The following is a 56,049-nucleotide window of genomic DNA, read 5'->3' on the forward strand; positions in this document are numbered from 1 at the left end:
GTATTGGCATGCCTTATTTTTTATTGTATTTTTTATTTTATTGTGTTGGGGGCGGGTGGATTAAATTGGTTTTTGCTTGATTTTGATGATTGTGGCGAACAGCTATAAGTAATCGAGGTAAAAATCAATGAGCTCCAACTCCGTTTAGAATGATATTTCTTTCATATACCCTTCGGTAATTATAGGTAGTTACAGTTGACTACCGTTGCATGAATTGGTATGAATCGCACTTGGAAGGTATGTTCTCCAGTCTCGTTCTTTGCATTAGCATCAGGTCCAAGGTGCTTTTGAGGAAAGCATTTGATCCATGCTGGGCGATCAGCCAGGCGCTGCCCGCCGCCTTGTAGCCGACCATCGTTTGCGTGGGCCAGCCCTTGCTGGCGATGATATGCCGCAAGCGTTGCTCGCGTGCCTTATCCGTGGCCAGCATGCGCTGGCGTGTGGCCAGGTCCGGCCCCGTTGGCGGGAATTCCGCGCGCAGGGCCTGGTCTTCCTGTTCCATGGTCCGCAATTCCGCTGCCAGCGCCGCTTCGGGCACTGCCGCCGGATACAGCAGGAAGTCCAGCGCGCCCGCCGTGGCCGCGCTGAAGATGAGCTTGGGTTCCGCTTCCCAGCCGGGCGATTGCAGGAGCAGTGCCAGTGTGGCGCCTTCCGGTACGTCGATGCGGTAGCGGCCATTCTCGACCGTGCCATGTATCTGCGGCTCGCCGTGCATGCGCTCGGCAACGATGCTGATGGCTTGCGGCAGCGGCGGGCCGTTGCTGCGGATGGTGCCGCTCAGTTCGAAGGCGCCCGCATGGACGCTCCAGCACAGCAGGATGGCAAAGCTCAGGCGTGGCATGAGAGTGCGTTCATGCATGGTGGATGTCGAGTTTGCTCCACACATCCTGGAACGCGGCGTCATCGAGCGGCCGCGCATGCGGGTCGTCCTGCCGGAACAGGCCGCCGATCAGCATGTCCTGGATGGCGCCCGTGAAGCCGCCATACGGCGAGGCGCGGCCCCACTGGCGCCGCGTATGGGCGAAGACGACGGCGTCCTGCTGCGCAGCCAGTTGCACCAGCGCTTGCCGGAAGATGGCGGCCGCTTCCGGGCCCATGTCCGTGGCGATGGCGCACACGAGGCGCTGGCTGAACTGCAGGGGCTTGCCTGCCAGTCCCAGCAGCGATTCATTGGCCAGGGCGAGGAACACATCGGGCGCCTGGTTGTCCTTTTCGCAGACGGTCCAGGTGGGCGCCCACGCTTCCAGGCTCATGAAGCGCGCATCCGTCGTGGCCGGCGTGTGCGTCCACTTCGCGTGCGATTTGTCGTTCCAGCCCAGGCGGCCAAAGGGAATCGACTTGCCCTTGGGATTGTATTGATGGCTGCGCACGGCGGCCTTGCCCCGTGCTTGCGCCAGGAGGCCGTCGAGGCTGGCGGCAAACGGCGTCCATTGCGCCGCATCCCACAGCGGCGGCGCATCGGGCGCTGCCAGCAGCAGGAATACTTCGTACTCGCGTGAAAAAAACGTCATGCAGATTCCTTATCGTTGCAGTTGCGACATGGCCGCCCGCTGGCTGGGGCGTAGCAGGTAGGCGCCGTACAGGCACAAGGGCAGCACGGCCAGCAGGGCGATGTACGGCAGGATCGATGCGCCATCCTCGGCGGGGTGCGGCAAGGTGGCCGTCACCAGCGCGTAGTCCCACAGTCCATGCACGAGCACCATGGGCCAGATGGAGCGGGTGCGCAGGCGGATGGCCGCGTAGCCGATGCCCTGCAGGGTGGCGGCCACGGCTTGCCACAAGGCACCGCTGACGTCGCCCGAGGCCAGGCCGTTGGCCGTGTGGGCCAGGCCGAACAGCGCCGAGGACATCAGGACGGCGGGCCAGACGGCGTAGCGGTCCAGCATGCCTTGCAGCAAGATGGCGCGGAACATCAGCTCTTCCGAGATGGCCACCAGGGCCGCATTGCACGCGACGACCAGCAGCACGCGCGGCTGCGGCCAGCCGCCGGCCCAGGCCAGCAACAGCATCAGCAGCGCATACAGCAGGGGCGGCGAGACCAGCCACACTGTTTTCCATGGCTGCGGCGCACACAGGCCCGCTTCGCGGGGCCGGCTTGAGGCCAGCAGCAGCGCCAGCGCGAACAGGGCGGCCAGCGCCCATGACAGGCCGATACGGCCGGTGACGGCTGCGCCCGGCAAGGCGTAGCCGGCTGATTCCAGCCAGCGACCGCCCATGCTCAAGCCCAGCCAGACGGCCAATGCGCCCAGAGCGAGCGGCATGGTGATATGAATTTTTTGCATGGAAAATCTCGATGTCATGTTGCTGGCGCATGGATGGTGACGCGGTTGCGGCCGCTGTTTTTCGACTGGTACAGCAAGGCATCGGCCTGGCGTATCAGTTCGCTGCTGTCCGTGCGCCGCTCCTGGCCGGGCAGGAGCGTGGCCGCGCCCAGGCTGACGGTCACGACGCCGTTCGCGCTGGCCGCGTGGGGGACTTGCAGCGCCTCGACGGCCGAGCGGATGGCTTCGGCCACTTCCAGTGCGCCCGCGGCATGGGTGGCGGGCATGATCACGGCGAACTCTTCGCCGCCGTAGCGCGCCGCCAGGTCTTCGGCCCGGCCCACGCTGCGCGCCACGGCGCCGGCAACGGCCTGCAGGCAAGCGTCGCCCGCCACATGGCCGTACTGGTCGTTAAATTTTTTAAAGAAATCCACGTCCAGCATGATCAGCGACACCGGATGGCCGCTGCGCTGGGCGCGGTTCAGCTCATGCGCCAGCGTTTCGTCGAAACAGCGGCGGTTGGCCAGGCCCGTCAAGCCGTCTTGCGAGGCGCGCGCGGCCAGGTCGGCATTCGCCTGCTGCAGCTCGGCACTGGCCAGGCGCAGGCTGGCCTCGATACGGTCGCGTATGGCGATTTGCCGCATCAGCTTGCGGAACAGGTACAGCAGCAGCGCCCCCGCCGCCAGCGAGGCGAGCACGATTTGCATGCTCAACCATTGCCATTCGGCAAAAATATCGTCCTTCGACAAGCCCGCCGCCACGATGACGGGAAAGCGCTGCAGATGGCGATAGCTGTACAGCCGTTCGATCTCGTCCACTTTCGCCGTCATCATCGCCGTGCCGACGGGCCCTTGGTCGCGGTAGGCTTGCAAGATGGCGCCCGAGGAAATATCCATGCCGATCACCTCGGGCTGGAACGGCCGCCGGTAGATCAGGGTGCCGTCATCGAGGGCAAAGAAGGCCGTGCCCGTATTGCCCAGGTTGAGCGTGGCGTAGATGCGTTCGAAGGAGTTCAGCCCCAGGGTGACGAGCACCACGCCGGCAAACGTGCCGTCTTTTGCTTCGACCCGGCGCGAGACGGGCAATACCCATTGCCCGCTTGATTTGCTGCACACGGGCGCACTGATATGGCTGCCAAGCTTCGCATGCGTCTGGTGGTAGATAAAATAATTGCGGTCGGCATTGTTGCCGTCCTGCCTGGCGCCGGAAGAGGAGGCCAGCAGCTCTCCCTGTCCATCGAAAATGAAGACGCCGGCAATTTCCACGATATTTTTCGACAACTGCTGCAGATGCGACTGCAGCCGTTCGCCGGTATGGTCATTATTGCCTTCATTCCTGACGTGTTCGGCAATATCTTCCAGCATCACATCGGCGATTTCCAGTTCCATGTACGCTTGCGTGGCCAGGGTGCGCGCCATGTTTTCCGTCGTCGCCCGCGCTTCGCGCAAGCGCACGTCGCGCGAAGACCAGACGATCCACATCGTCATGCCGAGCAGCATGGCGCACATGCAAAAGAAGGCGATACTGGCCCAGACCGTCACTGGCCGCTTGTGGCGGTGCAAGACCTGGGGCTGCGCCGCGAGGGCGTTGGTGTCGGGGACATCCTTTAGTGGGCGCATGAACGGATCATGAAGTTGCATCAATGATATGGTAAAAATATTGCCATACTACATTAAAAAGTGCCGTCACAAAGTTGCCACATCACTATAGTTGCATGGAATAATAAGCATCGTCCGTTTCAACCTTCGATTGGAGTTGCATGGCCTACACGAAAACCATCACCACTGAGCGCCTGATCCTGCGCAAACCGCAACCCTCGGATGAGGCGGCCCAGTTCGCCATGCATGCCGACCCCGAAGTGATGCGCTATTTCAGCGAACCGCCGTGGGAAGATATCAGCCGCGCCACGCGCCAGATCGCCGAGGACAGCGCCGCTTTCGAGAAGGAGGAATTTTTCCGCTTTGCCGTCGAGCTGAAGGCGACGGGCGAATACCTGGGCAGTTGCAGCCTGTTTTCCGAGCACCGCCAGAACCGCCGCGCCGAGATCGGCTACGCGCTGGGCCGTCCGTACTGGGGCAACGGTTATATGCAGGAAGCGCTGTCGGCGCTGATCGAATTCGCCTTCGTCGAGCGCGACCTGAACCGCCTGGAAGCCGATATCGACCCGCTCAACGCCGGCTCGGCCAGCGCCCTCGAACGCCAGGGTTTTAATAAGGAAGGCTTTTTGCCGGAGCGCTGGATCGTCGCTGGCCAGGTCAGCGATTCGGCCCTGTACGGCTTGCTGCGGCGCGAGTGGGAAGCACGGCGCAAGGGCGCCGCGTGAGCCACTGCGGGAAGCCGCGATTGCCGCTCACCGATCATCCCCTGGTGACCTTGCGCCACCTGGAACGCAGCGACGCGTCCGCCTGGTATACCTACCTGGCCGACCCTGTCGTCGTCGAACACACGAGCTGGGATTTGCATTCCATCGATGATCTGCAAGCCAATTTTGATGACTACGCGTCGGCAGACGCGTCTTCGCCCATGCGCCTGGCCGTCGTGCTGCGCGAGGGCGGCCAGCTGGTGGGCACCATCGGCTTGAATGCGATTTCCCCGCAGCACCGTACGGCCGAAATCGCCTACGATCTTGCTCCTGCCGTGTGGGGGCAGGGCGTGGCCACGTCCATCGTGAACGCCGTCGTGGACTGGGGCTTCCGGCATCTTGGCTTGCTGCGCATCCAGGCGACCGTGCTGGAAAGCAACGAGCGTTCGCTGCGCGTGCTCGAACGCTGCGCTTTCGAGCGGGAAGGCTATCTGCGCTGCTACCGGCAAATTCGTGGAAGGTCCGGCAACTTCTGGCTGTATGCGCGCCTTGCCGGCGTGCCATGAACAAAGCGCCCCTGAGCATCCTGCTGGTGGAAGACCACCTGGGCATCGCGCGGCAGGTGCTCGATTTCCTCGACGGCCTGGGCTGGCAGACGGACCATGCGGGCACGGGCGCGCTGGCGGTGCAATTGGCCACGCGCAACGCCTATGACGTGGTGCTGCTGGACCTGAACCTGCCCGACATCGATGGCTTGCAAGTGTGCCGCGCCATCAAGGCCGGGGCGCCCAGCAATGTGCCGGTTCTGATGCTGACGGCGCGCGACGCGTTCGAAGACAAGGCGCGCGGCTTTCGCGACGGCGCCGACGATTATTTGACCAAGCCCTTCGACTTGCGCGAAGTGGCCTTGCGCTGCGAAGCGCTGGCGCGCCGGCAGCAGCTGCACGTGCAACAGGAAATGCACGTGGGTCCGTTTATCTTGCAGACGCGCGCAGGACGCGCCCTGTACCGTGACGCACCGCTGCCGCTGACGCAGACGGGTTTTAAGATCCTGCTGCTGCTGTGCCGCGAGCATCCCCACGCCGTGTCGCGCTCCGCCTTGCTGCAATCCCTGTGGGGCAGCCAGCCGCCCGACAGCGACGCCCTCAAATCGCATATCTACGCGCTGCGCAAGCAGCTGGAACTGGTCGGCGGGGCTGGCGCGGCTGGCGTGCTGGTGACCATACCGCAGCTGGGCTACCGCCTGGCCTTCGACGGGGCGGCCAGCGATGGCTAAGTCGATCCGGCAACGCCTGTTCGCCGCCCTCGCCGGCTTCACCGTCGTGCTGTGCCTGTGCTACACGGGCCTGGCGCTGGTGATCGCCTACGTGACGGAAGACATGCTGGTGCAGCGCCTGCTCGAACGCGAGGCGGTGGCCGTCAGCCAGCGCTTGCGCCAGCACGGTCAGCTGACGCCGTCTGGCAGCGACCTCATCACGGTTTATGGCAGTTACCTTGATTTGCCTCAAGCGGTGCGTGCGCAAGTGCCGCCGTCCGCCCCGCGCGCGGAAGTGTTTACCACGACGGGCCAGCATTATCACGTGCTGGCGCTGGACCTCGCTGCCGCCGGCCAGCCGCGGCGCGCGTATCTGCTGGCCGATGTGGCGCCCGTGCTGGTGGTGTCGCGCCTGGTGCCGGAAGTGGGCGGTGTCGTGCTGGGCGTGGCGCTGGCGCTGATCGGCCTGGCCCTGCTGCTGGCGTACTGGCTGGCGCGCCGCCTCGTGCGGCCCTTGCAGCGTCTGGCGCAGGAAGCGCGCCAGCTGGCGCCCGGCGGCGCCGTGCACTTCAGCGAGCGCGACCGTCCCGACGAGATCGGTTTCCTGGCGCGCCGCCTGGAAGCCACGTTTACTGAACTGCAGGCAGTGTTGCGGCGCGAACAGGCATTCGCGCGCGACGTCAGCCACGAACTGCGCACGCCGCTGACCTTGATGCACAACAGCCTGGCGCTGGCCGGCGCGCAGCCCCTGGCGGCAGACGGGCAGGTCCAGCTGCGCCAGGGCGTCGACGACATGCGCGCCACCATCGAGGTGCTGTTCGCGCTGGCACGGGCCGAGCAACTGCCGGGCGAGGTGGTGGAGTTGCGCGGCTGCATAGAGCAATGCCTGCTGCGCCTGCTCGAAGATGTCGCCTGGGATGCCAGCCTGCTGGCGCTGGACTTGCCCGAGCGCCTGGATGTCGTCGGCAATCCGCAGCTGACGATGTTGCTCATCAATAATTGCCTGGCGAATGCCCTGTTCCATGGCGGCCCCGCTTGCCGCATCAGCATTGCATTTGCGCAAGGCCGCCTGAGCATCGTCAATACGGTGCCGGCGGCCCAGCCGCGGCGCATCCACGGTTTCGCGCATGGCCAGAACCTGCTGCTGCGCCTGGCGCAAGCCATGCACTGGGACATCGTTTTCCACCCGGGCGCGGCGCAGTACCGCGTCGACATCATTGCGCTCCAGAAACAGTAAAAAGCAGGGAGATTTCACCGCGATTTCACCGGCGCCTGCATAAGCTGCAAGCTCTTGATCAACGGAGAAAATCGCATGAAATTTCTTATCAGCCTGCTGGTGCTGGCGTGCACCAGCATCCCTGTTCTGGCGCAAGTTAGCAGCCTCGTCCACAAGGAAGATAAACGCCGCTACATCGTCTACACGCCCGCCGCCTACGACCAGGCGCCGCGGCAGGCGTTTCCCGTCGTCTTCAATTTCCATGGCGGCGGTATGAGCATGGCGGAACAGATGCTGTACACGCAGATGAACAAGACGGCCGAGCGCCACCAGTTCATCGTTGTGTATCCGCAAGGCATCAAGCAAGACTGGAACGTAGGTTTCGGCATGGATTACCTGGCGGGCACGGACGACGTCGGTTTTACGCAAGCGATATTGAGCAAACTCAAGCAGGATTACCGCATCGATGACAAGCGCGTGTATGCGACGGGCCTGTCGCGCGGCGGCTTCTTTGCCTTGCGCCTGGCAGCCGAGTTGCCGCAACAGTTCGCCGCCGTCGCCTCGGTGGGCGCGCCCATGCCGGAACCCGTGCGGCAGCATCACAAGCAGAAGGACAAGGTCGGCATGCTCCTGATACAGGGCACGGCCGACAAGGTGGTGCTGTTCGAGGGCAAGGCCGCCAGCTATCTGTCGGCCGAGGACACGTTCGATTACTGGCGCAGGCACAACGGCATCGACGGCGCCGTGCCGCTGCCGCGCCTGATGCCGGCTCCTGCCGGCGACGCCACGCAAGTGACTTGGCTGGAGCAGGGCGCTGGCGGCGCCAAGGTGGCCTTGCTCACCGTCAAGGACGGCGGCCACACGTGGCCCGGCGCCGACGCCTTCAATGTTGGCCTACCCATCGGCAAGACCACGCGCGCCATCGATGCGAATGAGGTAATGTGGGAATTTTTCAGCCGCCATCGGCGCTGACGCCATGCTAGGATGGCGGCGCATGGCGTAACCCAACAGGAAAGGCAGGCATAGTGGGATTATCAACAGCAGGTATCGCGGCCATGGCCGAGGCGATCTTTGCCAAGCCCGGCGCGTCCGTGGCGCAGGCGTATTCGGAGCCGGAACGGGAAACGCTGTATTTCCGCTCGCCTGCCGAGCTGTGCGCGTATGCGGCCCGGCTGGAGGCCGAAGGGGCCGGCGAGGTGTTCCTGGCCGTGCATTACCCGGACATGGCCGGGCAGTTTGCCCCGACCCGCATCGCCCTCGACCCGGCCCAGTGCGGCGGCCTCACGTATCGTTATGTGTGCGAAGGCTGGGGCGTCATCCGCGTGTATCTGCGCCTCTCCAGCGGCAAGGGCCTGGACTCGAATGTGGGCGCCAATTCGCAGAAGCGCGCGGAAAAATGGCAGCGCCATTACCCGGCATTCGGCCCGACCGACGCTTGGGACTGGGACGCCGTGGGCCGCCACGAACGCCGGTTGATCCGCGTGCTGAAGAAGGCCGTGGCGCACGATGCGGCGGCAGGGGGCTTGTCATGACGGACATGATGCAGATCAACCCCGCCACCGTCTTTTGCCGCTCGCTGGCGCAGCTCTCCGCCATGCTCGACAAGACCGGCACGGCGCCGCAACTGCTGGCGGCGCGGCTGCACCCGGACATGCTGCCATTTGCCCAGCAAGTGCGCGCAGCCGTGAGCTTTTCCCTGCGCGGCTGCTGCCCGCTGGCGGGGCTGGAGGTGGCCGATTTCAGCGGCGCCGCCAGCCTGCAGGAACAGATCGCGCAGACCATGCGCTACATCAAGGATATTCCTCCTGAACGCTTTGACGGGCCGTCCGGGCGCATCTGCCGCGACCGCGCCGGCTTCGCCGACATCGCCTTGCCTGCCGGCGAGTATTTGAATCTGTACATCCTGCCGAATTTCTACTTTCACTTCAGCATGGCATATGCGATTGCGCGCAGCGGCGGCGCGGCCATCGGCAAGGGCGATTTCGACGGTTATCACGCGTATGCGCCGGGGTTTTCATTCGAGCGGCCGGAAACGGCGGGATAAGGTGGCGCTGGGTGGCGCCGGCGGCGATGCGTCGGCACACACACTGCAGGCCTAGCGATATTTTTCAGTAAATTCACGCGCCTCCTGCATCAACTTGTCCATTTCTGCCGTGGCCCATTCGGGGTGGGCGCGTTTGGTGGTTTCGTACCATGTGTTCATTTCCGCCAACTCTTTCTTGGATGCCCAGTGATGCCAGACGGGTAGTTGCATGGTCGTGTCACAGCGGTGCAGGGGAACGTTGCCACCGGCGTGCGGCAGGCCCAGCGCCTCAATGTCGTCGACCTCCTTGATGTATTCCGCGGCCATGGCAGCGTAGGGACTAATGAATTGATGGCCCTTCGGTTTGAGTATCCGATAGCTTGCGATGCGGCCCTGGGCTTTGTCGAGTTTTCCTTCGAGAATCATCAGTTTGCGGCTGTATTGTTCCATTTCCTCGGAACGATACTTGTTCTTCGTTCTATGCCAGGCAAAGTAGGCATCGGCGTCGTTTGATTGGTGGTTGATTCCCACATACACATGCCCCTTGCGCACGGCAATGAATTCGACAGAGGCGGAGCGGGGGAAGGCCCGTACTTCCTTGAAAAAACTGCGCCCCCCATTGGTCGAGAAAATCAGCTGGTCAGCGTATCCGATATTACCCAGGATAACGTCGGGGTCGTCGCTGTCGAACGTGGCCCGTGGCGGAGAGTCTATGCCCACAAAGCTGCTGATGTTGCGCTGCTTGTCGACGAAATAGATGGGGCCCCGGCAGTCACTATTGAATTCTGCTTCGAAGGTACGTCCTTCGTCCCATTGCCATGCCAGCTGGCGCGGGGCGTGGGGGCCAGAGTTGGAATCGATCGGACCTGGTGCTTTGGCTATTTGCAATGTCGGTGCGGGAATGGCGGGCAAGCTAGTGCATGCACTGTTCAGGGTGACGGTGGCGAACAGGACGAGAAGGTAGAGTATTTTCATGGCGCCTCCAGAGTGGTTGAAACAAGCATGGGCTCACTGTATGGCGAATGTGCACAGCGATACTTGTTCCAACGCAATCTAGAGTGCCGCCTGGCGTGGCGACCGGTTTTACAGCCCCGCTTCCTTCCATGAAGCCAGCTCCAGCCGCGTCAGCAGCCGGCCCGACAGCCCGCAGCTCCAGCAGCTGATCTGGATTTGCCGGTGCAGCGCCGGCCCCTGCGCATGCCACGCTTGCTCGGCGTAGGCGAGCAGCGCGTCGCTGAGGGCAGAGTTGTCGGCGACGGGTGGCAGGCGCGACATCAATTCAAGCACGCCGTGGGTGGCCTCCTTGATCTGCAGCAAACCGGCCAGCAGGGCGCGCAGCACGGCACCGTCGATGTTGCTGCTCGCTTGCGTGAAACGTTGCTGCCAGCACAGGCTGCGCTGCGGCCACAAGGCCAGCAGCGGGGGCACGTCGGCCGTCCGCAGTTGCCCGATCAGCTCATCCGCCTCCTGAAACAGGTCGAGGCGGTCGTACTCGTCGCCATCCAGCCCCAGCAGTTCATCGAGTTCCTGCAAGACGCTCATGCCACCACGTTCACGGGAACGCCGCGTTCGAACGCTTCGATATTGCCGATCAATATGTCGGCCAGCTTTTGCATGGCTTCACCACTGGCCCAGGCCGTGTGGGGCGTGAGGATGAAGTTGGGCAGCCGCAAGTTCAACAGCGGGTTGTCGGGCAGGGGCGGTTCCTTCGACAGCACGTCGAAGCCGGCGCCGGCGATCACGCCACGGGTCAATGCGTCGGCCAGCGCCGCTTCATCGACCAGGCCGCCCCGCGCCGTGTTGATCAGCAGCGAAGTCGGCTGCATGCGCGCCAGCTCTTTTGCTCCGATGATATTGCGCGTCTTGTCCGTCAAGGGCAGGTGCAGGCTCAGTACGTCGGAGGTGGCCAGCAGTTCGTCAAAACTCACTTCCTTGACGCCGTCTTCCTGGATCGGGGAACGGTTGTGGACGATCACCTGCATGCCGAAGGCGCGCCCCAGTTGCGCCACGGACTTGCCCAGCGCGCCGTAGCCGAGCAGACCCAGGCGGCTGCCCGCCAGGTCGCGGATCGGGTGGCCGAACAGGCAGAAGCGGTCCGACGCCTGCCACAGGCCCGCTTCCACGTCCGCGCGGTAGGCGACGAGCTGGCGGCGCAGGGCCAGCATCAGGGCCAAGGTGTGCTCGGGCACGGTGGCGCGCGCATAGTCGCGGATATTCGCGACGACGATGCCCCGCTCGCGGCAGGCGGCCAGGTCGAGGATATCCGTGCCCGTGGCGGCCACGGCGATCATTTTCAGGTCGGGCAGCTGCGCCAGCTCGGCCGCGCGCAGCGGCACTTTATTGGTGATGGCGATGCTGGCGCCTTGCAGGCGGGCTACCGTCTGCTCGCTGCCCTTGGTATGCGGAAACTCTTCCCAGCTGTGGGCGAAGGCGGGCGGGCGCACGGTGGCGATCAGGCTGTCGCGGTCGAGAAAGACGATGCGGTGCGGGGGCAGGTGCAGGTGCGGTGATGTGCTTGCTGCGGTCATGGCTGGGCCTCGGTCAGGGCGGCGCGCGCGGGCAGGGTGCTCTTGCCCTTCAGTTGCGTGGCCGGGTGGTTGGTAAACATGTCGGCGACCCATTCGACGAACACGCGCACCTTGGCGGACAGGTGGCGGTTGGGCGGATAGATCACGTGGATGGGCAGCGGGTCGGATTCCCATTCACTGAGCAATTCCACCATTTTGCCCTGTTCCAGCAGCGGCGCAAGCATGAAATGCGTCATTTGCACGATGCCCAGGCCCGCCAGGCCGGCGGCCGCGTAGGCGTTCGAGTCGTTCAGGGCGATATGGCTGGGCATGGACATCTGGATGCGTTCGCCCGCGCGCGTGAAATCCCAGTCGAAGGTCTTGCCCGTCTTGGCAGAGAAAAAATTCACGCCCCGGTGCTGCGCCAGGTCGTTCGGGTGCTGCGGCGTGCCGTGGCGCGCCAGGTAGCCGGGCGCGGCGCAGGTAATGAAATGCAATACGCCGACCCGGCGCGCGATCAGGTTCAGGTCGCCCAATTCTCCGCCGCGCACGGCGCAATCGACGCCTTCCTCGATCAGGTCGACGGGGCGGTCGCTGCAGCCGAGTTCCAGCGAGATGTCCGGGTAGCGGGCAAAGAAGTCGGGCAGGGCGGGGATGATCAGTTCGCTGGCCAGGGCCGTGGGCGCATCCACGCGCAGCCGTCCGCTGGGGCTCAAGCGCGTGCGCGACAGCGATTCCTCGGCCTCGCGCACGTCCGACAGAATGCGCACGCAGCGCTCGTAATACGCGGCGCCATCGGAGGTGATGCTGACGTGGCGCGTGGTGCGGTTGAGCAACTTGACCGACAGGCTCGCTTCCAGCGACTGGATCAGGGTCGACACGGTGGCTTTCGGCAGCTGCATGTTTTCCGCCGCGCGCGTAAAGCCGCCCGCGTCGACGACTTGGATGAAGACTTCCATGGCTTGCAGCTTGTTCACTTGATTTCCTATCACTTTCTGCGTGATTATTCAGAATCCTGAACAATCAATTCGGCATTGCACTCTTTATCAGATTGTAGATCAAGTCTATAGTTGTTGTACTGCAGCATAAATGTGATTGCCGCAGGAAGTTCACAGGAGAAATATCATGGGTCACCGGAATGGAATCTTTGCAGTGCTTGCTCTCGCTATGAGCTCGCTCGCTCTGGCCGCGATGGTATCGACGGATGCCTATTCGTCGGCGGCGCAAAGCGAAGCCAGCGGATATAGCGCCCTGACCCATGAAGTGGGCGGCGTCGCCCTGTTGTGCCTGAACGACACGGTGCGCGATGCTGCGGTGCAGCCGGTGGTGGCGCAATGACGTTTGCCGACGCCGCGGCTGAACTGGCACCTGGCCAGGCGCTGAAGATACGCGACATCCAGGTGCAGGGCGCGCAGGATGCGCTCGGCGCGCGCGTCTACACGGCCGGCGTGCCGGGCGCCAAGCAGCCGAACCTGATGGTCTTCTTCCATGGCGGCGGCTTTGTCGACGGCGACCTGGAAGACGCGGACGACTTCCTGCGCTGCCTCGTGCTGAGCAATCCCGACCACGTGGTGCTGGCCGCGAACTATACCTTGGCGAAGGTGCGGCCATTCCCCGCCGCCGTGGAAGACGCGCATGCCGTGCTGCTGTGGGCAAAAAAGAACAAGTCCAAGCTGGGCTGGACGGGCAAGCAGATGGTGGTGTCGGGCATCGAAGCGGGCGCCAACCTCGCTGCCGTGTGCGCCATGATGTCGCGCGACCGGGGCGGACCGCCCCTCGCGGGCCAGGTGCTGATCATGCCCATGCTCGACCCCGGCTTGTCGACCTGCTCGATGCGCCACTTGCCGAGCTGCCCGGACCTGGCGGAAGTGGCCGACCAGTGCGCCGCCGCCTACCGCGGCTACCTGCCGAATGCCGCTGACCGTACCCATCCGTATGCGTCGCCATTGCAGTCGAGCCGCCTGAAGAACCTGCCGCCAGCCTTGATCTTGTCCAGCGAAGACGACCCATTGCGCGACGAGGCTGAACAATACGGCAGCAAATTGATCGCCTGCGGCATCAAGACCACCGTGCGGCGCATGGCCGCCGCGCCGCTGCAAGACGCCACCGCCCGTAATGAATGCGCCTGCAAGGTGCAGGTATTGAGCGAAATTAGCAGTTTCGTCGCCGGACTGGGGCAAGAGCCCGAGTCATAAAGCCGCCATCCGCGGCACCGCAAAAAAACTTACACTAATCAGTTTACTTTTTGAGTTTCGGTTGCTACACTACGCAGTGTAGTTCCCATCCTGTCTGCGTTGTGCGTTCGCACAGCCAGCTTCGTCGTCCCCGTCCGCTTTCAAGCAGCTGGCGGCCTGTTTACCTTTGATCGAGCGCCGTCGGGCGCCATGGCACCACCATTCACTTTTTAAGCTGGGTTGCTTCCTGCCGCCCATACCATTAGAAATTTTCATAAAACAGGGAAATAAAATGAAAAACGTTCAACAATTTTCCACTCTGCTGAAGCCCCTGGCTGCCTCGCTCGCGCTGGCAGGACTGGTGGCCGTGAGCCTGGCCGGCTGCGATTCAGCCAACAGCAAGGTGCCCGACGCGCCAGCGGCCGGCGGCCCGCCCATCTCGGCCGCCGCCGTCGTTGAAAAACAGATTACGGAAACGCAGGAATTCTCGGGCCGCCTGGAAGCGATCGAGCGCGTGGAAATCCGCTCGCGTGTCGGCGGCTTCATCACGGCCGTCAACTTCAAGCCGGGCAGCGAAGTCAAAAAGGGCGACGTGCTGTTCGTCATCGATCCGCGCCCCTTCCAGGCTGAAGTGTCGCGCGCCGAAGGCACGGCTGCCTCGGCCCGCGCCAAGGCGGAACTGGCCAAGCTGGAACTGTCGCGCGCTGAAAAGCTGCTGGCCGAAAAAGCCATCGCCCAGCGCGAATTCGATGAAAAGGCCTCGGGCCTGAAAGAGCTGGACGCGAATGTCCGCTCGGCGCAAGCCGCGTATGAAGCGGCCAGGCTGAACCTGTCGTACACGCAGGTGCAGGCGCCGATCAGCGGCCGCGTCAGCAAGGCGGAAATCACCGTCGGCAACCTGATCGACGCTTCCGCCATTCTGACGTCGGTGGTGTCGACGGACCGCATCTACGCCAGCTTCGACGGCGATGAAGACACGTATCTGCGCGTGGCCGGCACGGCGCAAAAGGGCACGCCCGTCACCGTCAAGGTGGGCCTGGCCAACGAAACGGGCTTCCCGCACGAAGGCAAGCTGGAATTCGTCGACAACCAGCTCGACCCGGCCACGGGCAGCGTGCGCATGCGCGCCACCTTTACCAATGCCGAGCGCCAGCTGGTGCCTGGCCTGTTCGCGCGCATCCAACTCGACGGCGGCAACGGGCCGCAGGCGCAAAGCACGGCCCTGTTGATCAGCGACCGCGCCGTCGGCACGGACCAGAGCCGCAAATACGTCTACGTGGTAGGCGCCGACAACAAGGCCGAATACCGCGCCGTCAAGCTGGGCCCGACCTCGGACGGCTTGCGCGTGGTGCGCGAAGGCTTGAAGGCGGGCGAAAAAATCGTCGTCAACGGCTTGCAGCGCGTGCGCCCCGGCGCGCCCGTGACGCCGCAGATGGTGGCGATGGATTTCGACCCGACCGCGCCCGTCGCTCCCGCCAAACCTGAAGTAAAAGACGCCAAGATCGCCGCCAAGGCAGCATCGACTTCCAAGGAATAAACATGAATTTTTCCCGCTTTTTCATCGACAAGCCGATTTTCGCGGCGGTGCTGTCGATTGTCATATTCGTGGCCGGGCTGCTGTCGATATTCGGCCTGCCCATCTCCGAATATCCCGACGTCGTGCCGCCATCCGTGGTGGTGCGCGCGCAATACCCGGGCGCCAACCCGAAAGTGATCGCCGAAACCGTGGCCGCGCCGCTCGAAGAGCAGATCAACGGCGTCGAGAACATGCTCTACATGTCCTCGCAAAACACGTCCGACGGCGCGATGATGCTGACAGTGACCTTCAAGATCGGCACCAACGTCGAGCAGGCCGAAACGCAGGTGCAGAACCGCGTGCAGCGCGCGTTGCCGCGCCTGCCCGAGGAAGTGCGCCAGATCGGCGTGACGACGGTCAAGTCGTCGCCGAATCTGACCATGGTCGTGCATCTGGTCTCGCCGAACAAGCGCTATGACGATATGTATCTGCGCAACTACGCGGTGCTGAACGTCAAGGACCAGTTGGCCCGTTTGCCCGGCATGGGCGACATCCAGATCTTCGGCGCCGGCGACTATGCGATGCGCATCTGGCTCGACCCGCAAAAGGTAGCGGCGCGCGGCATGACGGCCAATGACGTCGTCGACGCCATCCGCGAGCAGAACGTGCAGGTGGCCGCCGGCGTGATCGGCGCTTCGCCAGCGAAAAACTCGGACTTCCAGCTGACCGTCAATACCCAGGGCCGCCTGCAGACGCCCGAGGAATTCGGCGCCATCATCGTGCGCACGAATGCCGACGGCGCCGTCACGCACCTGAAGGACGTGGCGCGCGTGGAAATGGGCGCCAACAGCTACTCGCTGCGTTCGCTGCTGAACAATAATCCGGCCGTCGGCATGGGTATTTTCGAGGCGCCGAATGCCAACGCGCTGCAACTGTCTTCCGACGTGCGTTCCAAGATGGAAGAACTGAAAAAAGACTTCCCGCAAGGCGTGGAATACCGCATCGAGTACGACCCCACGCAATTCGTGCGTTCGTCCATCGAAGCCGTGATCCATACCCTGTTAGAGGCCATCGCCCTGGTGGTGCTGGTGGTGATCATCTTCCTGCAAACCTGGCGCGCATCGATCATTCCGCTGCTGGCCGTTCCCGTGTCGATTGTCGGCACCTTTGCCGTGATGCTGGGTTTTGGCTTCTCGATCAACACCCTGTCGCTGTTCGGTCTCGTGCTGGCCATCGGTATCGTCGTCGATGACGCCATCGTGGTGGTGGAAAACGTCGAGCGCAACATCGAGGAAGGCCTCTCGCCGCGCGACGCCACCATCCAGGCCATGAAAGAGGTCAGCGGCCCTATCGTCGCCATCGCCCTGGTGCTGTGCGCCGTGTTCGTGCCGATCGCCTTCGTGCCCGGCCTGTCGGGCGAGTTTTACCGCCAGTTCGCGCTGACCATCGCCATTTCGACCGTGATCTCCGCTTTCAGCTCGCTGACCCTGGCGCCGGCCCTGTCGGCCGCGCTGCTGAAACCGCACGATGCGCCGAAAGACGCGCTGACGCGCGGCATGGACTTGGTCTTCGGCCGCTTCTTCGCCTGGTTCAACCGCTTCTTCGGCCGCGCTTCGCACCGCTACGAAGCGGGCGTCAAAGGCGTGCTGGGCCGCAAGAGCGCCTCGCTGGGCGTGTACGCGCTGCTGGTCGTTGCCGCCATCTTCACCTTCAAGTCCGTGCCGGCCGGTTTCGTGCCGGCGCAGGACAAGCAATACCTGGTGGGCTTTGCGCAATTGCCCGACGCCGCTTCGCTGGACCGCACGGAAGATGTCGTGCGCCGCATGTCCGACGTCATCAAGTCGGTGCCCGGCGTCGAATCGACCATCGCCTTCCCCGGCCTGTCGATCAACGACTTTACCAATGCGCCGAACGCCGGCATCGTCTTCGCCACCCTGAAGCCGTTCGATGAGCGCGGCAGCAAGGAATTGTCGGGCGGCGCCATCGCGGCCGAGATCAACAAGCGCCTGGGCGGCATCCAGGACGCCTTCATCATGGTCTTCCCGCCACCGCCTGTGAATGGCCTGGGCACCATCGGCGGCTTCAAGATGATGATCGAAGACCGCGGCAACCTCGGTTACGACGCGCTGTACAACGCCACCCAGGCGCTGGCCGCCAAGGCCTACCAGACGCCGGAACTGGCGGGCGTGTTCTCGGGCTACCAGATCAACGTGCCGCAGCTGTTCGCCGACGTCGACCGTGTAAAAGCCAAGCAGATGGGCGTGCAACTGCAAACGATTTACCAGACCTTGCAGATCAACCTCGGTTCGCTGTACGTGAATGACTTCAATCAGTTTGGCCGCACCTACCAGGTGCGCGTGCAGGCCGATGCGGCTTTCCGTTCACATGCCCAGGATATCGCGCAGCTCAAAGTCCGTAATGACAAAGGCGAAATGATCCCGCTGTCGTCGTTGATGCGCGTCAAGGATAGTTACGGTCCTGACCGCGTGCAGCGCTACAACGCGTATGCAGCAGCCGATTTCAACGGCGGCGCCGCCCCTGGCGTGTCGAGCGGCCAGGCGCAAGCCGCGCTGGAACGCATCGCCAAGGAAGTGCTGCCGCAGGGGATTTCGTATGAATGGACGGAGCTGACCTACCAGGACATCTTGTCCGGCAATACGATGATCTATGTGTTCCCCCTGTGCGTGCTGCTGGTCTTCCTGGTGCTCGCCGCCCAGTACGAAAGCTGGACCCTGCCGCTGGCCGTGATCCTGATCGTGCCGATGTCGATCCTGTGCGCCTTGTTGGGCGTCAAGTTGACCGGCGGCGACAACAACGTGTTCACCCAGATCGCGCTGTTCGTGCTGGTGGGGCTGGCGTCGAAGAATGCGATCCTGATCGTGGAATTTGCCCGCGAACTGGAAGAGCATGGCCGCACCGTCGTGCAAGCGGCGCTGGAAGCGTGCCGTCTGCGTCTGCGTCCGATTTTGATGACGTCGATCGCCTTCATCATGGGCGTGGTGCCCCTGGTGTTCTCGCACGGCGCCGGTTCGGAAATGCGCCATGCGATGGGCGTGGCGGTCTTCGCCGGCATGCTGGGCGTGACCTTCTTCGGCCTGTTCCTGACGCCCGTGTTCTATGTTCTGCTGCGCACCCTGGCGCAGCGTTTTGAGAAAAAACCAGCCGATGCTGCCGCCAAGCCAACTGCTGCGCCAGCATTGAACCTGGAAGGAGATATATATTGAAAACCAATGCAATCATCCGGCGCGCGGCGCCCGTCTTGAGCGCCATGGCCGCAGCCGTGTTGCTGGCCGCCTGCGCGGCGCCCGAGTTCAAGCAGCCGCAGATCGAGACGCCGGCTGCGTTCAAGGAAGCGCAAACGCCGGCCGTGCAGACGGCGGCGGACGGCACGCGCTGGAAGCAGGGCGTGCCAGCCGAGCGCCAGGCGCGCGGCGAGTGGTGGCTGGCCTTCAATGATCCGGCCTTGACTAGCCTGATTAATGAGGCCACGCAGGCGAATGCCAACCTGGCGGTGGCCGCCGCCCGCGTCAAGCAGGCGAGGGCCATTGCCGGCATCGCCGAAGCGGACCGCATCCCGCAAGTGGGCATCAATGTGGGCGGCCAGCGCAACCGCGCTTCCGCCGTGTCGCTCGGCTTGCCGAACGGCGCGCCGGTGGCGGCGACCAACGTCTACCAGGCCAGCCTGACGGCCAGCTACGAAGTCGACCTGTTCGGCCGGGTGGCATCGAATGTCAGCGCCTCGCGCAGCGATGCGCTGGCCGTGGAAGCGACTTACCGCTCGGTGCTGCTGTCCTTGCAGGCTGACGTGGCGCAAACCTACTTCCAGCTGCGCGCCACGGACGCCGAACTGGCGACCCTGGAACAGACGGTGCGCCTGCGCGAGGAAAGCGTGCATGTGAACCAGCGCCGCTACGATCTGGGCGACATCGGCGAATTCGACCTGTCCCGTGCCCGCACGGAGCTGTCGACCGTGCGCGCCGAAGCCATCGGCCTGCAGCGCCAGCGCGCCACCGGCGAGCATGCGCTGGCCGTCCTGCTGGGCAAACCTGCCGCCAGCTTCACGGCGGGCGTCAACCCGCTGCAGGACAGCGGCTTCCTGCCCGTGATCCCGGCCGGCATGCCATCGTCCTTGCTGGAGCGCCGTCCCGACATCGCGTCGGCGCAGCGCACCATGGAAGCGTCGAATGCGCGCATCGGCGTGGCGAAATCGGCCATGTTCCCCGCCTTGAGCCTGAACGCTTCCGGCGGCGGCGCGTCCGACACCTTCTCGGATATCTTCAAGTGGAGCAGCCGCTCCTGGCTGCTGGGCGCCCTGATGTCGATGCCGATCATCGACGGCGGCCGCAACAAGGCTGCCGTGACGCGCAGCGAAGCGCAGCTGGAAGAGTCGGTGGCGACGTATCGCCAGAGCGTGCTGGTGGCTTTCGCCGAGGTGGAAGACAACCTGGCCGGCCTGCGCATCCTGTCGGGCCAGACGCAGCAGATCGACGAAGCCGTCGTGTCGGCGCGCCGCTCGGCCGACCTGGCGCAAAAGCTGTACGATGCGGGCCGTTCCAGCTACCTCGATCTGCTGGACGCGCAGCGCAACCTGGCGGCCATCGAGCGCAACGCCGTGCAGCTGCGCGGCAACCGGGCCGTCACCACGGTGGCGCTGATCCGCGCCCTGGGCGGCGGCTGGGGAGATGCCGAGCCGCAGGTCGCGGCCAACTGATTTCCGGCACCGCGGGCTGGCATTCCCGGCCCGCGGCGAGGAAAACATCATGAAAACGGCGTCGTGCATCTGCACGGCGCCGTTTTTTTTTGTTGAAAACCAGTTGAATCCGTTTGCGGACAGGCCGCGTAAATACTCGTGCAATCACGCAAATGCAGTCATCCAGGAGATATCACCATGCGCACCTTCGTTCCCGCAGCTCTTTTCATCACATCCATGCTGGCCGCCAGCGCCCCTTTTGCCGCCGACATGAGCACCATGGTGGGCGGCCAGAGCATGTATCCGAGCAAGGACATCGTCGACAACGCCGTCAATTCGGCCGACCACACGACCCTGGTCGCCGCCGTCAAGGCGGCCGGGCTGGTCGACACCCTGAAAGGCAAGGGGCCGTTTACCGTGTTCGCGCCGACGAATGCGGCGTTTGGCAAGCTGCCGGCCGGCACCGTCGAGACCCTGGTGAAGCCGGAAAGCAAGGCGACCCTGACGAAAATCCTCACCTACCACGTGGTGCCGGGCAAATACGACTTCAAGGCGCTGGCCAAGGAAATCAAGATGCATGACGGTAAAGCCACCTTGCCCACGGCCAGCGGGGGCAAGCTGATGTTCGCCATGAACGGCATGCACAACATCGTCGTGATGGACGAGGGCGGCAACAGCGCCAACATCAGCACCTATGATGTATATCAATCGAATGGCGTGATCAATGTCATCGACACGGTGCTGATGCCAAAATAAATGGACGAAAAAAAAAGACAGGGGAAACCCTGTCTTTTTGTTGTTGCGGCCTCGATTACTTGGCTGGCGCTGCTGCCGGTGCGGAAGCTGCCGGCGTGGCTGGAACTGCCTTCTCTCCAGTAGCCGCTTTCTTCGCCTTGTGATGCTTGGCTTTCTTGTGCGTCGCTGGCTTGACGGCGGCGGCTGGCGCTTCGGCTTTGGCTGCAGGTGCAACGGCTGCGGCGGAAGCTGCTGGAGCGGCCGGCGCTGCTGGCGCTGCTGGCGTCTGTGCGAAAGCGGCGGTGGCGAACAGGGTGGCGATCAGGGTGGCAATAACTTTTTTCATGATGAGATCCTTGGTGTTTTTTCGGGTGAGTGCAGTGTGAAGAAATTACTTGGCTGGTGCCGCTTCGGCGGTGGCCGATGCCAGTTTCGCATCTGCTTTGGCTTTGGTTTTTTTCGCCGTGTGATGCGCCTTGGCCTTGGTAGCGGCAGCTTCCGTCTTGGCGCTGGCCACTTCCGTTTTCGCGGCGACGACGGCTTTCGCTTCTTTCGCGTCCGCTTTCACGACGGCTTGCGCTTCCTTGGCGTCGGCTTTCACGACGGCCTTGGTGTGGGCCGCTTCCACTTTGGCGGGCGCTGCTGGCGCTGCGGGCGTCTGGGCAAAGGCAGCGGTAGCGAACAGGCCGGCGATCAGGGTAGCAATTGCTTTTTTCATGGTGCAGTCCTCAGTGGTGGTTTGTCTGGCGTGCCGGGATGATTCCCGTGTCACTGAGCATAAAACGCGCCCCCGGACGCTGGCGTTGACGCTCATTACAAACGCTTACAACTACCGCGTATCCGCCTTCAGGATGTCTTCCGAACGGCGTTGTCCGTAACCCTTGCCGTAGGCGCTGGAAGCGATGCTCACGACCATGCGGCGCGCCGGTATCACATAGATCTTGTTGCCGCCATTGCCCGGGGCGAAGTGCACGCCAATCTGCTGTCCCCCGATGTCCTGCGTCTTCGCGTACGAGAAGTAGCCGTAGCTGTCGGCGTCGCGGTTCACGGCGCCGATGGCCGGAGTGCCAGTGTCGCTCAAGTGCGCCGCTATGTCGCGCGCAAGCTGGCCTGTTCGATGACGTTCGCATGAAGGCGCGCCATGCAAAAAGGACAGCCGAAGCTGTCCCTGGTATTGCGGGCGAAACAGCCGCGCAAGCGCAGACCCGGCGGACGCGCTCGCGTGGCGACTGCCGCGATTACTTCGCTGGTGCTGGTGCCGCCGGAACGGCTTCTGCCGCTTTCGCTGCGTCCGCTTTCACTTTGGCTTTGCTTGCCTTGTGATGGGCCTTGGCCTTGGTGGCTTTCGCATCGGCCTTGGCGCTGGCGACGTCGGCTTTCGCGTCGGCGGCGGCGACCGCTTCTTTCGCATCGGCTTTCACGACGGCCTTGGTTTCCTTGGCTTCCGCTTTTGCTACGGCTTTCGTGTGGGCCGCTTCCGCCTTGGCGGGTACCGATGCTGCCGGAGCGGCAGGGGTTTGCGCGAAGGCGGCGGTAGCGAACAGGCTGGCGACGAGGGTGGCGATGACTTTTTTCATTTTATTTTCCTGGCGAGTGGTAAGTGATGGTGTGTCGGTGATTACTTGGCTGCTGCTGGCGCTGGAGCCGGTGCGGCGGCGGTGGCCGAAGCCAGCTTTTCGTCAGCCTTGGCTTTGGTGTGCTTGGCTTTGTGATGGGCCTTGGCCTTGGTGGCGACCGCTTCCGTTTTGGCGCTGGCGACGTCCGTTTTCGCGGCGACGACGGCTTTCGCTTCTTTCGCGTCCGCTTTCACGACGGCTTGCGCTTCCTTGGCATCGGCTTTCACGACGGCCTTGGCGTGGGCCGCTTCCACTTTGGCGGGCGCTGCTGGCGCTGCTGGGGTCTGGGCAAAGGCTGCGGTGGCGAACAGGCCGGCGATCAGGGTAGCAATTACTTTTTTCATGGTGCAGTCCTCAGTGGTGGTTTGTCTGGTATGTCTGTTGGTGCCGGGATGATTCCCGTGTCACTGAGCATAAAACGCGCCCCGGAAGCTTACCGTTGACCTCGTTTACACTTTCTTACAATCAGGTGTTTTATCGGCTGTTGCTGCGTGATGCGGGCATGAAAACGAAAAAAGACAGCCGAAGCTGTCTTTTTGTGCGGCGCGGAAAACGCGCGGAGCCGATTATTTGGCTGCTGCTGCGGTCGCTTCAGTTTTGGCTTCGTCAGCCTTGGCCTTGGCTTTTTTCGCTTTGTGATGGGCTTTGGCCTTGGTGGCTTTGGCATCAGCCTTGGCGCTGGCGACATCGGCTTTGGCGTCTGCAGCGACGGCGGCTTCTTTCGCATCGGCTTTCACGACGGCCTTGGTTTCTTTGGCTTCTGCTTTAGCCACTTCCTTGGTGTGCTTGGCTTCGGCCTTGGCCGGCGCTGCTGGTGCTGGGGTTTGAGCAAAGGCTGCGGTAGCGAACAAGCCGGCGATCAGAGTAGCGACAATGTTGACAGTGCGTTTTTTCATGATGCAGTTCCTCGAGAAGTGGGGTTGTAGTTCAGGAGATCAATCCCCTGTCACTGAGCCAAAAACGCGCCGTGCGGCAATTGCGTTGACAGGATTTTCGTCAATTACAAACACTTACATTTGCCCGGACAGGCACTCTGTTAGCTGGCGTACCGCACCCCAGCCCCTGGCGGACTAGACTCGATGCCATCGTCACCGCATGGGTCCGCCATGAAAGCCGCCCTGAAAACCTATCAAGCCAAGCGCAATTTCGCCGTCACGCCCGAGCCCGCGGAGGGCGGCGAGGAAGCGGGCGACGGGCTCTCCTTCGTGATCCAGAAGCACTGGGCCAGCCGCTTGCACTACGATTTTCGTCTGGAACTCGATGGCACGCTGAAAAGCTGGGCCGTGCCGAAAGGGCCCAGCTACGACCCGCGCGACAAGCGCATGGCCGTGCAGGTGGAAGACCACCCCATTGCCTACGCCAGCTTTGAAGGCACGATCCCCGAAAAGCAGTATGGCGCAGGCAAGGTCATCATCTGGGACAAGGGCACGTGGCAGCCGCAGCCCGCCACGCCGGACGCGCGCGCCGCGCTGGCGGCCGGCGAGCTGAAATTCACCCTTTACGGCCACAAGATGCATGGAAACTGGGTGCTGGTGCGCATGCGGGGCAAGGATGAAAAGCAGCCGGCCTGGCTGCTGATCAAGGAAAAAGACGCGTTTGCCCGGCCGGCCGTCGCATTTTCCGTCGTCGACGAGTTCCCCGCCAGCGTCAAGCACAAGGCCCTGCCCGCGCGCAAGGCGGCTGCCGCACCGCCCGATGCCGCTTTGCCCAGCACCCTGTCGCCGCAGCTCGCCACCCTGGTCGATGCGCCGCCGCCGGACGCGCAAGACTGGATTTTCGAGGCGAAATTCGACGGCTACCGCCTGCTCGCCCGTTGCGATGGCGAACGGGTCAGCCTGATGACGCGCAATGGCAACGACTGGACGGCCAAGCTGCCGCAGCTGCGGCAGGCGCTGGAAAAGCTGGGCTTGCCGCCTGGCTGGTATGACGGCGAAATCGTCGTCAACGACGCCGGCGGCCAGCCGGATTTTGGCGCCTTGCAGCGCGCGTTCGACGCGGACAGCACCAGCGCGATCGTGTATTACCTGTTCGACGTGCCGTATTTCGATGGCCATGACTTGCGCGGCCAGCCCGTCGAGGCGCGCAGGGCCTTGCTGGAACAGCTGCTGCAGCGCTTGCCAACTTCTCCCCTGGTGCGCTTCAGCGCGGCGCTCGATGCTGCGCCGCAGCAACTGCTGGCCCACGCCTGCCGCCTGGGGCTGGAAGGCGTGATCGGCAAGCGGCGCGGTTCGCCCTACGTCACGCGGCGTTCCGGCGACTGGATCAAGCTCAAATGCGGGCTGCGCCAGGAATTCGTCATCGGCGGCTATACGGCGCCGCAAGGCGCGCGCGAAGGGATCGGGTCGCTGCTGCTGGGCGTGCACGATGACCAGGGAAAACTGCGCTATGCGGGCAACGTGGGCAGCGGCTTTGACGATGCGGCTTTGCGCGACTTGCGGCAGCGTCTCGGCGCGCTCACCGTTGATACGAGTCCGTTTGAAGGCCAGGCGGGCGGCGTGCGCCGGCCCATCTGGGTCAAGCCGCAGCTGGTGGCCGAAGTGAGCTTCGCGCAATGGACCAGCGGCGGCGCCGTGCGCCACGCCGTGTTTCACGGCTTGCGCCAGGACAAACAGCCGGCCGCCATCGTGCGGGAGCGGCCACAGCGAAGCGATTGGACCAGGGAGAAGAGCATGGGCAAGCACGATGAGGCGGCGGACAGCGTCCTGCCGGCCAGTTTCAAGGTCAGCCACGCGGACAGGGTGATCGACCGGGACAGCGGCGCCACGAAGATCGACCTGGTGCGTTATTACGCGCTGGTGGGCAAGCTGATGCTCGTGCATTTGCGCGGGCGCCCCGTGTCGCTGGTGCGCGCGCCGGCCGGCGTGGGCGGAGAATTGTTTTTCCAGAAGCATGCGGACACGTCCACCATGCCCGGCGTCAAACAGCTCGATCCCGGCCTCGATCCCGTGCATGCTTCCATGCTGGAAGTGGGCAGCGTACAGGGCTTGCTGTCGGCGGCGCAGTGGAATGTGGTGGAATTTCACACGCAAAACGCGCTGGCGAGCGCCTACGACACGCCGAACCGCCTGGTGTTCGACCTGGACCCGGGCAAGGGCGTGGCCTGGCCCGCCATCCGCGAGGCGGCCGTGCTGCTGCGCGCCTTTTTGACGGAGCTGGGCTTGCCCGCCTGGCTGAAAACCAGCGGCGGCAAGGGCTTGCACGTGGTCGTGCCGATCCGCCCGAAACACGACTGGGATACGGTCAAGGCGTTTTCGCAAGCCATCGTGGCGCACATGGCGCAGCTCATTCCCCAGCGTTTTGTGCTGAAAAGCGGGCCGGCTAACCGGGTCGGCAAGATTTTCATCGATTATCTGCGCAATGGCCGGGGCGCCACCACCGTATGCGCGTGGTCGGCCCGCACGCGCTCGGGGCTGGGCATTTCCGTGCCGCTGGCCTGGGAGGAACTCGACCAGCTGAAGGCGGGCGATCAGTGGAATGTCGGCAACGTCCACGGCCGCCTCGACGTGGGCAATGCGCCCTGGGCTGGCTATGCGCGCAGCGCCAGGGCCATCGATGGGGCCATGCAAAAGCTCGGTTTCAGTCCGCCGGCTTGAACGGCAGGGTGGCGCGCGCCAGCTGCAGCGCTTCGTCGATGGCGGCGTTAAGCTGGGGAATCTCGACGGGTTTGGTCAGGTAGCGGAAAAAGCCCGCGGCCAGGCCGTGCCGGATGTCGCCCTTCATGGCATTGGCCGTCAGCGCGATGACGGGGATGTGCGCCGTGCGCGGATCGTTGCGCAGGATGCGCTGTGCCTGGTTGCCATTCATGCCGGGCAGGTTGATATCCATCAAAATGACGTCGGGGCGGCGTTCCAGCGCCAGCGCGATGCCCTGGCGCGCGTCGGTGGCCGAGATCATGCGCAGATGGGGCAGGAAGCTGACGATGTCTTCCACCAGCCGCAGGCTGGCCGGATTGTCTTCCACGTACAGCAGCAGGGCTTGGCCGCTGGCATCGTCCCCGGCTCCGCCGGCAGGCTCGGCCAGCCCCTCCGTGTCCAGCGGCATGCTCTCGGGCGGCGCGGCCATGGTGTCGAGTTCGATCCAGAACACGCTGCCCTCGCCAAGGCAGCTGTGCACGCCCATGCGTCCGCCCATCAGTTCGACCAGGCGCTTGGTGACGACCAGGCCGATACCCGTGCCTTCTTCGCTGCCGGCCTCCTGTCCCAGGCGGTTAAACGGCTGGAACAGTTCGGCCATCTGCGCGTCGTCCAGGCCCTTGCCCGTGTCGCGGATGGCGATGCGCACGCACAGTGCATCGGGCTGCGAGATTTCCAGCTCCACCTTGCCGGCCGGGCGGTTGTACTTGATGGCGTTCGACAGCAGGTTCAGCAGCACTTGCTTGAGGCGCGTATGGTCGGCCCTGAGCGTCAGCGCTTCGCAGGCTGGAAAGATCAGGTGGATCTGGCGCTGCTGCGCCTGTTCTTCCACCATCACGCGCACTTCCTCGATCAGCGCGGGCAGCGTCACCGCTTCCATCGACAGGCTCAGGCTGCCCGATTCGATCTTCGCCAGGTCGAGGATTTCATTGATCAGGGTGAGCAGGTGGCGGCCCGAGGTGACGATGTTTTGCACGAAGGTGCGTTTTTGCAGCACGGTCGCGGGCAGGGATTCGTTGGCCAGCAGCTGGGCAAAGCCGAGGATGGCGTTCAGCGGCGTGCGCAGTTCGTGCGACATGCTGGTGAGGAAACGGTCTTTCGCCTGGCTGGCCCGCTCGAGTTCGACTTTCTGTTCGTTGAGCGTGCGTTCGATGCGCTTGCGCTCGGAGATGTCGCGGATGGCCGATGACACGAGCACGCCTTCGTCCGTTTCCAGCGGCGACAGGCTGATTTCGACAGGAAACTCGGTGCCGTCGCGGCGCAAGCCGTACAGTTCCAGGCCCGCACCCATGGAACGGGCCCGCGGCGCCGTGGAAAATGCATGGCGGTGGCGCGGATGGTCGTGCGCGTAGCGGGCCGGGATCAGCACTTCCACATTGCGCCCGAGCAACTCCGCGCGCGAGTAGCCGAACAGGCGTTCCGTCTGCGAGTTGACGAGCACGATCTCGCCGTCGCCGTTGACGATGACGATGGCGTCCGGCGCCGATTCGAGCAAGCCGCGGAACTTCTGTTCGGCCCGGCGGCGGTCGCTGACGTCGCGGATGGCGCTGATAACGAAGGTGCCGATCTCCGTCTGGATGGGCGACAGGCTGATTTCGACGGGGAACTCGACGTTGTCCTTGCGCAAACCCAGCAATTCCAGGTCGGCGCCCATGGTGCGCGTGCGCGGCTGGTCGAAATAGCGCGCGCGGTGCGCCACGTGCGAATGGCGCAGGCGTTGCGGCAGCAGGCTATCGATTTGCCTGCCGTTCAATTCGCCTTCCGCGTAGCCGAACAGGCGCTGTGCCTGCTGGTTGGCCAGCACGATGGCGCCCGTGGCATTGACCATGATGACGCTGTCCGGCGTCGATTCGAACAGCACGCGGTAGCGCACCTCGACGAACTGGGCGTCGCGCGCCGCCTTCAGCAAGGTCGTGTCCTTCATGGTGGAAATCAGGTAGCGGGGGCCGTCCGCCCCGGCCTGTGCGGTCTGGCATGCCACATCGACGTGGATAAGTTCGCCATCCTTGCGCCGCCGCAGCGATTCGCGGTCATAGCTGCCGTGCAGCGTCAGCTGTTCGTCGATCAGCAGGGCCGCTTCGGCTTGTCCCGGCAGCGAGATCAGTTCCCATAGCGTGCGTCCCAGCGCCTCGTCGCTCGCATAGCCGAAAATGCGCTGGGCACCCACCGTCCAGCGCACGACGGCATGCTCTTCGTTCGTGATGACGACGCCGCCAGGGGCGCCGCTGAGGATAAGCTGATCTAACTCGGCATCCATTTTTTTCCGCACGCGAGACAGGGCTTGCCGGCTGGCAGGCCTGTGCATAACGTAGCGAGAAGCTTGATCAAAGTCAATGCATTTATAGTATTGACTATTCTCGGCGGCGTGGGGCGTGCCTCAGGCCGCCTTGCGCCTGGCGGACGCCGTTTTGCGGGCGGCGGACGAGGCAGGACGCTTGCGGGCCGGCGCGGCGGGCGCCTTCTTGCCCAGGCTTTGCTGCAGCAGGGCGACCAGGTCGATCACGTTGCTGCCGTGCTCTTCTTCCGGCGCGGGCGCGGGCGCGGTGATGGTCTTGGTCTGTTTCGCCTTGATTTTCTTCTTGACCAGCGCCAGCACGTCTTCGCGGTAGCTGTCGTGGTATTGCTCCGGTTCCCACGCTTCGCTCATGCCTTCCACCAGGGACAGGGCCATTTTGAGTTCCTTGTCGGAAATACCCGCCGCCTTCAGGGTGCTGGCGGGCAAGTCCAGGTCGTCCGTGGGGCGGAGCTCATCGGCGTAGCGCAAGGTGTTGAGCACGATGGCGTCGCCCACGCAAACGAGCGCGCACAGATGCTGCTTGGTGCGCATGACTACGCTGGCGATAGCCACTTTATTGGCCTTGCGCAAGGTTTCGCGCAGCAGCGCATAGACTTTCTCGCCGCCCTTGGCGGGCAGCACGTAGTACGGGTGCGCGTAAAAGGTCAGCGGCACCTCGGCCGCGTCGACAAAGGTGTCTATGTCGATGGTTTGCGTGGCCTTCACGTTCGCCTGCCTTAAATCCTCGTCGGACAGCACCACGTATTCGTCCGTCTTGTATTCATAGCCCTTGATGATGTCGTCCCACTCGACTTCCTCACCCGTCTGCTTGTTGTAGCGCTTGTAGCCGATGGGCGCGAAGTCGCGCCGGTCCAGCATGGACAAGTCCAGTTCATGGTCAAGACTGGCTGAAATCAGCTCGACGGGGATGTGCACGAGGCCGAAGCTGATGGCGCCTTTCCACAGTGCGCGCGCCATCGCTTATGCTCCCACGCTGCCGGTGACGGGCAGGACGATGCCCGTGATGTAGCTGGAACAGGCGGGCGAGGCTAAAAAGACGTAGGCGGGCGACAGTTCCTCTGGCTGGGCCGGACGGCGCATGTCCGTGTCGGCGCCGAATTGCCGGATTTCTTCCGGCGTTTTATCGGCCGGATTGAGCGGCGTCCAGACGGGCCCCGGGGCGATGGCGTTGACGCGGATGCCCTTGTCGAGCAGGTTGCCGGCCAGCGCCATGGTAAACGCATGGATGGCGCCCTTGGTGGTGGAATAGTCGAGCAGGTGTTTCGAGCCCTGCAAGCCCGTCACGGAACCCGTGTTGATGATGGCCGCGCCCCGCTGCAAGTGGGGCAGCACGGCCTTGGCCATGTGAAAGTAGCCGTAGACATTGGTTTTCATGGTGAGGTCGAAGCGTTCCTCGCTCAGGTCGAGCAGCGATTCCGCGTGTTCCTGGAAGGCGGCGTTGTTCACCAGCACGTCGATGTGCGTGAAACGTTCCAGCACCTGGCTGACGGCTTGCTGGCAAAAGCCCTGGTCGCGCACGTCGCCGGCAATCAACAGGCAGCTCTGGCCTTCCGCTTCCACGTAGCGCTTGGTTTCGTTGGCGTCCGCGTGTTCGTTCAGGTAAATGATGGCGACATCGGCCCCTTCGCGCGCGTACAGGACGGCCACGGCGCGGCCGATGCCCGAATCGCCGCCCGTGATGACGGCCACCATGCCGGCCAGCTTGCCGCTGCCGCAATAGTCGGGCGCCAGGAAGCGCGGTTTCAATGCCATCTGCGCTTCGATGCCTGGCTTGTCCAGGTGCTGGGCGGGCAGGGGCGGCGTCGGCTGGCTGCGCTGGCCCGTCTGCACGGGGGGCTTGCTGTCCCGCTTGCCTGTTGCTGCCGCATCGCGGCCATCCTGCTCCTGCTGGACGGCGCGCTGCAAGTTACCGGCGGACTGGTCCTTGTTCTCGTTCATGCTGGCCTCCCTGGAAACGAAGATCCAGTATCGGCGCGGCGCCCCCATCAAACGGTGCGCTTGCTAACAGAGTGGCGCAAACAGGCGCAAAGTTATATGATGATTGACATAAATATGGGAGGACAGCATGAAAGTGAGCAGGGAGCAGGCGGCGCTGAACCGCGAACGCATCGTCGAAACGGCGGCCAGGTTGTTCCGCGAAAAGGGCTATGACGGCATCGGCGTGGCCGACCTGATGAAGAACGCGGGTCTCACGCATGGCGGCTTCTATGGCCATTTTGCGTCCAAGGAAGACTTGATGATCGAAGCGTGCCAGCATGCCTTGAATAAGTCGCTGGAAGGCTGGCGGGCGAAGATCGCCAGCGACCCGCAGCGGGCGTTGCCGGCCATTGTCGATAGCTACCTGAGCACCCGCCACCGCGACCAGCCCGGCGGCGGCTGCCCGGCGGCGGCCATGGGCGTCGACGTGGCGCGCATGTCGCCCGGCGCGCGTCCCGCGTTCACGCAAGCCACGCGGCAGCAGTTTGCCTTGCTGCAGGGCTTGCTGCCCGACGGCGCCCCGGATGGTACACAGGAGCGGCAGCGCCAGCAGGCGATCACCACGTTTGCCGCCATGGTGGGCGCCATGGTGCTGGCACGCGCAATCGATGACGAGGCGCTGTCGGCGGAAATCCTCGACGCCGTGAAGGCGCAATTGCTGCCAGACTGAGCATATCCCCCTGTCAGCCGGCCTCGTCGCATGATAGGCTTCGGTTTTCAGATTTTGGGATTTCATCATGCTGCTCTGGCTCAGGCAATACCGGCGTCCTCTGTTGGCCGGGGACATCACTGCCGGTATCGTTGTCGCCATGATGATGGTGCCGCAAGGCATGGCTTACGCCCTGGTGGCCGGCTTGCCGCCCGTGGTGGGCATCTACGCCAGCATCTTGCCGCCCGTGCTGTATGCCTTGTTCGGCAGCAGCATGACGCAATCGGTGGGCCCCATGGCCATCGTTTCGCTGATGACGGCCGCGGCCCTGGCGCCGCTGGCCGACCCCGGTTCCTCGCTGTACATCGTGCTGGCCGCCCAGCTGGCCTTCATCAGCGGCCTCGTCCTGCTGCTGTGCGGCGTGCTGCGCCTGGGCTTCATGGCCAGCTTTTTGTCGCGCCCCGTGATCAGCGGTTTCAGCAATGGCGCCGCCATCCTGATCATCTGGGGCCAGATCACGCCCCTGCTGGGCGCAACGCTCCCCCATTGGCACACGCCCAGCCTCGTGCTGGGGCTGTCCGGCCTGCTGTTCCTGTGGCTGGCCAAGCGCTATGCTTCGCGGCTGTTGCAGCGCTGCGGCTTGAATAAAGTCGCCGCCGACGTGGGCGCGCGCCTGGCGCCGATGGCGCTGGTGCTGGCCGGCATCGCCCTCGTCGCCTATGGCGGCCTGGAAGCGATGGGCGTGCAGACGACGGGCCACGTGCCCAGCGGCTTGCCGGGCCTGAACCTGGCCACGTCCGGCGCCCATTGGCGCACCCTGCTGTCGCCGGCGCTGCTGATCGCCTTCATCGTCTTCCTGATGAGCATGTCCGCGGCCCAGACCCTGGCGCAAAAGCGCGGCGAAAAACTGCACACGAACCGGGAACTGCTGGGCCTGGGCGCGGCCAACGTGGCCAGCGCGCTGTCGGGCGGCTTTCCCGTCACCGGTTCCATTTCCCGCTCGGCCGTCAATTTCCAGGCGGGCGCCAACACGCCGCTGGCCAGCATCATCACGGCGGGCTTGCTGGCGCTGGCGCTGGTGGCGCCCACGGGCTGGCTGGCCCTGTTGCCGCTGCCCGTGCTGGCCGCCACCATCATCTTTGCCGTCAGCAGCCTGCTGGACTGGGATACCTTGAAATTGTCGTGGCGCTACGACCGCAGCGATGCGCTGGCCCTGCTGGCGACGACGGCCGGCGTGCTGGTGCTGGGCGTGGAAGCGGGCGTGGTGATCGGCGTGCTGCTGTCGATGGGGACCTTGATCTGGCGCGCCAGCCGCCCGCATATCGCCGTGCTGGGCCGTATCCCGAATAGCGAGCACTTCCGCAACGTGGAGCGCTACGAGGCGCAAACCCTGCCCGACGTCTTGCTGCTGCGCATCGATGCTGGCCTGTTCTTCGGCAACGTCGAAGCCGTCACGGAGCGCGTGGAAGACGAGCTGCGGGGCCACCCGACGGCGCGCCACCTGGTGCTGGTCTTGTCGGCCGTCAACCAGATCGACAGCACGGCCTTGCTGGGCTTGATCGAACTCAACAGCACACTGGCCAAGCGCGGCATCAGCCTGAACCTGGCCGAAGTGAAGGGGCCCGTGATGGACCGTTTGCGCCAGAGCAGTTTATTGCAAGACCTGAGCGGCAAGCTGTACCTGAGCACGGCGCTGGCGATGAACGATTTGAGCGGAAGCAAAACATGACGATGGAATTGAACTTGCATGGCGAGGCGCGCGCCGTTGACAATATCCTTGCGCTGGAACAAATGCTGCAGGAAGCGCGCGCGCTGGCGCAGTGCGAGCTGTGGCTGACCATGGCGAGCGATGCGGAACAGGGCCCGGCCCTGTGCATGCTGCGCAATGGCGGCAACGCCTGGCTGATGTACCTGTCGGGGCAGGATGACCTGAGTTTTCACTCGCTGGGCGACGAGGAGGCGGACGGTGCCTGCAGCTACCTGCTGTCGAACGGTCAGGTGGACGAGTATCCGGAAGCGTGGTGCATTGATGTGGAACAATGCCAGCGCGCCTTCATCGCGTTCTTCAAGACAGGCGGCGCGCGGCCGGCCGCCATCGCGTGGGAGGCGGATTGACATGCCGCACACCATCATCTCCGACATCGACAGGGAATTGCTGGCCGCGCTCGATGCCAGGGCAGGGCTATTGACGCTGCGCGCCATCCTGCTGCGCTACAAGGCTGGCGGCGCGACGGCGGAACAAGTGGCCGGCTTGCTGCAGGAATTGCGCGCGTCTGCGCAGGACGGCGCGCAGGATGAGGCGCGGGAAGACGTGATACTGGATGCCCTCGACATCGTGACGGGCTGGTGCGCGCCGCAGCTGCGGGTATGGGACGCGGTAGGGGAAAACCGTGCATCCTGAAAAGTTCAAGCAGGTGATGGGCCTGCCGTCCGCCGAACGCCATGCTTACTTTGTGCGCAAGGTGGCTGATACGCAAGAGGTGTGGGGCTTGCACCACGACGGCTGGGCCACGGCGCAAGCCCATGGCAAGGTGGCGATACCATTCTGGCCGGAAGCGGCATACGCGCAAGCGTGCGCCGGCGGCGAGTGGGAACATTTCCAGCCGCGCGCCATCGCGCTCGGCGATTTTTTGGCCAGGTGGCTGCCCGGCATGGCGGGCAACTTGCAGCTGGCGTCCGTCTTTCCCGTGCCGCAAGGAGCGGGCGCCATCGCGGCGCCTGGCGATTTACTGAGGGATTTGCAACATGAGGCAGAACAATATGAGTGAAGGCAAGGATCGCCTGGACGCGTGGTACGACGGTTCGGCCATCTGCCTGATCGCCGTCGGCGCGCAGGGCGACCCGCTGGACCTGGGCGACGACGAAGTGCGCGCCCTGATCGCGAAGCTGCAGCAATGCCTGGCCGAGTCCGAGGCAGGCGCGGTGCCTGACTGAAGGTTCAGGCGGGCGTCAACTCCTTTTCCATCGCCACGCTGGCCAGGCTGATGCCGCTGGGATGCGCATACGCTTCTGCGCGCAAGGCAACAAAACCGGCGGCCCGGTAAAACGGTTCCGCATTGAGCGAGGCGGACAGGTGCAGGCGCGCGATGCCGCGGCCGCGCGCCAGCTGCTCCAGCGCCGCCAGCAGGCGCTTGCCGATACCGAGTCCCCCGTGGGCGGGATCGACGAATACGGCATCGACTTCCTGCTTGTCCGCATCGAGCATGGCATAGCCGGCGATGGCCTCGTCCTGCATCGCCACGATGCCGCCGCCGGCAGCCAGCATGGCCGCATACGATGCCGGCACGGGCGTAGCTGTCCAAACAGTTATTTGCTCCGGCGCATAATGCGTGGCGCAGCTGACGCGCACGGCCACCGTGCGCAGGGCCCACAGGGCATCGATATCGTCGGGCAGGGCGGGGCGCAGGGTGATGGGCATGGCGGCTTTCCGGGCAAAAGGAGCATGCTAGCGCAATGGCTGGCACGGCGCCAGCATGAGTTTGTCAATTGTCACTGCGCCGGCTTGTCCGGATCGATGTAATACGAACCCGGCGGCGCACCCGGCACTTTCACCCGGAACTTCAGGCCCGACAGCAGCTTGTCCCACAAGGCGATCGCCTCTTCGTCGGTCAGCGACGCGGCTTCGGCGGCGCCGACCATGTTGTGGGCGACTTTGGTGTACATGGATGCCTCCAATACCGCTGGATAGGCGATATCGCGCGGCGTACCGACCAGCGTCCATTCAAAATCATGCACGCCATCGGTACGCCGTATCAACGATTCCTCGCCATGCCAATGCTGCACGTCACGCTTGCCTTCGCGTAGCAGAGTACGAGGAGGGTAGTTCTTGCCTTGCTGGTCTTTCGCTTCCTGGATGCGAGCAAGTAATGATAATTTCCCGCGTACTTTTGCATCATATTCGGCAGGAGGATAATCGCCGTAGGCATCTTTATTCGCAGTGATGGAAAATGTTACGTCTGGCAGGCTGGGAAAATACAGACCTGCGTCCGCCATTTCTTGATTGTCATACTTGTTGTCGCTCATGAAACCACCTTCTAAACAATGACCGGGTTCGGTAGGAATTTCATCTTGGTGACGCAGGCGCAGACTATTCGCGCGCATTAACTGTGTGGTAGCCGCACTTTTAACCGTTCCACCTCTGGGGATGGAGCCGGTAAGAACGAATGTGATATCTCCTTTGTTGACATACGTACTGAATAAAACATTGCCATCTTCTTTGGAAAATTTATTGTCAAAATAGCGAAATTGCCAGCTATTTTCTATGGGGCCATTTTCGTTGGATATGATTTCAGAAGACTGGCTATTCATCTTTATTTTTCTTATGTCTTCTGCTATTTTTTCATCTTTTGCAAAAATTCCGCCTTTTATAACTTCAATTCTTGACGGGGATGATATATTCCCGTATATCAATTCGGCCTCCTTTGGGATTTCTATAGCGTAACGTCCGAAACAGACAATTTTTGTTTTTAGAAAAAGTACTTCAAGACGTTTGCTAATTTTTAAATTGTCAGGCATCTGGAGTTCCTTATCTAAATTTTTTTGTGTGCATCCGGAAATAAATGTGATCATCACAAATGTGATGATTGAAATTTTCTTCATTTTAGTTTTATTCCACATGATTTAATCCCACTTTGCTTTTTTGGAAATTTGGACGATAGAATAAAGCATAGATGCGAGTACATTTAAATCGGCGTAACTATTCTGGTGTTCATAACCAGTCGCTGCCGCCATGCCGTGTACGAACAATGTACCCGTGATGTGTTGAGCAGAACGATCTGATGGTACGGTTCCGTCACCGCGTGCACTAGCTGGCTGTAGCTGCAATTTTAAGCGTTTCCCTCCAGCTTGGACGAGGAGTTGCCCCTTGCTATCATCTTCAAGTAATTTCCATTTTTCAGGTAGCGGCTCAAATTTATTCCATGGATCGTTAGAGCCGCTGTGCAGACCGTCAATTAATTTAAATACGACATCACCATAACTTAAGAAATTCCTCGATGCGCAATAGCTTGCATAAGTGTTAGGGTGAAATGTTTTTTCTATGGATGATAGAAATTCTGCGGCTAATTTTAATCGGTTCATTACCATTTCTAAGCCGCCTCCATTATCAGATGATATGCGTGCCGGATTTACCCAGTTTGGATTGATTAGTCGCCACCACGCGGTGGGTTGCTGAAGGTAAATGCTTTCCAGTGCAGTGGCCTTATCGCGAGGCCAGCTCCATAAGATTTTATCCTGTGCATCTACAATTTTCAGCCAATTCTGGCCATATGCCACGCCTGGCATCATTTCCAATGGCGCCGGTGCGTTAGCCAGAATGGCGGTAGCATGTACACCATTGATTCCTAGAATACTGGCCTCTATTTCGGCAATGGAACCTTCTCTTTCCTGAAAACCAAAACGCATGCGTTTATACGCTCCTGCGGCGCCAATGGTCGGCATCACGTTGTGATAAATGCCGAGGATTTTCACATCCTTATCGTCAAGCATATTTCCATAGCAGGGGTGTATCAACGCCCTGGCCAGCAAACCACCCATGCTGTGCGTGACGAGAATGACTTCACTACATTTGAATCCGCGTTTTTTGTAGCCTTTGACTAGGCCGCGTATTCTCTCTGCAATGGTGATAGCAGATTCACCATTGCTCTTTATGAAGTTGTAGCCCATCGCGTGCACGGGATACCAACAGGGCGAAATTTTCTTCAAGTCGTTGACATTAATGGCCTTGCCAGATGACGCACCAAAAGTTGTTGGGTCTTGCATTAGCATGGCACCAAGGCCACTTCTCCTGTGCCAGAACGGATGTACTTCTCCATTGGAAATCATATTGTTTAGATGCTGCTCTGTGGTGCGCAACATGGTTCCGTATGCGCCGTCGAAAAGCACCTCACTCCACCCGCGCCAGCGTGCTATTTGGGCGGGACTTTGACGGGCGCGTGCTTGAGCTTGCAATGGTCCCGTTCCTGGAGATATTCCATAGGATCCAATCAAGGGTGGGATGGGGAAAAGACTATCTGGCACATTTTGATGCCGCGCATCTGCGGCTTTGGTTTCCGCACCATCTGGATCGAAGCGGCTGTTGCTCTCGGTATAGTGGTAATACTCGACTTCGGTTTCTGTGGGATCGAACACCAATTGACGCTGCCGTGGCGACGCATCTTTGAACCAGCCACCCAGGCCATTGCTTGTGAGGACAGCGGCCTTGCCTCCTGCCCCCATCATATCGTCTGGCCGCCAAGCCCGATTGTCTGGACGGCGCAATTCTTCTTGGCGAACCCTGCTCATCCGCAGATTGCTCCCCATCACGCCTGGCAGGAAGATGACAGGAATGACTTTGCCTGGCGGCACGGTGACGTCGTGTCGCGCGGTATCTTTCGTTTCCGTCATCGAAACGGCAAGTTCCGCCCACCCTCCCACGCCCTGACTAAATTTTGCAGGATGATTGCCGCGCTTATTCAAGTCATCACATTTGCTCATGGCAGTTCTCCCTTGTATCGAATCACATAGCTGTCCATGCCCGTGGATTTTTGTAGTTGCGTGGAACCGTCTTCGGCGCTTTTTCCGGCCACGTTGCCGTCATCGCGCAGAATTTCAAAAGCAAGGCCAACGGCTGGCGTATCGTCGGTATTCACCAGCAGGACCTCCTGGTCAAAACTGCTGTGTGGCCGGTCATTGAATTCCTGCGACACGCTCTTCGGCGCCAGGGTTTCCAGGTTGCCGTTGAAGAGCACGGGTGAGGAGGTGAAGAACTGCACCTTGTCGCTGATTTCCAGCATGTGGTTGGCGCCGTGCAGGCGCACTCCTTTCTTGCCCTTGATGTCGACCCAGTCCGCTTCGCTGATCAGCGACAGTACTTTCCGGGCGAGGATTTCCACCTCGTCGTTCTGGGCCTGGATGGCTACCTTGCCGCTGGCCGCGATCAGTTTCATGCCGGCCTTGTGCACGAACAGGTTGAAGGTTTTGGCGATGCTGGCAAACATGCTGTCGCCGCTGGCGAGTGAAATATGCTTGCTGCTGGTGAGCGCCACATGCTCGCTGGCGGCCAGGTGGATGGACTGGGCCGTGCTCAGTTCGATGCCTGCCGGGCTGGCCAGCAGCAAATGTGGTTCGGACAGTTCCGGGAAGTCGCCGCCGCTGCCCTTGATGGCGGCGTTTTGCCGTTGGATGGCGTCGGCCACGGCGCCTTGCTGTGCGGTACTGTCTTGCGCGCCTGCGTCGACGGCCATGCCGGCCAGTCCCTCGTGCAGTTGGCGTGCCTGCGCCAGGCGGGACTGCGTTTCGTCGAGCTGTTTGACCGATCCATTTCCTGCTGATGTTTCTGTGGTGATCAGCATGCCTTTGGCGGCGCGCAGGGCGCCCCAGGCATTGCTGGCCAATTCAAAACCCGCGCCGCGCGCTTCCTTGCGGCCGGCATTGTCGTCGATGCGCGTGATGTTGCCCAAGGAAAGCCGGCTGTCCTGGTGTTCGCTGCGCAGCTGTGCCTGGATCGCGCCCTTGGTATCGTCGAGCACCAGATGGTTGGCGCTGCGGGCGCCCAGTTCGCGGCTGCGCACGCCGGACAGCGCGCGCTGCTGAGGCAGTTGCCACGGCGGCGGATTGGCGCTGTTGTAGACCACGCCGATGACGATGGGATGGTCGATATTGCCGTCCTGAAATTGCACGACCACTTCCTGGCCCACGCGGGGCAAGGCGATCTGTCCCATTTGCGCTCCCGCCATCGGCATCATGACTCTTATCCATGGCGAGCTGCGTTCATCGAATGTACCCAGGCGGTCCCAGTGAAATTGCAGGCGGATGCGTCCCAGGGCGTCGGTATGGATTTCTTCCCCGGCCGGCCCGACCACCAGCGCCGTCTGCACGCCGGCGACGATGCATGGCGTGCTGTTGTAGCCGCGGCCCGGCCGCCAGCGGATGTCCCGCCGCACGCATACGAGCGTGTTCGCATAATCCGATGGCGCGCTGGGGCCTGCCTGATAGTTATTGCTGGCGATATGCTCGGCTGACAGGATCAGGTATTCGCGTTCGGCAATACTGTCTGGGCGCTCCTGGCCAGGCTGATAGCGTTTTTCCTCGGCGCTGAAATGCCCATCGAGCCGGAAACAAAGGCCGGGCTGTGCGCCACGGTGATTGCCTGCCGCCTCGAAATACTGGCGCAGATGGTCGCTTTCTTCCATGCGGCGCTGTGCCAGGGATTCCCCATCATCGACATTCTTGTAGCCATAGGCGCCCGTGTTTTCATACAGTTCGTGGGCAAATACGTCGCCCTGGCGATTCAGCGAGTAGCCGCTGGCAAGGCGTGGCTGCGGATTCTTATAGTCGAAACTGGCCAAGGTCAGCTGCCCGGAGCCGATCCGGCGCACGGCTTGCCATTGTTGCAAGCCATCGTCCTCCAGGGAACCCGACTCGGAGTGGAAACGTATGGCGCCGTCGCCGGATGCCGTGGCGATCATGTCCGCCAGGGTGCTGTTATCTGCGAGCCACAAGGTATGGCCATCGGCACGGTGCTCGTACCAGTAATGCCAGCCAAGGGCTTCCCAGCGCCGGTGCAGGTGGTTGTAGTCGGTTTCATTGTGCTGGTTGGCGCAGGTGATCTGCGGATCGTCGCCATGGATGTTGGTTTTCCAGTCGCGCTGCCCGTAGTGCGCAAACGTTGTTTCGGTCAGCTGCATCACGCTTTGGCCATGAAAGGAGACGTTGTCCTGGCGCAGCCGGGCAAAGGCCAGCCATGGTTGCAGCACCATGCGGTACCAGGCAAAGCCGCCGTCGGCGCGCAGCAGGCAAAACTCGCCCACATAGCCGTTAAAGTGGCGCAGCGTGCCATCGTCGCGCACCATGGAAATGGTCACCATGCGGCCCATCATGGCCTTGAGCGCGATGTGCGCGTCGTCCGACAGCAGCTCGGCTTCGAAACGGAAGTCGCGCGATACTTCTTCCCTGGCAGACAGCGAATTGACCAGCAGGATGGCGCCGGCTGGCCCATCGTCATGGGGGAACTCGATTTTCAGCAGGCGCCGCTCTTGCGCGGCGAGGTCGAAGACCGATAGCGCCGCCTGTGTGCTTGCATGCATGGCCGGCCTCCGCTATAGCGATGTGATCAGGCGGGCACCGCAGGCGGTGGCATCGCCGTCATAGGCGTACGGCTTGCCCATGTGTTTTGCGCCGGCGCCGTCCGGCGTGATGGGGAAGCTGCCCTTGCACTTGGGGCAGAAGGTTGTGTCGTCGGCCAGCGCCGCCGTCTTCCCCATCACGGTGCTGCCCGACGATGCGCTGGTGACCTTGCCGCCGTGATCGGTTGCGTCTCCGAGCCGGATGACGCCGCGTCCCGCATGTTTCATGCTTGCCTCGCTTTCCAGAGATGAATTGTTCAATCCAGCTGCAGCAAATAACGCACTTCGGCGCCGCGCACCTTGCCTTGCGCCGTCTGCAAGAACGTCGTCCAGCCCAGGCGCCGTCTTTCTGAAGGGCTGGCGCTCAGGAGCAGGGGCCCGATGCACGGCGGGCTCAGTATCAGCCGCACTTCATATTGCAAGTCCGGGACGCCAAACAGCGCCAGCATCTTTGCCAGTGCCGCCGCACCTGCGCTGCGCGGCAGGAAGCGCTGCAGGCCGGCCGGATCCAGCGGGCCGATATGCAGGCAGATGCGCATGTCCTGGCGCCACAGCCGCAGGCCCACGGTTGCGCCGCGCGCCAGCGTAAAGTTGACACTGCCCAGCAGGCTGCGCCGGTCTTTTTCCAGATAGTCCCAGCCACCGACAAATTGTTGCAGGGCGACGGGGACGCCGCAGTACTCGGCCAGCACGGGGCCTATCGCTTGCGCGGAGACGGGGCGGCAGCGCAGCAGACCCGCGTACCAGGCCGCCACGTCCTGCGTCACGGCGCCGGCTTCGCCGCTTGACGGCAGCGCATCGCGCTGCACGCCGGCCAGTGCCGACAACAACAGTAGTTGCTCGTCTTTTGCCTGGGTCTGGAGCATGGATTCCAGCCGATACTTTTCACACGCCTGGTAATACAGCGCGACCATGCGGTGCGAAAAGATCTCGAGGAAGGCCGAGACGCCGGCGTCCTTGCTCGACAAGCGGTAGGCGGCGATGCGTTCCGAGTGATGCAAGGGCAAGGTGCCGCCGACGCCCAGAAAGCGCATGAACGCCGGTATCAGGATCAGCTGTTCATTCTCGTCGAGCGAGAGCCGCTCGATTTCACTGGCCGGAAAACTCAAGGACAGGCTGTTTCTGAAGCGCAGCACCTGGCCGAAGGCTTGTGCATGGGACACGTTCTGCTGACGTAGCCAGCACAGCAGAATACGCACCGCCTGCACGAACTGATAGCGGTACGGCTCGGCGAACAAGTGTTGGACTACACCAGATTCTGCAATCCGCTTCTTGGTTTGCATCGGATCAGCTCCTCTCCGCTTTGCAGTGACAGCACCACCAGTTCAATGAAACTGTTGATTTGCACATACAGGCCAAGGAAGTGATCGATCACCTGCACAAACAGGTGCATGCCGCTGCCGATAAAGGCTTCTTCGTCCAGCGTGATGCGCACTTCCACGCCGTGCGCCAGCGAGGTGCCGCGCCTGTGCCGCAGCCATGTCGTAGTCGGCGCGTGAGCCAATGCAACAATGCCGCCGATCTGGCGCTGCGAGGTGGCCGATTGGGACAGGTCATACAGCGTCAGCATTTCGCGCAGCGCCGGCAGGCCCTCCTGGACCAGCGCGTGATGATTCAGCGCCAGGTGCGAAATCAGGCGCCAGTGCAGGCCCGCGCCCGGTGAAAAGCGGCGCGGCTGGCTGGGACGCCGCAGCATGTGCAGTGCCGGCCCGCCAGCGCATGGCTGCAGGTCTCCTTGCGGCTGGCCATATTTGAGTGCCAAGGGAAGATCGCGGTTGCTGCATGTCAGCGACAGCGACAGGCTGGCCTTTTCATGGATCAGTGGATGGAAGTCGCCATCGACCAGCGAAATTTTCTTTTCGTGACCAGGGCTCTTGATGGCCAACGCCGTATCGTGGCGCATGATCCAGTAATGGCCTTGTTGCGCCGGCCCCTCGCCATGGCGCAGGCTATACAGGGGGCGAAATTCGCTCAGCGTGCTTTCGCCTCCCCGTTGGCGCAGCAAACGCACCGCATCGACAGTGACGACTTCGTAGCCATGCGCATGGGTGGCATGTGCCAGCACGGAGTAGTCGGTTTTCTGCCGGGTGACGGAGATCGGTACGCCTTCCTGGCGGAAGAGATTGACCGCCGGACTGCAGCCCAGCTTCAGGTTTTCGCTGGAAATGCTGGACAACATGCGGGCCGCGGCGGAATCGGGCCGCAAACCGGCCATGCACAGATGCAGGGTGAAGCGCTGGCAAGCTGGCGGCAGGGCCGCGCCCAGCGCCGCGACATCGATGTCAAAGAAATTGAATTTTTCCGGATACGCAAAATACTCGCTCAGGATGCGGTAGGCAGGCTGCGAACGGGCGCCAAAAGGTAGCAAGGCATCCGTGTCGGCGAAGCCGACGGGCGTCAACGGCACGGCGGGCAATGCCGTCCATTGCGCCGCCTCGGTCGACACAAAAGCGCAGACTGTCTGCATGAACAAGGCATCGCGCAATGCGGCGCAAAAAGAAGCTTCGCCATCGATGAAGACGCGCAGCGATGCGGGTGCCGCACCGAGATGCCGGAGGCCGATGTTCAGCGAGGAACTGGCCGATACTGGCAAGCGCAAGCCCGGCGGCGCCTTGATCATCGCATCGAAAACGGCGCTGTCCAGTACCGATGCGCCGGTCGTCAGGTCATAGACCGTCTTGAAGCGGCAGCGCACGCCGCGCACGGGCGCTGCATCCATTTCACTGCCGGCCGGCAGGTGCAAGACGCCCGCGCCAGCCGCTGGGGCGCAATGGCGCACGATGCTGCAGGATGGAACGGGGCGCAGATAATGCGGGAACAGGGCTTCGAACAGGGCTTCGGTAAATTGCGGATAGTCGTCATCGAGCCGTTTCGAGATGCGTGCCGCCAGCATGGCCACCGATTCGATCAAATGTTCCACGTGCGGGTCTTCGCACGACTCGCCGGACATGTGCAATTTGCCGGCGATTCTCGGATAGCGTTCGGCAAACTCGCGGCAATGCCGCCGCAACATCACCAGCTCGCGCTCGAAATACGGCAGCAAGTCCTCCATCTCTCTTTTCCTGTGTCTTGGCGGCGGAATGGCCAGTATCCGAGCGTTTGCTCCAAGGTAAATTGCGTTTGCACAAATAATTGAACAGGGTTGCTGCGCAACATCAAGGACGTTCAAACTGACAACATCAGACTGGCAAGGCAGCATGATTCCAATGGTCAATATGGAGAACGCCATGACATTGCCATCCAAATTACTCTGGTCCGAAGGCCTGGCCATCGGTCCCCAGCAATTCCAGCAGCTGGACCGCTACCATGAAGCGCGCCTGCAACGTCTGGCTTCATTGATGAATCCCCATTTATGGGGCGTGCATGGCATCAGCTGGAACGCGGATGCGCTGGCCAACAATAGCTTGCGGGCGGATGCCATGTCGCTCGTCTTTCAGGATGGAGAACTGTTTGACGCGCCGCTTGGCGATATATTGCCCAGTGCGGTTGACCTGTCCAGGCTGCCTGCCAGCGAACATAGTTTTACGTTTTATGCCGCGCTGCCCGCGCTGCAGGCACATGGCGGCAATGTGAGCTCAGCGGGCGCCCGCTATGTCCAGGCGGATATCGAAACCCCGGATCTGTACAGCGAGGCAGTCAGCATAGACGTCGCTTACCTGAAGAAACGCGTGTATCTGCTGTCGCAACTGGATCCCCTGAACGATTACCTTGCCATCCCGGTGATCCGTTTGTACCGCGCTGGCAACGGCAGCTTTGACATCGATGCCGCCTTCATGCCGCCTGGCCTGACCATCAGCGCCGATCCCTCGCTGCAGAAACTGCTCGATTCGCTGATCGACCGCATGGGCGCGAAAATTGAAGCGCTGTACAGCCGCCACCGTCAGCCCGGTAACAATACGGTGGAATTTCATGGCGGTGATGTTTCCTCGTTCTGGATGCTGCATACCTTGAGCACGGCCAGCGCCATGCTCAGTCATTGCGCCAGCTACCGGCGCCACCATCCCGTGTATCTGTTTGAAAAATTGATGGCGTTGGCCGGCGGCTTGATGACGTTTTCAAAAAAATACACGCTGAGCGACCTGCCGTCTTATTCTCACGATGATGCGGCTCCCGGTTTCGGCAAGCTCGATGGCATCATTCGCGACCTGATCGATACGGTGCTCCTGTCGCGCTACTTCCCGATTCCCCTGTCCAACGATGCGCAACAAAACACCCACTATCACGGTTTGCTCGATGCCAAGCGGATAGACCGCCAGACCGAACTCTGCCTGGCGGTAAACGCCGATATGCCGGCGCTGGAACTGGTTGCCACGGTACCGTTGCAGTTCAAGATTTCATCTCCGGACAATATCGAACTATTGCTGGCCCGGGCGCTTCCGGGTGCCGAGTTGCGCCATATGGCCCAGGTTCCCGCGGAAGTGCCGGTGCGGCCGAACACGTATTATTTTTCCATCGATAGCAAGGGCAGCATTTATGACAGCATGATCAAGGCACAGGCGATTGCGATTTACGTGCCGGCCGGCATAAAAGGGCTGAAGCTGGAATTGTTCGGTATCAGCGGCACGGCTGCATAACGATGACGGGTGTATTGTCAAATGATTGTCCTAAGCAATAGACTTGCCCCTGCAGTTGACGTTATCATGTTTTTGTAAGTGTCGGTGGCTGAATGGCCGGCGCATAGGTGAAACATGGTGACAGGCGAGGGTGAGCATGGGCATGGCGAATGATGCGTGAGGTGTCTGGCGGCTTGCGGCCTGGCGGCGGAAGGGCGGCGGTGCGCCGCTGTGGCCGCGCATTGCTGCTGGCGTTCTGTGCCGCCGCGGCGCCTGCCGCCTTGCCGGCATCGGCGCCGGCCGCTGCGCCGCCGCACCAGGGCCAGCGCGTGCTGTTCCTCAACGCTTACGATTACGGCCGCGCCGGCGTGGAATCGTACACGCGCACCTATGTGGCCGCCATGGTGGCTGCGGGCCTGGCCAGCGAAGACATCATGGTCGAGCACCTGAGCCTCAATACCCAGGGCGACCCGGCGCTGCGCAATGAGATGCGGGATTTGTTGCTTTTAAGATACACGCAGATGATGGGACGCAAGGCCGACCTGATCATCGCCATGCAGCAGCCGGCGCTCGATTTTTTGCTGTCGGACCTGGCGCCGCTGGCGCGCGGCGTGCCCGTGCTGGCGATTAATACCTCGGGCAAGGCCTTGCCGGCCGGCAGCCCGCTGGCCATCTGGCAGCAAAAGGCGAATGTGGATTTTCCCGGCACCCTGGCGCAGGCCATGGCGCTGTTTCCGGACACCAAAACCATCGTCATGGCCGTCGGCGCCAGCGAGGCCGACCAGGCCTTGAAGCGCAACATGCAGCAGGCGGCGCTGGCGTGGCAGAGCAAGGTGGCCATGCGCTACCTCGATGATCTGACCCTGGCGCAGATGCGCGCGGCGGTGGCGCACCTGCCCGCCGATACCTTGCTGGTGGCGGGCAATGTGAACCGCGACGTGGCCGGCAATATCGCCACGCCCGTGCAGTTTTCCGCGCAACTGGCGCGGCTGGCGAATGTACCCGCCTTCGGCATGTATAACGCGACGGTCGGCAAGGGCATCCTGGGCGGCTCCATCCTGCACATCGAACAGGCCGCGCAGCAGGTGGCGCAGCTGTCGCTGGCAGTACTGGCGGGCAAGGCGCCTGCCGCGCCGGGCGCCTTGCTGCCGCCGGCCCGTCCCGTGCCCATGTACGACTGGGAGCAGCTGCAGCGCTGGGACGCCGACATCAGCCGCCTGCCGCCGCACACCCTGTTCTTCAACCGGCCGCCGCAGCTGTGGCATGAGCACCGCGTCGCCGTGCTGCTGGTGGGCGGCGTCTTCATCGTGATGGCCGGCTTGCTGAGCGCCTTGCTGCTGCAGCGGCGGCGCTTGCGCCGTGCCGAGCGCGAGGCGCGCGAGAGCGAGCAGCGCTTCCGCATCCTGGTCGAGCACGCGCCCGAAGCCATCGTCGTGTATGACCTGGACCTGGACCGTTTCGTCGACGCCAACAGCAGCGCGCAGCGCATGCTGGGCATGTCGCGCGAAGCGCTGCTGGCGCGCGGGCCGTTCGACCTGTATAGCACGGAGCAGCCCGACGGCCTGCCTTTGGGCCTGATGGTGGAAGAGCATTTGCGCCGCGCCATGCTGGGGGAGCCCATCCTCGTCGAGCGCCATGTGCGGCGCGCCGACGGCAGCATTTTCCCCTGCGAGGTGCGGCTGGTCAAATTGCCGATGGAAGGGCGGCGCCTGGTACGCAGCGGCATCGTCGACATTTCCGAGCGCAAGCATAGCGAGCAGGAATTGCTGGGCTACCGCGACCACCTGGAAGAGCTGGTGCAGCAGCGCACGGCCGCCCTGTCGGTGGCCGTCACCGAGGCCGAATCGGCGAACCGCGCGAAAAGCGTTTTTCTCGCCAACATGAGCCACGAATTGCGCACGCCCTTGAATTCCGTGATCGGCTTTTCGCAGATGATGGCCGATTCGAGCAGCATGTTCGAGGAAGAAAAGCATAACCTGGCGATCATCAACCGCGCCGGCCACCACTTGTTGACCTTGATCAACGATATCCTGGAATTGTCGAAGATCGAGGCGGGCCGCATGCAGCTGCAGGCGGGACCCGTGGACTTGAACGGCTTGCTCGACGAGGTGCTCGAAATGGTGCGCATGCGCTCGCGCGACCAGGGCATTGCCCTGCGGCTCGAGCGCTCCGGCGTGCCGCCGCTGGTGCGCCTCGATGGCGCCAAGCTGCGCCAGGTGCTGCTCAATTTGCTGTCGAATGCGCTCAAGTTCATCGAGCAGGGCAGCGTGACCCTGTCGCTGGCCTGCCAGGAGGGCGACGACGGGCAGCTGGCGCTGGTGTTTGCCGTGCGCGATACGGGCAGCGGCATCGCGGAACAGGACCTGGAACGCATCTTTGAACCGTTCGTGCAGGCCGACAGCGCCGTGGCGCAGGCGGGCACGGGGCTGGGGCTGACCATCTCGCGCGAATTCGTGCGCCTGATGGGCGGCGAGCTGCGCGTCGAATCGACCTTGGGCGCCGGTTCCCGCTTCAGTTTCGAGCTGCGCGCGCCGGTGCTGCAGCAGCCCGCCATCGCGGCGCTGGCGCCGGGCCGTGTGGCGCGCCTGCCGCCGGCCCAGCGCGGGCGCATGGTGCTGCTGGTCGACGATGACGACAACTGCCGCAAGCTGCTGGCCGGCTTGCTGGCGCCGCTGGGCTTCCAGCTGCACGAGGCAGCAGGTGGCGCGCAGGCGCAAGCCATGCTGGCGGCGCAGCGCTACGACATGGTGCTCAGCGACTGGCGCATGCCGGACATGGACGGCCTGGCGCTGACGCGCTGGCTGCGCGCGCAGCCGGCGCTGGTGCAGCCGCGCCTGGTGATCATGACCGCCTCCGCCTTCGAGGAAGAAAAGCAGGAGGCGCTGGCGGCCGGCGCCGACGGCTTCCTGCGCAAACCGATCGAGCAGGAACACCTGTTCGCCATGCTGGAGCAGCAGCTGGGCCTGCGCTTCCAGCGCAGCGCCGCCGCCGCGCCGCGCGCGCCGGCCGCCGCCTTCGACCTGCAGCGGGAGCTGGCCCAGCTGGGCGGGGCCGAACGGCAGGCGCTGCTCGAATCCGTGCAAGCCCTCGATTTGCGGCGCAGCGCCATCGTGCTGGCCGGCTTGGCGACCAGCCTGCCGCAGCTGTCCGCGCACATCGCCGCCATGCTGGAACAGCACCAGTACCAGCCGCTGTGCGCCTTGCTGGCGCAGCTGGCCAGCGAGCCGCAGGGTGAAGGCGCATGACCGTTCACGCACCCAAGGGCGAGCGCCTGGGCGGCGTATCCATCGTGCTGGCCGTCAGCGTGGCGCTGACCTTTGTCGTCACCGTGCTGCTGCTGGTGTTTGCCGTGCTGTTTTACCAGTCCGAACGCGAGCAGCGCTGGCAGCAGCTGCACCGCAGCCTGGCCATCAGCGCGGACCAGCTGGCCGTGGCCATCGAGCTGCCCTTGTGGAATCTCGATGAAAAGCAGATGCAGGCCATCATGCGCAGCACGCTGGGCAAGCGCGACCTGGTGGCCAGCTCCCTGACGCCGGGCATCGGCAAGGAAGCGCTGGTCCTGCGCCGCACTGCATCCGGCGCCATCGGCAGCTTTTCCTCGCTGTCCGCGGAACCTGGCTGGCTGGTGCAGCGGCGCCCCGTGACGATGGGCGGACAAGTCATCGGCAGCGTTGCCGTGTATGCGACGCCGGCCCTGCTGCACGCGCAGCTGCGCCAGCGCGCGCTGGGCATCGGCGCCATGATCGTGGCGCTCGACGTGATCCTGGTGGCCAGCATCTGGCTGCTGATGTGGTGTCTGATGCTCAAGCCCCTGAAGGCGATCGGCCAGTATGCGGCCGGCGTCAAGGCGGGACAGGGCGAAGCGTTCGGCACGCCGCCGAAAGCGTGGTTCCTGGGCGAGCTGCGCACCTTGTACCGTTCCATCCGCGACATGGTGGCGCTGCTCGACAGCCGCTACCGCGCCTTGCAGCGCAGCGAGGAGCGCGTGCAGATGGCCACCGGCGCGGCCAGCATCGGCATCTGGGACTGGAACGTCAGCAGCGACGCCTTGCAGTGGGATGAGCAGATGTACGCGCAGTTCAAGGCCGATGCGGACAGCTGCATGGCGCCGGCGGCGATCTGGCGCGCGGCGCTGGTGCCGGACGACGTGCCGGCCGCCAAGGAAGCCCTGCGCGCCGCGCTGGGCGCCGGCCAGGCGTTCACGCACGAGTACCGCATCCTGTGGCCCGATGGCGCCATCCGCTACATCAAGGCCGACGCCGTGATCTTCCGCGACGGCCAGGGCCGGCCCATGCGCCTGGTGGGGTCGAACTACGACATCACGGCGCACCGCGAGGCGGAACTGGAACTGCTGCGCCACCGCCATCACCTGGAAGAGCTGGTGGCCGAGCGCACGAGCGCCTTGTCGGTGGCCGTCAGCCAGGCGCAGGCGGCGAACCGCGCCAAAAGCACCTTCCTGGCCAACATGAGCCATGAACTGCGCACGCCCTTGAATTCCGTGATCGGCTTTTCGCGCCTGATGGCTGCCTCGCCGAACATGCAGGACGATGAAAAGCGCAACCTGGCCATCATCCACCGCTCCGGCAATCATTTATTGACTTTGATCAATGAAATCCTCGAACTGACGAAGGGCGAGGCGGGCCGCCTGCAGGCGCAGACGGCCGTGGTGGCGCTGGCGCCCCTGCTGCAGGAAGTGATGGACATGCTGGGCATGCGCGCCGAGCAGCAGGGCATGGCGCTGCGCCTCGATTGCGCGGACGTGCCGCCGGCCGTGCTGCTCGACGCGACGCGCTTGCGCCAGGTGCTGCTGAACCTGATGTCGAACGCCGTCAAGTTTGCCGGCGGCGGCGAGGTCGTCTTGCGCGTGCGCGGCGAACGGCGCGAGGGCGAACAATGGATGCTGTCGTTCGCCGTCAGCGACACGGGCATCGGCATCGCGCCTGAGGACCAGCAGCGCATCTTCGAACCTTTCGTGCAGGCCGACAGCGCGGGGCCGAAGGATGGCACGGGTCTGGGCCTGGCCATCTCGCGCGAATTCGTGCAGCTGATGAAAGGCGAACTGACGCTGGAGTCCAGGCCGGGGCAGGGCGCCACCTTCCGCTTCAGCATACCCGCGCAGGCGGCCGAGGCGCCCGTGCAGGCGTCCGTGCCGCTGCCGGCAGCGCCCGCGCACGAGGCCCCGCCGGCACTGCGGGCGCAGGACTTGCTGCTGCTGGCCGGGGAAGAGCGCGCCGCCTTGCTGGTGGCGCTGCGCGAATTGAACCTGGCCAGGGTGGCCCTGCTGCTGGGCGCCTTGCCGCCAGCGGCGGCGCCCGTGCTGGCACCGCTGCAAGCCATGCTGGACCAGCATCAGTACCGCCAGCTGTGCGACTTGCTGGAGAATGAGGGCGCGCTGGCGCCCGCGTAAAAGTGTGGGCTGACAACATCGTTTTCGCTGAAAAGACGGACTAAGTGGCGCCGATGGATGGTGCTAAATTGCAATAAAGATTATGATGATAATACGTAGTTCATCGCAAAGAAATGTCTTGTCCAGCGCGGCAACGGAGCGCCGCGCCTCATCCAAAGCTGAGAGAACTGCTACATGCACCGCGATTTTTCGGAAGTGAATTCGAAGGGCGAAGTACTGATCGTTGAAGATACGCCGGCTTCGCTGAAGCTGTTGAGCGATTTGCTCGGTGGCGCCGGCTATGCGGTGCGCCAGGCGCCGAACGGCGAACTGGCCCTGTGGACGGCCCAGGCGCGCCCGCCGGAGCTGATCCTGCTCGACGTGCGCATGCCTGGCCTCGACGGCTTTGAAGTATGCCGCCGCCTGAAGGAAATTCCATCGCTGAGCCAGGTGCCGGTGATCTTCCTGTCGGCGCAATACGATACGGACGACAAGGTGCGCGGCTTTGCGCTGGGCGCCGTCGACTTTATTGCCAAGCCCTTCCAGGCCGAGGAAATCCTCGCCCGCACCGATGCCCACGTGCGCCTGGCGCGGGCGCAGCTGCAGCTGGCGCAGGAGCGCGCCAACCTGGAGCGGCGCGTGGCCGAGCGCACGGCCGAACTGGAACAGGTGGCCAGCACCCTGGCGCGCGAAGTGCAGATCCGCCGCGCCAATGAAGAATTGCTGCGCCTGTCGGGCCAGGTCTTCGAAGCCACCCAGGACGCCATCCTGATCACCGACCCGGCCGGCGTCATCGTCACCGCCAATCCCGCGTTTACCCGCATCACCGGCTACGCGGCGCAGGAAGTGGTGGGCACGGACATCATGCGCCTGCATGCCGAATACACGGGCGAAGCGGTGCTGCTGGCCCTGCGCCAGGGCTTGCGCAGCAGCGGCTGCTGGTCGGGCGAGGTGCAGACGCGGCGCAAGAGCGGCGACACCTATCCCTGCCTGCTCAGCGCCTCCACCGTGCACGGCCCCGACGGCGCCGTCGTCAACTACATCGGCGTGTTCCTCGACATCAGCGAGCGCAAGGCCGAGCAGCACCTGATCGATTTCCTCTCCTACCACGACGCGCTGACGGGTTTGCCGAACCGCGTGCTGCTGCGCGAGCGCTTCGAACAGGCGCGCGCGAATGCCTTGCGCGACGGCCAGCAGGTGGTGCTGATGTGCCTGGACCTGGACCGCTTCAAGAACATCAACGATTCGCACGGCCAGGCCGTCGGCGACAAGGCGCTGCAGGTGGTGGCGCGTTTCCTGTCCGGCTGCGTGCGCGAGGGCGACACGGTGGTGCGCCAGGGCGGCGACGAATTCCAGATCCTGCTGCAGGACGATGCCCTGCTGGGCCGCACGCTGGCGCTGGCGCAAACCATCCTGGCCGGCCTGCGCGAAGAACTCAGCGTCGATGGCGAGCGCCTGGCGCTGACGACGAGCATCGGCATCGCCCTGTGCCCGGCCGACGGCGACAGCCTCGACGACGTGCTGCGCCACGCCGACACGGCCCTGGTGCGCGCCAAGGAAATGGGGCGCGACCATTACGCCTTCTTCACGGAGCGCATGGGCAGCGATATCCGCGCCCGCCTGGCCATGCAGCAGCAGCTGCGCGGCGCCATCGGCCGCGATGAATTCGAAGTGCACTACCAGCCGCAGATGTGCTTGCGCACGGGCGCCATGCTGGGCGCGGAAGCGCTGTTGCGCTGGAATAACCCTGTGCTGGGCAAGGTGCCGCCCGGCCTGTTCATTGCGCTGGCCGAGGAGTATGGTTCCATCACGGCCATCGGCGAGTGGGTGCTCGAAAGCGTCTGCGCGCAGATTCGCGTGTGGCACGATGCGGGCCTGGGCAGCATCAAGGTGGCCGTCAACCTGTCCGGCAAGCAGTTCGCGCAGGATCGCACCGTGCCTTTCGTCGAGGCGGCCCTGCGCAAATACGGCATCGCGCCCGCCTGCCTCGGCATCGAGATCACGGAAAGCACGGTGATGGGCGACCCGGACAAGGCCGTGGCGGCCCTGACGCGCCTGAAGGACATCGGCGTGGGCATTTCGCTCGACGACTTCGGCACCGGCTATTCCAGCCTCGGTTACCTGAAGCGCTTCCCCATCGACGTGCTGAAGATCGACAAATCCTTCGTTGACGACGTCACCACCAGCAGCAGCGACGCGGCCATCGCCCGCTCCGTCATCTCGCTGGCGCACAACCTCGACATGCGCGTCATCGCCGAAGGCGTGGAAACGCGCGAACAGGTCGATTTCCTGACGGAACACGGCTGCGATGAAATGCAGGGCTATTATTTCAGCCGCCCCCTCGCGGCCGCCCCATTCACGGACTTGCTGCGCGAACGGCGCACCCTGGCCGTGGCCCAGGCCTAAGTGCCGCGGTGCGGCCGATGCACCATTCCGGTGCGTCCGCCGCAGCGCGGTGCGTGATTCTCACTTTTCCTTCCCCTGACGCTGGCACATATCCTGCTTAGGTAATCGCTTATTTACGCGATTGCCCCGCATGCCAGACAGCAGCCATCCAGTCATGCCTACACCAGCCAGCGCACACGGCGCCTGGCAGGCGCAGCTGCGCCTGGGCTTCGCGCTGCACGATGGCGTCAGCCGCCTCGTCGAGCGCGCGCACAGCGGCCCCTTGCGCGTGCAAAAGCCCTTGTATCCGGAAGGCGACGGCGTCTGCCACGCCATCATCATCCATCCGCCCGGCGGCGTGGTGGGCGGCGACCAGCTGGCCGTCGATGCCACAGCGGGCGAGGGCGCGCACGCCTTGCTCACGTCGCCGGGCGCGGCCAAGTGGTACCGCGCCAACGGCCACGTCTCGGGCCAGCACATCGTGCTGCGCGCCGGCCGCGGCGCCGCCATCGAGTGGCTGCCGCAGGAAAGCATCTTCTTCGACCAGGCTTGCGTGCGGCTGCACCACGAGGTGGAACTGGCGCCGGACGCCGGCTACATCGGCTGCGACATCGTCTGCCTGGGCCGCAGCGCCGCGGGCGAAGTTTTTAATACGGGCAGCATCAGCCAGCAGGTGCAGATCCGCCGCGGCGGCAAGCTGCTGTGGTGGGAGCAGGGCGTGCTGGCCGGCGGCGGCCCGCTGATGGCCAGCCCGCTGGGCCTGGGAGGACATACGGTGTGCGCCACCCTGATCGCCGTCGGCACGCCCATCTCGTCATCCGTGCTGGCCGCCTTGCGCGAGATCAAGGTGCCTGCCGGCGCCGCGTTTGGCGCCACGCAGATGAAAGCGCTGGTCGCGGTGCGCCTGCTGTGCGGCGACAGCGAGGCGGCGCGCCGGATCATGCTGGCTGCCTGGCAGCTGCTGCGCCCCGCCATGCTGGGACGCGCCGCCGTCGTGCCCCGCATCTGGAACACTTAATCAGGAAAGAAGCGCAAGGAAAACCATGGACCTGACACCCCGCGAAAAAGACAAGCTGCTCATTTTTACGGCCGCGCTGCTGGCCGAACGGCGCCTGGCGCGCGGCTTGAAGCTGAATTACCCGGAAGCGGTGGCGCTGATCAGCGCCGCCATCATGGAAGGGGCGCGCGATGGCAAATCGGTGGCGCAGCTGATGTCGGACGGCACGAAGATTCTGTCGCGCGCCGACGTCATGGACGGCATCGCCGAGATGATCCCCGACATCCAGGTGGAAGCGACTTTCCCCGATGGCAGCAAGCTGGTGACCGTGCACCACCCGATACCGTAGTTTTTTTTGCGAAGGAGCCCCTCATGACCCCAGGCGAGTACCAGTTGGAAGAAGGCGAAATCAGCTTGAATGCCGGGCGCGCCACGGCCACCGTGGTGGTGGCCAACCGGGGCGACCGTCCCATCCAGGTCGGCTCGCACTTCCACTTTTTTGAAGTCAATCCGGCGCTGGCCTTCGAGCGCTGGCGCGCCTACGGCATGCGGCTGAACATCACGGCCGGCACGGCCGTGCGCTTCGAGCCGGGCCAGCAGCGCACGGTGGAACTGGTGGCGCTGGCGGGCGAACGCAAGGTGTTCGGCTTCAATGGCGCAGTGATGGGCGAATTGCAAGACACACCACCGGGAAAGGATTGAGATGGCCAGCATTCCCCGCAGCGCGTATGCCGAGATGTTCGGCCCCACCAAGGGCGACCGCATCCGCCTGGCCGACACGGAACTGTTCATCGAGATCGAGCATGACTACGCGATCTACGGCGAAGAGGTGAAATTCGGCGGCGGTAAAGTCATCCGCGACGGCATGGGCCAGTCGCAGCGCTGCGCGGCCGAGGTGATGGACACCGTCATCACGAATGCCGTCATCCTCGACCACTGGGGCATCGTGAAGGCCGACATCGGCCTGAAAAACGGCCTGATCTTCGGCATCGGCAAGGCGGGCAACCCTGACATCCAGCCCGGCGTCACCCTCGCCATCGGCGGCGCGACGGAAATCATCGCCGGCGAGGGCATGATCGTCACGGCCGGCGGCGTCGACACGCACATCCACTTCATCTGCCCGCAGCAGATCGAGGAAGCGCTGATGAGCGGCGTGACCACCATGCTCGGTGGCGGCACGGGGCCGGCCGTGGGCACGGCCGCCACCACCTGCACGCCGGGGGCGTGGCATCTGCACGCCATGCTGGCGGCCGCCGACGCCTTCCCGATGAACCTGGGCTTCATGGGCAAAGGTAATGTGAGCCTGCCGCTGCCGCTGGAAGAGCAGGTGCGCGCGGGCGCCATCGGCCTGAAACTGCATGAAGACTGGGGCAGCACGCCGGCCGCCATCGACAATTGCCTGTCCGTTGCCGACCGCATGGATATCCAGGTGGCGCTGCACAGCGATACCCTCAACGAGGGCGGCTTCCTCGAGCACACCCTGGCCGCCTTCAAGGATCGCACCATCCACACGTTCCACACGGAAGGGGCGGGCGGCGGCCATGCGCCCGACATCATCGCCGCCGTGGGCCAGTCCAACGTGCTGCCGTCGTCGACGAATCCCACGCGCCCGTTCACCGTCAACACGCTCGACGAGCACCTGGATATGCTGATGGTATGCCACCACCTGGACCCGGCGATTGCCGAAGACGTGGCCTTTGCCGAGTCGCGCATCCGCCGCGAAACCATCGCCGCGGAAGATATCCTGCACGACATCGGCGCCATTTCGATGATGTCGTCCGATTCGCAGGCGATGGGGCGGGTGGGCGAGGTGATCATGCGCACCTGGCAGACGGCGCACAAGATGAAGGTGCAGCGGGGGCCACTGGCGCCCGACACGGCGCGCAGCGACAATTTCCGCGCCAGGCGCTACATCGCCAAGTACACGATCAACCCGGCCATCACGCACGGCATTTCGCACGTGGTGGGGTCCATCGAGGCGGGCAAGATCGCCGACATCGTGCTGTGGAAGCCGGCGTTTTTCGGCGTCAAGCCGTCGATGATACTCAAGGGGGGCATGATCGCCGCCGCGCAGATGGGCGACCCGAACGCCTCGATACCCACGCCGCAGCCCGTGCACTACCGCATGATGTTCGGCGCCTTCGGCGGCGGCCTGAAAAAGTCGTTTACGTTTGTGTCGCAGGCGGCCTACGAGCTCGATATCGGGCACCAGCTCAAACTCAATAAATCCGTCATCGCCGTGAAAAACATGCGCGGCCTGCGCAAGCACGACATGATCCACAACGGCGCCACGCCGCACATGGAAGTGGACCCGGAAACCTACGCCGTGCGCGCCGACGGCCAGCTGCTCGTGTGCGAGGCGGCCGCCGTACTGCCGATGGCGCAGCGTTATTTTCTATTTTAAGGGGGAGACATCATGCTCACTTTGCATACCAAATTAGGTCCCGACGATGGGCGCGCGCCCACCGCGCAACTGATACTGCCCTACGACCAGCGCGAAAAATGCCGGCTGCGCGCCGTGCTGTCGAATGGCGCCGACGTGGCCGTGTTCACCGTGCGCGGCACGGTGCTGCGCGACGGCGAGCGCATGACGGGGCCAGGCGGGCAGGTGGTGCGGATCGTCGCCGCGCGCGAAGCGACCTATCTGGTGCAGTGCGCGGATGCGCACACGCTGCTGCGCTGCGCTTTCCACCTGGGGAACCGCCACACGCAGGCGCAGGTGGGCGACGGCTTTTTGCGCATCCGCAAGGACGTGGTGTTGAAGGAGATGCTGGA

At 63.4% G+C, this 56,049-nt stretch carries 53 protein-coding genes (1 of these 53 only partly in view); 29 read left to right on the plus strand and 24 right to left on the minus strand.

Annotated features, from left to right (window positions below; translation table 11 throughout):
* Positions 1 to 199 precede the first annotated feature (199 nt).
* Genes AC07X6_RS11920 through AC07X6_RS11935 form a run of 4 tightly spaced genes read right to left on the minus strand, consistent with a single transcriptional unit; the run spans position 200 to position 3,880 of the window.
* Entirely contained in the window at positions 200 to 859 is a 660-nt protein-coding gene (locus tag AC07X6_RS11920) for a DUF6624 domain-containing protein (RefSeq protein WP_494791094.1), read from the minus strand.
* Positions 852 to 1,511: a hypothetical protein gene (locus AC07X6_RS11925; protein ID WP_494791095.1), complete on the minus strand. Its 660-nt coding sequence runs from the start codon at positions 1,509 to 1,511 to the stop codon at positions 852 to 854. The genes AC07X6_RS11920 and AC07X6_RS11925 overlap by 8 nt, the downstream gene beginning before the upstream one ends.
* A gap of 9 nt (positions 1,512 to 1,520) precedes the next feature.
* Entirely contained in the window at positions 1,521 to 2,282 is a 762-nt protein-coding gene (locus AC07X6_RS11930; protein ID WP_474291905.1) for a CPBP family intramembrane glutamic endopeptidase, read from the minus strand.
* Positions 2,283 to 2,296: 14 nt separating this feature from the next.
* Positions 2,297 to 3,880: a sensor domain-containing diguanylate cyclase gene (locus AC07X6_RS11935; RefSeq protein WP_494791096.1), complete on the minus strand. Its 1,584-nt coding sequence runs from the start codon at positions 3,878 to 3,880 to the stop codon at positions 2,297 to 2,299.
* Positions 3,881 to 4,020: 140 nt separating this feature from the next.
* Here AC07X6_RS11935 and AC07X6_RS11940 point away from each other — a divergent pair, with 140 nt between their 5' ends.
* The 7 genes from AC07X6_RS11940 (at position 4,021) to AC07X6_RS11970 (ending at position 9,078) form a co-directional block, all read left to right on the plus strand.
* Positions 4,021 to 4,584 carry a GNAT family N-acetyltransferase gene (locus AC07X6_RS11940; protein WP_494791097.1) on the plus strand — a complete coding sequence of 188 codons (564 nt, stop codon included), beginning with the start codon at positions 4,021 to 4,023 and terminating at the stop codon, positions 4,582 to 4,584.
* A 20-nt stretch (positions 4,585 to 4,604) separates the two neighbouring features.
* On the plus strand, positions 4,605 to 5,129 hold the full coding sequence (locus tag AC07X6_RS11945) for a GNAT family N-acetyltransferase (protein WP_494791098.1): 525 nt from the start codon (positions 4,605 to 4,607) through the stop codon (positions 5,127 to 5,129).
* Positions 5,126 to 5,839, plus strand: a complete 714-nt coding sequence (locus AC07X6_RS11950; protein WP_494791099.1) for a response regulator transcription factor — start codon at positions 5,126 to 5,128, stop codon at positions 5,837 to 5,839. Before AC07X6_RS11945 ends, AC07X6_RS11950 begins: the two co-directional genes overlap by 4 nt.
* Positions 5,832 to 7,055 carry a sensor histidine kinase gene (locus AC07X6_RS11955; protein ID WP_494791100.1) on the plus strand — a complete coding sequence of 408 codons (1,224 nt, stop codon included), beginning with the start codon at positions 5,832 to 5,834 and terminating at the stop codon, positions 7,053 to 7,055. Before AC07X6_RS11950 ends, AC07X6_RS11955 begins: the two co-directional genes overlap by 8 nt.
* A gap of 75 nt (positions 7,056 to 7,130) precedes the next feature.
* On the plus strand, positions 7,131 to 8,006 hold the full coding sequence (locus AC07X6_RS11960) for an extracellular catalytic domain type 1 short-chain-length polyhydroxyalkanoate depolymerase (RefSeq protein ID WP_494791101.1): 876 nt from the start codon (positions 7,131 to 7,133) through the stop codon (positions 8,004 to 8,006).
* A 53-nt stretch (positions 8,007 to 8,059) separates the two neighbouring features.
* Positions 8,060 to 8,566 carry a hypothetical protein gene (locus tag AC07X6_RS11965; protein WP_494791102.1) on the plus strand — a complete coding sequence of 169 codons (507 nt, stop codon included), beginning with the start codon at positions 8,060 to 8,062 and terminating at the stop codon, positions 8,564 to 8,566.
* Positions 8,563 to 9,078, plus strand: coding sequence for a DUF1993 family protein (locus AC07X6_RS11970; RefSeq protein WP_494791103.1), 516 nt, complete (start codon positions 8,563 to 8,565; stop codon positions 9,076 to 9,078). The genes AC07X6_RS11965 and AC07X6_RS11970 overlap by 4 nt, the downstream gene beginning before the upstream one ends.
* A gap of 51 nt (positions 9,079 to 9,129) precedes the next feature.
* Here the strand turns inward: AC07X6_RS11970 and AC07X6_RS11975 are convergent, their stop codons facing one another.
* The 4 genes from AC07X6_RS11975 to AC07X6_RS11990 all read right to left on the minus strand — a co-directional run bounded on the left by AC07X6_RS11975 (position 9,130) and on the right by AC07X6_RS11990 (position 12,541).
* On the minus strand, positions 9,130 to 10,032 hold the full coding sequence (locus AC07X6_RS11975; protein WP_494791104.1) for a hypothetical protein: 903 nt from the start codon (positions 10,030 to 10,032) through the stop codon (positions 9,130 to 9,132).
* 108 nt (positions 10,033 to 10,140) lie between these two features.
* On the minus strand, positions 10,141 to 10,599 hold the full coding sequence (locus AC07X6_RS11980) for a hypothetical protein (RefSeq protein ID WP_494791105.1): 459 nt from the start codon (positions 10,597 to 10,599) through the stop codon (positions 10,141 to 10,143).
* Positions 10,596 to 11,585: a D-2-hydroxyacid dehydrogenase gene (locus tag AC07X6_RS11985; RefSeq protein WP_494791106.1), complete on the minus strand. Its 990-nt coding sequence runs from the start codon at positions 11,583 to 11,585 to the stop codon at positions 10,596 to 10,598. The genes AC07X6_RS11980 and AC07X6_RS11985 overlap by 4 nt, the downstream gene beginning before the upstream one ends.
* Positions 11,582 to 12,541 (minus strand): LysR family transcriptional regulator, encoded by a 960-nt coding sequence (locus AC07X6_RS11990; RefSeq protein WP_494791107.1) that lies wholly within the window; start codon positions 12,539 to 12,541, stop codon positions 11,582 to 11,584. The genes AC07X6_RS11985 and AC07X6_RS11990 overlap by 4 nt, the downstream gene beginning before the upstream one ends.
* A 190-nt stretch (positions 12,542 to 12,731) precedes the next feature.
* On the opposite strand from AC07X6_RS11990, the gene AC07X6_RS11995 reads away from it, so the two are divergent.
* The 6 genes from AC07X6_RS11995 (at position 12,732) to AC07X6_RS12020 (ending at position 20,700) form a co-directional block, all read left to right on the plus strand.
* Complete coding sequence (locus AC07X6_RS11995) at positions 12,732 to 12,902, plus strand: hypothetical protein (RefSeq protein ID WP_230539293.1); 171 nt, start codon at positions 12,732 to 12,734, stop codon at positions 12,900 to 12,902.
* Complete coding sequence (locus AC07X6_RS12000) at positions 12,899 to 13,759, plus strand: alpha/beta hydrolase (protein ID WP_474291884.1); 861 nt, start codon at positions 12,899 to 12,901, stop codon at positions 13,757 to 13,759. Before AC07X6_RS11995 ends, AC07X6_RS12000 begins: the two co-directional genes overlap by 4 nt.
* Positions 13,760 to 14,030: 271 nt before the next feature.
* Entirely contained in the window at positions 14,031 to 15,275 is a 1,245-nt protein-coding gene (locus AC07X6_RS12005) for an efflux RND transporter periplasmic adaptor subunit (RefSeq protein WP_494791108.1), read from the plus strand.
* A 2-nt stretch (positions 15,276 to 15,277) separates the two neighbouring features.
* On the plus strand, positions 15,278 to 18,478 hold the full coding sequence (locus AC07X6_RS12010) for an efflux RND transporter permease subunit (RefSeq protein WP_230539296.1): 3,201 nt from the start codon (positions 15,278 to 15,280) through the stop codon (positions 18,476 to 18,478).
* Positions 18,479 to 18,522: 44 nt separating this feature from the next.
* Positions 18,523 to 19,965, plus strand: a complete 1,443-nt coding sequence (locus AC07X6_RS12015; RefSeq protein WP_494791221.1) for an efflux transporter outer membrane subunit — start codon at positions 18,523 to 18,525, stop codon at positions 19,963 to 19,965.
* Positions 19,966 to 20,142: 177 nt separating this feature from the next.
* Positions 20,143 to 20,700 carry a fasciclin domain-containing protein gene (locus AC07X6_RS12020; protein ID WP_474291879.1) on the plus strand — a complete coding sequence of 186 codons (558 nt, stop codon included), beginning with the start codon at positions 20,143 to 20,145 and terminating at the stop codon, positions 20,698 to 20,700.
* A 55-nt stretch (positions 20,701 to 20,755) separates the two neighbouring features.
* Here the strand turns inward: AC07X6_RS12020 and AC07X6_RS12025 are convergent, their stop codons facing one another.
* From AC07X6_RS12025 to AC07X6_RS12050, 6 genes are all read right to left on the minus strand, one after another.
* The gene (locus tag AC07X6_RS12025) at positions 20,756 to 21,025 is read right to left on the minus strand and encodes a hypothetical protein (protein ID WP_474291878.1); all 270 of its coding nucleotides are present in this window, start codon (positions 21,023 to 21,025) and stop codon (positions 20,756 to 20,758) included.
* A gap of 45 nt (positions 21,026 to 21,070) precedes the next feature.
* Positions 21,071 to 21,397: a hypothetical protein gene (locus tag AC07X6_RS12030; RefSeq protein WP_230539299.1), complete on the minus strand. Its 327-nt coding sequence runs from the start codon at positions 21,395 to 21,397 to the stop codon at positions 21,071 to 21,073.
* Between the two features lie 111 nt (positions 21,398 to 21,508).
* Entirely contained in the window at positions 21,509 to 21,760 is a 252-nt protein-coding gene (locus AC07X6_RS12035; protein ID WP_494791109.1) for a hypothetical protein, read from the minus strand.
* A 157-nt stretch (positions 21,761 to 21,917) separates the two neighbouring features.
* Positions 21,918 to 22,256 carry a hypothetical protein gene (locus AC07X6_RS12040; RefSeq protein ID WP_230539301.1) on the minus strand — a complete coding sequence of 113 codons (339 nt, stop codon included), beginning with the start codon at positions 22,254 to 22,256 and terminating at the stop codon, positions 21,918 to 21,920.
* 41 nt (positions 22,257 to 22,297) lie between these two features.
* Complete coding sequence (locus AC07X6_RS12045; protein ID WP_494791110.1) at positions 22,298 to 22,639, minus strand: hypothetical protein; 342 nt, start codon at positions 22,637 to 22,639, stop codon at positions 22,298 to 22,300.
* Between the two features lie 222 nt (positions 22,640 to 22,861).
* Entirely contained in the window at positions 22,862 to 23,191 is a 330-nt protein-coding gene (locus AC07X6_RS12050) for a hypothetical protein (RefSeq protein ID WP_230539303.1), read from the minus strand.
* Between the two features lie 210 nt (positions 23,192 to 23,401).
* Here AC07X6_RS12050 and ligD point away from each other — a divergent pair, with 210 nt between their 5' ends.
* On the plus strand, positions 23,402 to 25,888 hold the full coding sequence (gene ligD, locus AC07X6_RS12055; protein WP_494791111.1) for a DNA ligase D: 2,487 nt from the start codon (positions 23,402 to 23,404) through the stop codon (positions 25,886 to 25,888).
* On the opposite strand, the gene AC07X6_RS12060 is transcribed toward ligD, so the two are convergent.
* The 3 genes from AC07X6_RS12060 to AC07X6_RS12070 form a co-directional block, all read right to left on the minus strand.
* Positions 25,872 to 28,184 carry a PAS domain S-box protein gene (locus tag AC07X6_RS12060; protein ID WP_230539305.1) on the minus strand — a complete coding sequence of 771 codons (2,313 nt, stop codon included), beginning with the start codon at positions 28,182 to 28,184 and terminating at the stop codon, positions 25,872 to 25,874. The genes ligD and AC07X6_RS12060 overlap by 17 nt on opposite strands.
* A 120-nt stretch (positions 28,185 to 28,304) precedes the next feature.
* Positions 28,305 to 29,180 (minus strand): non-homologous end joining protein Ku, encoded by an 876-nt coding sequence (gene ku, locus AC07X6_RS12065; RefSeq protein WP_494791112.1) that lies wholly within the window; start codon positions 29,178 to 29,180, stop codon positions 28,305 to 28,307.
* A 3-nt stretch (positions 29,181 to 29,183) separates the two neighbouring features.
* Entirely contained in the window at positions 29,184 to 30,161 is a 978-nt protein-coding gene (locus AC07X6_RS12070) for an SDR family oxidoreductase (RefSeq protein ID WP_494791113.1), read from the minus strand.
* 127 nt (positions 30,162 to 30,288) lie between these two features.
* On the opposite strand from AC07X6_RS12070, the gene AC07X6_RS12075 reads away from it, so the two are divergent.
* From AC07X6_RS12075 to AC07X6_RS12100, 6 genes are all read left to right on the plus strand, one after another.
* Positions 30,289 to 30,870, plus strand: coding sequence for a TetR/AcrR family transcriptional regulator (locus tag AC07X6_RS12075; RefSeq protein ID WP_474291869.1), 582 nt, complete (start codon positions 30,289 to 30,291; stop codon positions 30,868 to 30,870).
* 67 nt (positions 30,871 to 30,937) lie between these two features.
* Entirely contained in the window at positions 30,938 to 32,578 is a 1,641-nt protein-coding gene (locus AC07X6_RS12080; RefSeq protein WP_230539309.1) for a SulP family inorganic anion transporter, read from the plus strand.
* Complete coding sequence (locus tag AC07X6_RS12085; RefSeq protein WP_494791114.1) at positions 32,575 to 32,964, plus strand: Imm1 family immunity protein; 390 nt, start codon at positions 32,575 to 32,577, stop codon at positions 32,962 to 32,964. The genes AC07X6_RS12080 and AC07X6_RS12085 overlap by 4 nt, the downstream gene beginning before the upstream one ends.
* A 1-nt stretch (position 32,965) precedes the next feature.
* Entirely contained in the window at positions 32,966 to 33,250 is a 285-nt protein-coding gene (locus AC07X6_RS12090) for a hypothetical protein (protein ID WP_494791115.1), read from the plus strand.
* A complete protein-coding gene (locus AC07X6_RS12095; protein WP_494791116.1) occupies positions 33,240 to 33,617 on the plus strand; it encodes a DUF2750 domain-containing protein in 378 nt (125 codons plus the stop codon). The genes AC07X6_RS12090 and AC07X6_RS12095 overlap by 11 nt, the downstream gene beginning before the upstream one ends.
* On the plus strand, positions 33,610 to 33,783 hold the full coding sequence (locus tag AC07X6_RS12100; RefSeq protein ID WP_474291865.1) for a hypothetical protein: 174 nt from the start codon (positions 33,610 to 33,612) through the stop codon (positions 33,781 to 33,783). The genes AC07X6_RS12095 and AC07X6_RS12100 overlap by 8 nt, the downstream gene beginning before the upstream one ends.
* Positions 33,784 to 33,787: 4 nt before the next feature.
* Here the strand turns inward: AC07X6_RS12100 and AC07X6_RS12105 are convergent, their stop codons facing one another.
* The 7 genes from AC07X6_RS12105 to tssF form a co-directional block, all read right to left on the minus strand.
* Positions 33,788 to 34,267: a GNAT family N-acetyltransferase gene (locus AC07X6_RS12105; protein ID WP_494791117.1), complete on the minus strand. Its 480-nt coding sequence runs from the start codon at positions 34,265 to 34,267 to the stop codon at positions 33,788 to 33,790.
* A 71-nt stretch (positions 34,268 to 34,338) separates the two neighbouring features.
* Entirely contained in the window at positions 34,339 to 35,466 is a 1,128-nt protein-coding gene (locus AC07X6_RS12110; RefSeq protein WP_494791118.1) for a T6SS immunity protein Tli4 family protein, read from the minus strand.
* A gap of 3 nt (positions 35,467 to 35,469) precedes the next feature.
* Positions 35,470 to 37,323 carry an esterase/lipase family protein gene (locus AC07X6_RS12115; RefSeq protein ID WP_494791119.1) on the minus strand — a complete coding sequence of 618 codons (1,854 nt, stop codon included), beginning with the start codon at positions 37,321 to 37,323 and terminating at the stop codon, positions 35,470 to 35,472.
* Positions 37,320 to 39,914: a type VI secretion system Vgr family protein gene (locus tag AC07X6_RS12120; RefSeq protein WP_494791120.1), complete on the minus strand. Its 2,595-nt coding sequence runs from the start codon at positions 39,912 to 39,914 to the stop codon at positions 37,320 to 37,322. Before AC07X6_RS12120 ends, AC07X6_RS12115 begins: the two co-directional genes overlap by 4 nt.
* 12 nt (positions 39,915 to 39,926) lie before the next feature.
* Entirely contained in the window at positions 39,927 to 40,181 is a 255-nt protein-coding gene (locus tag AC07X6_RS12125; protein ID WP_070289305.1) for a PAAR domain-containing protein, read from the minus strand.
* A 29-nt stretch (positions 40,182 to 40,210) separates the two neighbouring features.
* A complete protein-coding gene (gene tssG / locus AC07X6_RS12130; RefSeq protein WP_230539318.1) occupies positions 40,211 to 41,236 on the minus strand; it encodes a type VI secretion system baseplate subunit TssG in 1,026 nt (341 codons plus the stop codon).
* Complete coding sequence (gene tssF / locus AC07X6_RS12135; RefSeq protein ID WP_494791121.1) at positions 41,200 to 43,005, minus strand: type VI secretion system baseplate subunit TssF; 1,806 nt, start codon at positions 43,003 to 43,005, stop codon at positions 41,200 to 41,202. Before tssF ends, tssG begins: the two co-directional genes overlap by 37 nt.
* 175 nt (positions 43,006 to 43,180) lie before the next feature.
* Here tssF and tssK point away from each other — a divergent pair, with 175 nt between their 5' ends.
* The 9 genes from tssK to ureE form a co-directional block, all read left to right on the plus strand.
* On the plus strand, positions 43,181 to 44,527 hold the full coding sequence (gene tssK, locus AC07X6_RS12140; protein ID WP_494791122.1) for a type VI secretion system baseplate subunit TssK: 1,347 nt from the start codon (positions 43,181 to 43,183) through the stop codon (positions 44,525 to 44,527).
* A 200-nt stretch (positions 44,528 to 44,727) separates the two neighbouring features.
* A complete protein-coding gene (locus AC07X6_RS12145) occupies positions 44,728 to 47,751 on the plus strand; it encodes an ATP-binding protein (protein ID WP_494791123.1) in 3,024 nt (1,007 codons plus the stop codon).
* A complete protein-coding gene (locus tag AC07X6_RS12150) occupies positions 47,748 to 49,913 on the plus strand; it encodes a sensor histidine kinase (RefSeq protein WP_494791124.1) in 2,166 nt (721 codons plus the stop codon). The genes AC07X6_RS12145 and AC07X6_RS12150 overlap by 4 nt, the downstream gene beginning before the upstream one ends.
* A gap of 174 nt (positions 49,914 to 50,087) precedes the next feature.
* Positions 50,088 to 52,298, plus strand: coding sequence for an EAL domain-containing response regulator (locus AC07X6_RS12155; protein WP_230539323.1), 2,211 nt, complete (start codon positions 50,088 to 50,090; stop codon positions 52,296 to 52,298).
* Between the two features lie 154 nt (positions 52,299 to 52,452).
* A complete protein-coding gene (locus AC07X6_RS12160) occupies positions 52,453 to 53,295 on the plus strand; it encodes an urease accessory protein UreD (RefSeq protein ID WP_494791125.1) in 843 nt (280 codons plus the stop codon).
* A gap of 25 nt (positions 53,296 to 53,320) precedes the next feature.
* Entirely contained in the window at positions 53,321 to 53,623 is a 303-nt protein-coding gene (locus AC07X6_RS12165; RefSeq protein ID WP_034751936.1) for an urease subunit gamma, read from the plus strand.
* 23 nt (positions 53,624 to 53,646) lie between these two features.
* Positions 53,647 to 53,976 carry an urease subunit beta gene (locus AC07X6_RS12170; protein ID WP_219306870.1) on the plus strand — a complete coding sequence of 110 codons (330 nt, stop codon included), beginning with the start codon at positions 53,647 to 53,649 and terminating at the stop codon, positions 53,974 to 53,976.
* Between the two features lies 1 nt (position 53,977).
* Positions 53,978 to 55,678, plus strand: a complete 1,701-nt coding sequence (gene ureC, locus AC07X6_RS12175; protein WP_494791126.1) for an urease subunit alpha — start codon at positions 53,978 to 53,980, stop codon at positions 55,676 to 55,678.
* 12 nt (positions 55,679 to 55,690) lie between these two features.
* Positions 55,691 to 56,049 carry the 5' portion of an urease accessory protein UreE gene (gene ureE / locus AC07X6_RS12180; RefSeq protein WP_230539326.1) on the plus strand. 166 nt of this gene lie beyond the right edge of the window, so 359 of the gene's 525 nt are visible here — the first part of the coding sequence; its start codon is at positions 55,691 to 55,693; the stop codon falls past the right edge of the window.

The sequence above is a fragment of the Janthinobacterium sp. GW460-12-1-14-LB5 genome (assembly GCF_059423585.1).

Excerpts from the sequence above, each read along its gene's own strand:
- AC07X6_RS11920 (WP_494791094.1), bottom strand. The coding sequence starts at position 859 with ATGCATGAACGCACTCTCATGCCACGCCTGAGCTTTGCCATCCTGCTG.
- AC07X6_RS11925 (WP_494791095.1), bottom strand. The coding sequence starts at position 1,511 with ATGACGTTTTTTTCACGCGAGTACGAAGTATTCCTGCTGCTGGCAGCG.
- AC07X6_RS11930 (WP_474291905.1), bottom strand. The coding sequence starts at position 2,282 with ATGCAAAAAATTCATATCACCATGCCGCTCGCTCTGGGCGCATTGGCC.
- AC07X6_RS11935 (WP_494791096.1), bottom strand. The coding sequence starts at position 3,880 with ATGCGCCCACTAAAGGATGTCCCCGACACCAACGCCCTCGCGGCGCAG.
- AC07X6_RS11940 (WP_494791097.1), top strand. The coding sequence starts at position 4,021 with ATGGCCTACACGAAAACCATCACCACTGAGCGCCTGATCCTGCGCAAA.
- AC07X6_RS11950 (WP_494791099.1), top strand. The coding sequence starts at position 5,126 with ATGAACAAAGCGCCCCTGAGCATCCTGCTGGTGGAAGACCACCTGGGC.
- AC07X6_RS11955 (WP_494791100.1), top strand. The coding sequence starts at position 5,832 with ATGGCTAAGTCGATCCGGCAACGCCTGTTCGCCGCCCTCGCCGGCTTC.
- AC07X6_RS11960 (WP_494791101.1), top strand. The coding sequence starts at position 7,131 with ATGAAATTTCTTATCAGCCTGCTGGTGCTGGCGTGCACCAGCATCCCT.
- AC07X6_RS11970 (WP_494791103.1), top strand. The coding sequence starts at position 8,563 with ATGACGGACATGATGCAGATCAACCCCGCCACCGTCTTTTGCCGCTCG.
- AC07X6_RS11975 (WP_494791104.1), bottom strand. The coding sequence starts at position 10,032 with ATGAAAATACTCTACCTTCTCGTCCTGTTCGCCACCGTCACCCTGAAC.
- AC07X6_RS11980 (WP_494791105.1), bottom strand. The coding sequence starts at position 10,599 with ATGAGCGTCTTGCAGGAACTCGATGAACTGCTGGGGCTGGATGGCGAC.
- AC07X6_RS11985 (WP_494791106.1), bottom strand. The coding sequence starts at position 11,585 with ATGACCGCAGCAAGCACATCACCGCACCTGCACCTGCCCCCGCACCGC.
- AC07X6_RS11995 (WP_230539293.1), top strand. The coding sequence starts at position 12,732 with ATGAGCTCGCTCGCTCTGGCCGCGATGGTATCGACGGATGCCTATTCG.
- AC07X6_RS12000 (WP_474291884.1), top strand. The coding sequence starts at position 12,899 with ATGACGTTTGCCGACGCCGCGGCTGAACTGGCACCTGGCCAGGCGCTG.
- AC07X6_RS12005 (WP_494791108.1), top strand. The coding sequence starts at position 14,031 with ATGAAAAACGTTCAACAATTTTCCACTCTGCTGAAGCCCCTGGCTGCC.
- AC07X6_RS12010 (WP_230539296.1), top strand. The coding sequence starts at position 15,278 with ATGAATTTTTCCCGCTTTTTCATCGACAAGCCGATTTTCGCGGCGGTG.
- AC07X6_RS12015 (WP_494791221.1), top strand. The coding sequence starts at position 18,523 with ATGGCCGCAGCCGTGTTGCTGGCCGCCTGCGCGGCGCCCGAGTTCAAG.
- AC07X6_RS12020 (WP_474291879.1), top strand. The coding sequence starts at position 20,143 with ATGCGCACCTTCGTTCCCGCAGCTCTTTTCATCACATCCATGCTGGCC.
- AC07X6_RS12025 (WP_474291878.1), bottom strand. The coding sequence starts at position 21,025 with ATGAAAAAAGTTATTGCCACCCTGATCGCCACCCTGTTCGCCACCGCC.
- AC07X6_RS12030 (WP_230539299.1), bottom strand. The coding sequence starts at position 21,397 with ATGAAAAAAGCAATTGCTACCCTGATCGCCGGCCTGTTCGCTACCGCT.
- AC07X6_RS12040 (WP_230539301.1), bottom strand. The coding sequence starts at position 22,256 with ATGAAAAAAGTCATCGCCACCCTCGTCGCCAGCCTGTTCGCTACCGCC.
- AC07X6_RS12045 (WP_494791110.1), bottom strand. The coding sequence starts at position 22,639 with ATGAAAAAAGTAATTGCTACCCTGATCGCCGGCCTGTTCGCCACCGCA.
- AC07X6_RS12050 (WP_230539303.1), bottom strand. The coding sequence starts at position 23,191 with ATGAAAAAACGCACTGTCAACATTGTCGCTACTCTGATCGCCGGCTTG.
- ligD (WP_494791111.1), top strand. The coding sequence starts at position 23,402 with ATGAAAGCCGCCCTGAAAACCTATCAAGCCAAGCGCAATTTCGCCGTC.
- AC07X6_RS12060 (WP_230539305.1), bottom strand. The coding sequence starts at position 28,184 with ATGGATGCCGAGTTAGATCAGCTTATCCTCAGCGGCGCCCCTGGCGGC.
- ku (WP_494791112.1), bottom strand. The coding sequence starts at position 29,180 with ATGGCGCGCGCACTGTGGAAAGGCGCCATCAGCTTCGGCCTCGTGCAC.
- AC07X6_RS12070 (WP_494791113.1), bottom strand. The coding sequence starts at position 30,161 with ATGAACGAGAACAAGGACCAGTCCGCCGGTAACTTGCAGCGCGCCGTC.
- AC07X6_RS12075 (WP_474291869.1), top strand. The coding sequence starts at position 30,289 with ATGAAAGTGAGCAGGGAGCAGGCGGCGCTGAACCGCGAACGCATCGTC.
- AC07X6_RS12080 (WP_230539309.1), top strand. The coding sequence starts at position 30,938 with ATGCTGCTCTGGCTCAGGCAATACCGGCGTCCTCTGTTGGCCGGGGAC.
- AC07X6_RS12085 (WP_494791114.1), top strand. The coding sequence starts at position 32,575 with ATGACGATGGAATTGAACTTGCATGGCGAGGCGCGCGCCGTTGACAAT.
- AC07X6_RS12090 (WP_494791115.1), top strand. The coding sequence starts at position 32,966 with ATGCCGCACACCATCATCTCCGACATCGACAGGGAATTGCTGGCCGCG.
- AC07X6_RS12100 (WP_474291865.1), top strand. The coding sequence starts at position 33,610 with ATGAGTGAAGGCAAGGATCGCCTGGACGCGTGGTACGACGGTTCGGCC.
- AC07X6_RS12105 (WP_494791117.1), bottom strand. The coding sequence starts at position 34,267 with ATGCCCATCACCCTGCGCCCCGCCCTGCCCGACGATATCGATGCCCTG.
- AC07X6_RS12110 (WP_494791118.1), bottom strand. The coding sequence starts at position 35,466 with ATGTGGAATAAAACTAAAATGAAGAAAATTTCAATCATCACATTTGTG.
- AC07X6_RS12115 (WP_494791119.1), bottom strand. The coding sequence starts at position 37,323 with ATGAGCAAATGTGATGACTTGAATAAGCGCGGCAATCATCCTGCAAAA.
- AC07X6_RS12120 (WP_494791120.1), bottom strand. The coding sequence starts at position 39,914 with ATGCATGCAAGCACACAGGCGGCGCTATCGGTCTTCGACCTCGCCGCG.
- AC07X6_RS12125 (WP_070289305.1), bottom strand. The coding sequence starts at position 40,181 with ATGAAACATGCGGGACGCGGCGTCATCCGGCTCGGAGACGCAACCGAT.
- tssG (WP_230539318.1), bottom strand. The coding sequence starts at position 41,236 with ATGCAAACCAAGAAGCGGATTGCAGAATCTGGTGTAGTCCAACACTTG.
- tssF (WP_494791121.1), bottom strand. The coding sequence starts at position 43,005 with ATGGAGGACTTGCTGCCGTATTTCGAGCGCGAGCTGGTGATGTTGCGG.
- tssK (WP_494791122.1), top strand. The coding sequence starts at position 43,181 with ATGACATTGCCATCCAAATTACTCTGGTCCGAAGGCCTGGCCATCGGT.
- AC07X6_RS12150 (WP_494791124.1), top strand. The coding sequence starts at position 47,748 with ATGACCGTTCACGCACCCAAGGGCGAGCGCCTGGGCGGCGTATCCATC.
- AC07X6_RS12155 (WP_230539323.1), top strand. The coding sequence starts at position 50,088 with ATGCACCGCGATTTTTCGGAAGTGAATTCGAAGGGCGAAGTACTGATC.
- AC07X6_RS12160 (WP_494791125.1), top strand. The coding sequence starts at position 52,453 with ATGCCTACACCAGCCAGCGCACACGGCGCCTGGCAGGCGCAGCTGCGC.
- AC07X6_RS12165 (WP_034751936.1), top strand. The coding sequence starts at position 53,321 with ATGGACCTGACACCCCGCGAAAAAGACAAGCTGCTCATTTTTACGGCC.
- AC07X6_RS12170 (WP_219306870.1), top strand. The coding sequence starts at position 53,647 with ATGACCCCAGGCGAGTACCAGTTGGAAGAAGGCGAAATCAGCTTGAAT.
- ureC (WP_494791126.1), top strand. The coding sequence starts at position 53,978 with ATGGCCAGCATTCCCCGCAGCGCGTATGCCGAGATGTTCGGCCCCACC.